This window comes from Streptomyces sp. NBC_00988 (assembly GCF_045162645.1).
Taxonomy (GTDB): domain Bacteria; phylum Actinomycetota; class Actinomycetes; order Streptomycetales; family Streptomycetaceae; genus Streptomyces.
On sequence record NZ_CP108730.1, the window covers coordinates 345,109 to 402,779 of the forward strand.

At 69.8% G+C, this 57,671-nt stretch carries 44 protein-coding genes and 5 pseudogenes (1 of these 49 running past the window's edge); 25 read left to right on the forward strand and 24 right to left on the reverse strand.

The features are described from left to right. A protein-coding gene (locus OG496_RS01590; RefSeq protein ID WP_405969208.1) for a hypothetical protein crosses the window boundary here: on the reverse strand, positions 1-371 show its 5' portion. The gene continues 46 nt to the left of window position 1, outside the view; 371 of the gene's 417 nt are visible here — the first part of the coding sequence; the start codon lies at positions 369-371; its stop codon lies off the left edge, out of view. A 95-nt stretch (positions 372-466) separates the two neighbouring features. Here OG496_RS01590 and OG496_RS01595 point away from each other — a divergent pair, with 95 nt between their 5' ends. From OG496_RS01595 to OG496_RS01605, 3 genes are all read left to right on the forward strand, one after another. Beyond that, positions 467-1,810, forward strand: coding sequence for an IS630 family transposase (locus OG496_RS01595; protein ID WP_405969209.1), 1,344 nt, complete (start codon positions 467-469; stop codon positions 1,808-1,810). 344 nt (positions 1,811-2,154) lie between these two features. After that, positions 2,155-2,340, forward strand: coding sequence for a hypothetical protein (locus tag OG496_RS01600; RefSeq protein ID WP_328686162.1), 186 nt, complete (start codon positions 2,155-2,157; stop codon positions 2,338-2,340). After that, positions 2,337-2,648, forward strand: coding sequence for a type II toxin-antitoxin system PemK/MazF family toxin (locus tag OG496_RS01605; RefSeq protein WP_405969210.1), 312 nt, complete (start codon positions 2,337-2,339; stop codon positions 2,646-2,648). Before OG496_RS01600 ends, OG496_RS01605 begins: the two co-directional genes overlap by 4 nt. Positions 2,649-2,841: 193 nt before the next feature. On the opposite strand, the pseudogene OG496_RS01610 reads toward OG496_RS01605, so the two are convergent. Further along, positions 2,842-3,105, reverse strand: a pseudogene (locus tag OG496_RS01610) (methyltransferase type 11); the annotation flags it as partial. Positions 3,106-3,192: 87 nt separating this feature from the next. Further along, positions 3,193-3,394: pseudogene (locus OG496_RS01615) on the reverse strand (IS5/IS1182 family transposase); the annotation flags it as partial. 337 nt (positions 3,395-3,731) lie between these two features. Here OG496_RS01615 and OG496_RS01620 point away from each other — a divergent pair. Genes OG496_RS01620 through OG496_RS01635 form a run of 4 tightly spaced genes read left to right on the forward strand, consistent with a single transcriptional unit; the run spans position 3,732 to position 12,738 of the window. Further along, positions 3,732-4,211 carry a hypothetical protein gene (locus tag OG496_RS01620; RefSeq protein WP_405969211.1) on the forward strand — a complete coding sequence of 160 codons (480 nt, stop codon included), beginning with the start codon at positions 3,732-3,734 and terminating at the stop codon, positions 4,209-4,211. Beyond that, positions 4,208-6,190 (forward strand): S8 family serine peptidase, encoded by a 1,983-nt coding sequence (locus tag OG496_RS01625; protein ID WP_405969212.1) that lies wholly within the window; start codon positions 4,208-4,210, stop codon positions 6,188-6,190. The genes OG496_RS01620 and OG496_RS01625 overlap by 4 nt, the downstream gene beginning before the upstream one ends. A 1-nt stretch (position 6,191) precedes the next feature. Then, positions 6,192-8,150, forward strand: a complete 1,959-nt coding sequence (locus OG496_RS01630; protein WP_405969213.1) for a S8 family serine peptidase — start codon at positions 6,192-6,194, stop codon at positions 8,148-8,150. Positions 8,151-8,196: 46 nt separating this feature from the next. Further along, positions 8,197-12,738: a DUF6603 domain-containing protein gene (locus tag OG496_RS01635; protein WP_405969214.1), complete on the forward strand. Its 4,542-nt coding sequence runs from the start codon at positions 8,197-8,199 to the stop codon at positions 12,736-12,738. Between the two features lie 60 nt (positions 12,739-12,798). Here OG496_RS01635 and OG496_RS01640 read toward each other — a convergent pair. Further along, positions 12,799-13,230: pseudogene (locus OG496_RS01640) on the reverse strand (RNA-guided endonuclease TnpB family protein); the annotation flags it as partial. Positions 13,231-13,415: 185 nt separating this feature from the next. On the opposite strand from OG496_RS01640, the gene OG496_RS01645 reads away from it, so the two are divergent. Genes OG496_RS01645 through OG496_RS01660 form a run of 4 tightly spaced genes read left to right on the forward strand, consistent with a single transcriptional unit; the run spans position 13,416 to position 24,769 of the window. Next, positions 13,416-14,591: a Kelch repeat-containing protein gene (locus OG496_RS01645; protein ID WP_405969215.1), complete on the forward strand. Its 1,176-nt coding sequence runs from the start codon at positions 13,416-13,418 to the stop codon at positions 14,589-14,591. After that, on the forward strand, positions 14,588-17,782 hold the full coding sequence (locus OG496_RS01650) for a hypothetical protein (RefSeq protein ID WP_405969216.1): 3,195 nt from the start codon (positions 14,588-14,590) through the stop codon (positions 17,780-17,782). Before OG496_RS01645 ends, OG496_RS01650 begins: the two co-directional genes overlap by 4 nt. Then, positions 17,779-22,992: a hypothetical protein gene (locus OG496_RS01655; RefSeq protein WP_405969217.1), complete on the forward strand. Its 5,214-nt coding sequence runs from the start codon at positions 17,779-17,781 to the stop codon at positions 22,990-22,992. Before OG496_RS01650 ends, OG496_RS01655 begins: the two co-directional genes overlap by 4 nt. Next, on the forward strand, positions 22,985-24,769 hold the full coding sequence (locus tag OG496_RS01660; protein ID WP_405969218.1) for a hypothetical protein: 1,785 nt from the start codon (positions 22,985-22,987) through the stop codon (positions 24,767-24,769). Before OG496_RS01655 ends, OG496_RS01660 begins: the two co-directional genes overlap by 8 nt. A gap of 352 nt (positions 24,770-25,121) precedes the next feature. Here OG496_RS01660 and OG496_RS01665 read toward each other — a convergent pair whose 3' ends face one another. Together OG496_RS01665 and OG496_RS01670 are read right to left on the reverse strand one after the other, a co-directional pair. Then, on the reverse strand, positions 25,122-25,577 hold the full coding sequence (locus OG496_RS01665) for a hypothetical protein (RefSeq protein WP_405969219.1): 456 nt from the start codon (positions 25,575-25,577) through the stop codon (positions 25,122-25,124). A 134-nt stretch (positions 25,578-25,711) separates the two neighbouring features. Continuing rightward, on the reverse strand, positions 25,712-26,248 hold the full coding sequence (locus tag OG496_RS01670) for a DinB family protein (protein WP_405969220.1): 537 nt from the start codon (positions 26,246-26,248) through the stop codon (positions 25,712-25,714). Positions 26,249-26,582: 334 nt separating this feature from the next. Here OG496_RS01670 and OG496_RS01675 point away from each other — a divergent pair, with 334 nt between their 5' ends. The 3 genes from OG496_RS01675 (at position 26,583) to OG496_RS01685 (ending at position 30,188) form a co-directional block, all read left to right on the forward strand. After that, complete coding sequence (locus OG496_RS01675; RefSeq protein ID WP_405969221.1) at positions 26,583-27,791, forward strand: serine hydrolase domain-containing protein; 1,209 nt, start codon at positions 26,583-26,585, stop codon at positions 27,789-27,791. A gap of 448 nt (positions 27,792-28,239) precedes the next feature. Beyond that, entirely contained in the window at positions 28,240-28,854 is a 615-nt protein-coding gene (locus OG496_RS01680; RefSeq protein ID WP_405969222.1) for a DUF2867 domain-containing protein, read from the forward strand. Positions 28,855-29,795: 941 nt separating this feature from the next. Beyond that, complete coding sequence (locus OG496_RS01685) at positions 29,796-30,188, forward strand: hypothetical protein (RefSeq protein ID WP_405969223.1); 393 nt, start codon at positions 29,796-29,798, stop codon at positions 30,186-30,188. 31 nt (positions 30,189-30,219) lie between these two features. Here the strand turns inward: OG496_RS01685 and OG496_RS01690 are convergent, their stop codons facing one another. Beyond that, positions 30,220-30,660, reverse strand: a complete 441-nt coding sequence (locus OG496_RS01690; protein ID WP_405969224.1) for a hypothetical protein — start codon at positions 30,658-30,660, stop codon at positions 30,220-30,222. A 934-nt stretch (positions 30,661-31,594) separates the two neighbouring features. On the opposite strand from OG496_RS01690, the gene OG496_RS01695 reads away from it, so the two are divergent. Then, on the forward strand, positions 31,595-32,611 hold the full coding sequence (locus OG496_RS01695) for a CHRD domain-containing protein (protein WP_405969225.1): 1,017 nt from the start codon (positions 31,595-31,597) through the stop codon (positions 32,609-32,611). A 429-nt stretch (positions 32,612-33,040) separates the two neighbouring features. Here the strand turns inward: OG496_RS01695 and OG496_RS01700 are convergent. Together OG496_RS01700 and OG496_RS01705 are read right to left on the reverse strand one after the other, a co-directional pair. Further along, a pseudogene (locus OG496_RS01700) lies at positions 33,041-33,606 on the reverse strand (NADPH-dependent F420 reductase); the annotation flags it as partial. A 70-nt stretch (positions 33,607-33,676) separates the two neighbouring features. Further along, the gene (locus OG496_RS01705) at positions 33,677-33,970 is read right to left on the reverse strand and encodes a hypothetical protein (protein ID WP_405969226.1); all 294 of its coding nucleotides are present in this window, start codon (positions 33,968-33,970) and stop codon (positions 33,677-33,679) included. A gap of 1,207 nt (positions 33,971-35,177) precedes the next feature. On the opposite strand from OG496_RS01705, the gene OG496_RS01710 reads away from it, so the two are divergent. Further along, positions 35,178-35,396 (forward strand): hypothetical protein, encoded by a 219-nt coding sequence (locus tag OG496_RS01710; protein ID WP_405969227.1) that lies wholly within the window; start codon positions 35,178-35,180, stop codon positions 35,394-35,396. Positions 35,397-35,577: 181 nt separating this feature from the next. Here the strand turns inward: OG496_RS01710 and OG496_RS01715 are convergent, their stop codons facing one another. Continuing rightward, the gene (locus tag OG496_RS01715) at positions 35,578-36,003 is read right to left on the reverse strand and encodes an MOSC domain-containing protein (RefSeq protein WP_405969228.1); all 426 of its coding nucleotides are present in this window, start codon (positions 36,001-36,003) and stop codon (positions 35,578-35,580) included. A 128-nt stretch (positions 36,004-36,131) separates the two neighbouring features. Here OG496_RS01715 and OG496_RS01720 point away from each other — a divergent pair, with 128 nt between their 5' ends. Then, on the forward strand, positions 36,132-37,670 hold the full coding sequence (locus tag OG496_RS01720) for an MFS transporter (protein WP_405969229.1): 1,539 nt from the start codon (positions 36,132-36,134) through the stop codon (positions 37,668-37,670). A 120-nt stretch (positions 37,671-37,790) separates the two neighbouring features. On the opposite strand, the gene OG496_RS01725 is transcribed toward OG496_RS01720, so the two are convergent. Further along, positions 37,791-38,717, reverse strand: a complete 927-nt coding sequence (locus OG496_RS01725; RefSeq protein ID WP_405969230.1) for a helix-turn-helix transcriptional regulator — start codon at positions 38,715-38,717, stop codon at positions 37,791-37,793. A gap of 135 nt (positions 38,718-38,852) precedes the next feature. Between OG496_RS01725 and OG496_RS01730 the strand changes: the two genes are divergently transcribed. Next, positions 38,853-39,548: an SDR family NAD(P)-dependent oxidoreductase gene (locus OG496_RS01730; protein WP_405969231.1), complete on the forward strand. Its 696-nt coding sequence runs from the start codon at positions 38,853-38,855 to the stop codon at positions 39,546-39,548. A 62-nt stretch (positions 39,549-39,610) separates the two neighbouring features. Here the strand turns inward: OG496_RS01730 and OG496_RS01735 are convergent, their stop codons facing one another. Further along, positions 39,611-40,078, reverse strand: coding sequence for a MarR family winged helix-turn-helix transcriptional regulator (locus OG496_RS01735; RefSeq protein WP_405969232.1), 468 nt, complete (start codon positions 40,076-40,078; stop codon positions 39,611-39,613). A 336-nt stretch (positions 40,079-40,414) separates the two neighbouring features. Between OG496_RS01735 and OG496_RS01740 the strand changes: the two genes are divergently transcribed. From OG496_RS01740 to OG496_RS01750, 3 genes are all read left to right on the forward strand, one after another. After that, positions 40,415-40,939 (forward strand): YceI family protein, encoded by a 525-nt coding sequence (locus OG496_RS01740; protein WP_405969233.1) that lies wholly within the window; start codon positions 40,415-40,417, stop codon positions 40,937-40,939. Between the two features lie 287 nt (positions 40,940-41,226). Next, positions 41,227-42,573, forward strand: a complete 1,347-nt coding sequence (locus OG496_RS01745; protein WP_405969234.1) for a glycosyltransferase — start codon at positions 41,227-41,229, stop codon at positions 42,571-42,573. 20 nt (positions 42,574-42,593) lie between these two features. After that, on the forward strand, positions 42,594-43,592 hold the full coding sequence (locus OG496_RS01750) for a methyltransferase (RefSeq protein ID WP_405969235.1): 999 nt from the start codon (positions 42,594-42,596) through the stop codon (positions 43,590-43,592). 83 nt (positions 43,593-43,675) lie between these two features. Here the strand turns inward: OG496_RS01750 and OG496_RS01755 are convergent, their stop codons facing one another. The 4 genes and pseudogenes from OG496_RS01755 to OG496_RS01770 form a co-directional block, all read right to left on the reverse strand. Further along, positions 43,676-44,575 (reverse strand): Ppx/GppA phosphatase family protein, encoded by a 900-nt coding sequence (locus tag OG496_RS01755; RefSeq protein WP_405969236.1) that lies wholly within the window; start codon positions 44,573-44,575, stop codon positions 43,676-43,678. Between the two features lie 321 nt (positions 44,576-44,896). Beyond that, positions 44,897-45,067, reverse strand: a pseudogene (locus OG496_RS01760) (DUF427 domain-containing protein); the annotation flags it as partial. 199 nt (positions 45,068-45,266) lie between these two features. Further along, complete coding sequence (locus OG496_RS01765; protein WP_405969237.1) at positions 45,267-46,061, reverse strand: SAM-dependent methyltransferase; 795 nt, start codon at positions 46,059-46,061, stop codon at positions 45,267-45,269. Continuing rightward, on the reverse strand, positions 46,058-47,644 hold the full coding sequence (locus OG496_RS01770) for a DHA2 family efflux MFS transporter permease subunit (RefSeq protein ID WP_405969238.1): 1,587 nt from the start codon (positions 47,642-47,644) through the stop codon (positions 46,058-46,060). The genes OG496_RS01765 and OG496_RS01770 overlap by 4 nt, the downstream gene beginning before the upstream one ends. Positions 47,645-47,725: 81 nt before the next feature. On the opposite strand from OG496_RS01770, the gene OG496_RS01775 reads away from it, so the two are divergent. The 3 genes from OG496_RS01775 (at position 47,726) to pyrF (ending at position 50,205) form a co-directional block, all read left to right on the forward strand. After that, a complete protein-coding gene (locus tag OG496_RS01775) occupies positions 47,726-48,394 on the forward strand; it encodes a winged helix-turn-helix transcriptional regulator (RefSeq protein ID WP_405969239.1) in 669 nt (222 codons plus the stop codon). Between the two features lie 290 nt (positions 48,395-48,684). Continuing rightward, positions 48,685-48,999: a hypothetical protein gene (locus OG496_RS01780; RefSeq protein ID WP_405969240.1), complete on the forward strand. Its 315-nt coding sequence runs from the start codon at positions 48,685-48,687 to the stop codon at positions 48,997-48,999. Between the two features lie 357 nt (positions 49,000-49,356). Next, positions 49,357-50,205: an orotidine-5'-phosphate decarboxylase gene (pyrF, locus tag OG496_RS01785; protein WP_405969241.1), complete on the forward strand. Its 849-nt coding sequence runs from the start codon at positions 49,357-49,359 to the stop codon at positions 50,203-50,205. A gap of 142 nt (positions 50,206-50,347) precedes the next feature. On the opposite strand, the gene OG496_RS01790 is transcribed toward pyrF, so the two are convergent. The 8 genes from OG496_RS01790 to OG496_RS01825 form a co-directional block, all read right to left on the reverse strand. Then, positions 50,348-50,770 carry an SDR family NAD(P)-dependent oxidoreductase gene (locus OG496_RS01790; RefSeq protein ID WP_405969242.1) on the reverse strand — a complete coding sequence of 141 codons (423 nt, stop codon included), beginning with the start codon at positions 50,768-50,770 and terminating at the stop codon, positions 50,348-50,350. After that, positions 50,767-50,958 (reverse strand): hypothetical protein, encoded by a 192-nt coding sequence (locus OG496_RS01795; protein WP_405969243.1) that lies wholly within the window; start codon positions 50,956-50,958, stop codon positions 50,767-50,769. The genes OG496_RS01790 and OG496_RS01795 overlap by 4 nt, the downstream gene beginning before the upstream one ends. 194 nt (positions 50,959-51,152) lie before the next feature. Continuing rightward, complete coding sequence (locus OG496_RS01800; RefSeq protein WP_405969244.1) at positions 51,153-51,731, reverse strand: TetR/AcrR family transcriptional regulator; 579 nt, start codon at positions 51,729-51,731, stop codon at positions 51,153-51,155. Continuing rightward, positions 51,728-52,915, reverse strand: a complete 1,188-nt coding sequence (locus OG496_RS01805) for an MFS transporter (RefSeq protein ID WP_405969245.1) — start codon at positions 52,913-52,915, stop codon at positions 51,728-51,730. Before OG496_RS01805 ends, OG496_RS01800 begins: the two co-directional genes overlap by 4 nt. A 426-nt stretch (positions 52,916-53,341) precedes the next feature. Next, positions 53,342-54,103 (reverse strand): SDR family NAD(P)-dependent oxidoreductase, encoded by a 762-nt coding sequence (locus tag OG496_RS01810; protein ID WP_405969246.1) that lies wholly within the window; start codon positions 54,101-54,103, stop codon positions 53,342-53,344. Next, entirely contained in the window at positions 54,100-54,858 is a 759-nt protein-coding gene (locus OG496_RS01815) for a VOC family protein (protein WP_405969247.1), read from the reverse strand. The genes OG496_RS01810 and OG496_RS01815 overlap by 4 nt, the downstream gene beginning before the upstream one ends. A gap of 50 nt (positions 54,859-54,908) precedes the next feature. Then, complete coding sequence (locus OG496_RS01820; protein ID WP_405969248.1) at positions 54,909-55,664, reverse strand: SDR family oxidoreductase; 756 nt, start codon at positions 55,662-55,664, stop codon at positions 54,909-54,911. A 29-nt stretch (positions 55,665-55,693) separates the two neighbouring features. Beyond that, positions 55,694-56,455, reverse strand: coding sequence for an SDR family NAD(P)-dependent oxidoreductase (locus tag OG496_RS01825; protein WP_405969249.1), 762 nt, complete (start codon positions 56,453-56,455; stop codon positions 55,694-55,696). A gap of 185 nt (positions 56,456-56,640) precedes the next feature. Between OG496_RS01825 and OG496_RS01830 the strand changes: the two genes are divergently transcribed. Then, positions 56,641-57,492 (forward strand): helix-turn-helix transcriptional regulator, encoded by an 852-nt coding sequence (locus OG496_RS01830; protein ID WP_405969250.1) that lies wholly within the window; start codon positions 56,641-56,643, stop codon positions 57,490-57,492. The last annotated feature ends 179 nt before the right edge of the window (positions 57,493-57,671 follow it).

Below are 57,671 nucleotides of genomic sequence, written 5' to 3' on the forward strand. Positions count from 1 at the left end.
CCGATGGGCAACGCAACAAGGTAGCCGACGAGGCTACCGACGCCCGGATCAGCCAGCGCAGGAAAGGCCCAGTTCACTGCTGCAGCCACGAGCAGTCTCACCGTTGCCAGCGCAAGGAGAGCGGCGACAACAGCAAGCCGACGCGGCGGGCCCGCCCCGCGATACAACTCAGCCGCAGGCCCGATCGCGATCAGGCCCGTCACGAGGACGACGAGACCGGTGTCGGGCAGCCACCCGAACGGCCACCCCACCAGAGCGACCAACCCGGAGACAGCGAGGCCGACCAGTTCCAGCGCGACGGTGGACACCACCGGGTGGTCCCACGAGGGGCGTCGGATCGAGCCGCTCCCACTGTCCTCTTCATCGGCCACGTCGTCAGAGTAGCCATCGGCAGGGCGAACGTTGCCTGATGCGGCACTAGTGTGCTGCGCCAGAAATCCTGATGGTTAGTTACTACCCTGTTGGCATGTCGCATCCCGGGCCTTCTGCTGTGGAGATCACGCTGTCCGAGGCCGAGCGTGCCGAGTTGGTGCGCCGGACGGAATTGCCGCACCGGCGCTCGGCCGAGAAGGCCCGCATCATCCTGGCGTGCGCTGACGGCATGTCAAACGCGGGGGTGGCGCGGGTCGTCGGTGTCCAGGCCAAGACGGTGGGCAAGTGGCGGCGGGCTTTCGCCGCGGAGCGGATGGCCGGGCTTGAGGACGCCGGCTGGATCGGCCGGCCGAAGGCCGACCTGGTCCTGGACGAGGCTGAGCGCAGGCAGCTGACGCAGTGGGCGCGGCAGGCGAAGACCGCCCAGTTCCTCGCGCTGCGGGCCAAGATCGTGCTGCGCTGCGCGGAGGGCGGGACGAACCAGCAGGCCGCGGCCGACCTCGGCATCGACAGGTCGACCGTGGACCGCTGGCGGGCCCGGTTCGTTGCCGAACGCCTCGACGGTCTGCACGACGAGCCCCGCTCGGGCCGGCCGCCCTCGGTCCTCCTCGACCGGGTCGAGGAAGTCATCGTGGCCACCCTGGAGTCCACTCCGGGCAGGGACACGCACTGGTCACGGGCCTCGATGGCGCAGCGCACCGGCCTGTCGAAGTCGACCATCGGCCGGATCTGGAAGCGGTTCGACCTCAAGCCCCACCTGCAGGACTCCTTCAAGCTGTCCACCGATCCGCGGTTCGTCGCCAAGGTCGTCGACGTCGTGGGCCTGTACCACCACCCGCCAGAGAAGGCGGTGGTGCTCTGTGTGGACGAGAAGTCCCAGATCCAGGCACTGGACCGCTCGCAGCCGGTCCTGCCGATGATGCCGGGCATGCCCGAACGCCGGACCCACGACTATCTGCGGCACGGCATCACCAGCCTGTTCGCCGCCTTCAACATCACTGACGGCACCGTCATATCCCAACTCCACCGAGGTCATCGTGCGATTGAGTTCAAGAAGTTCCTGGTCCGGATCGACAAGGCGGTGCCCACCGGACTCGACGTCCACATCGTCTGCGACAACTACGCCACCCACAACACTGCCGAGATCAAGACGTGGCTGAGCAGACACCCGCGCTTCCACATCCACTTCACCCCCACCGGCTCCTCCTGGATGAACCAGGTCGAGCGGTGGTTCGGCCTGCTGACCGACAAGCTCATCCGCCGCGGCGTCCACACCTCCGTGAAGGCCCTGGAGAACGACATCACCGCATGGATCGACACCTGGAACGAGAACCCACGGCCCTTCACCTGGACCAAGACCGCCGACGAGATCCTCAACTCCCTCGCCGACTACCTCACCAAGGTCGGAACCGTCAGCCAGAAAATCGAGCAGAACTAACCATCAGGATTTCTGGCGCAGCACACTAGCTCCCGGCACCGATCCCGGCGGCCGTAGAGGTGAACGGCTGCCGGGATCCGCACGGTTGACTGCTCGTCGACCGCAACTGCCCACGCCGTCGATCCGGCTCCACGCCCGTTCCTGACCCGCGGTCATGGCGGGCCAGGCGAGCGCGGTGACGGATCGGTCGTCGCCGAGCTGGGCGCGCGCGGCTCGCCGAGCTGGACAAAAGCGAACGCACCCAGGCAACCAGAGGCCCGGCTCAGCCCGATGGAGCCGTGTCGCCCACCCCGGAAGGGCTCAACGGCACACATGATGCCACCCTTGCCACTAGAATTGGTGTCATGACTGCCATCACGCTGCGCATTCCCGACGCCATGGACAAACAACTCCGCGACGCCGCCGCCGGCTCCTCGTCCCTCAACGACTACATCGTGCGAGCCGTGCGACGTCAGATGACCCTCGACGCCGCGCGCAGACTCGCCTCCGTCGCCCCCCTCGACCTGGCGGGCGAAGGCGACGCCCTGTGACCGTCCGCAAGGGCGACGTCTGGGACGTCGACACCGGCAAAGGCACCCGTACCGTTCTTGTCGTCAGCCTCGACGGACTTGCCGACGCCTACGGCGCTGTCGTCGTCCTGGTCCTGCACGCCCCGGCCCAGCACCCCGACACGGCGATGAGCGTGCACCTGACCACCCCGGTCGACGCCTCCGCCGTCGCCGTCAATCTCCTCCAGCTCTCCACGCTTCGCTTCGAAACCGGCACACCGCACGGGAACATCGGCCCCGAACAGCAGGAACTCGTCGACAACGCCCTCCGCGCGGTCCTCGACCTGTGAGCCGGTGGCGTACGGCGCGGCGAAACCCGCATCGAGCAGGAACACTGGCCGGCCCATTCGCGCCTGGTCGGTAGGGGCGCGCCAAAGGCCAAGAGCGTTGATCCTGCTGTCGTCGGTCACGACGCCGACGTCGCGACCGACGACAGCAGGACGACTTCCCTCAGGCGCCGGGTCAGCCTTCGTCGCAGGGCCGTCAGCGCCGTCGACGCGCCCGCAAGACCACGTCATCGGTGTGGTGCGCACCGGCGCCGCCGTCAGGTGCCACTCGTGGCCGCTGCTCGTCCACCTCGACCGTCCAGTCGTCGTCGAGCAGGGCGGCCACCATGGAAGGCCAGACGTAGTCGGCCGGGTCGAACCCGCCGTCGTGTTCGTGCCGGGTGTCCATCCCCACGTGGTGCACGAGCAGCAGCACGCCACCGGGCGCGACGGTCGCGAGCAGCGCTCGCTCGGCCGGAGCGGTTAGATCTTCCGCTACCGCGCCCGTGAACTCGTGTCGCCGTACCAGGGAGACCTCTTGCCCGGCGACCCGCGAGTTCACCGAGCCCGCCCAGGCGTTGGGATGACTCGATGCCCTTGCGGGCGAGGCGGTGCCGGATGCCGCGGGAGGACAGCCAACGCCGCAGGCGACGGTAGTCGTACCCCTCGTCTCCGTGCAGTTTTCCGGGCCGCCGGCGTCGGGGGCCGCGGCGTGAGCGGATGGGTGGGATGCCGCGGACCATCGGGATGAGGGCCTGGCTGTCGTGGAGGAACGACGATCCGCACCGTTCTTCGCCACGCTGGACGCGGGGTCCGGTGGAATCCCCGCCAGCGTCGGCGTCTGCCCGATCTGCCGACCGCCGGTAACCATGGTGCGTTCCCGGTTGCCTCCTGTCGCGACCGGTTCCGCTCAGCGGACCGGTCACCGTTGGTGCAGCTCACCGCACATGGCGGTCCGGCAGGAGGACGGGGACGGTCGCAGGCTGGGCCCGGTGACGCGGCCGTGACGGTGTTGTGACGGTGGGCCCTTCACAGTCGGCGGCATGCGAAAGCACGGATGCAGGCAATGACCGCCCGGATCATCGAACCCATGGGCGACGCGGCCCAGTGGGCGGCAGTGGGGCCGGACGGCTCCGCGCCGTCCACCGAGGTCGTCATCGCCGACGAGACGGCCGGGGTCGGCTACGGCCCCGACCGGCACGGCACGAAGGTCTCCGCGACGCCACCGTCGATCCGCACAGCCTGGCCACCGCGAAGCTGTTCGGCCCCGGCACACAGCAGTGGGCCGCGGACATGCCGGGCGGCCGCGCCCACCACCGGATCCTGCTGCTGCGCTCCGAGCTCCTGCTCGGTGGCACCGGGGCTCCGGAATCGACCGGCGGCTACCGGTCCGTCATCGCCCACGACCCCGCTATCGGCACCTGGACCCCAGCCGCCCGCCTGAACGTCGGCCGGTCCGGCCTCGGCGTGGTCGAGCCGACCGACGATCGAATCCTGGTCGCCGACGGCGTCGCGGCCACCGGCACGGCGGCCGGAATACCCAACGCCGCCGCGCCAGCGCCAACCGGAGAGGTGCTCATACCGTGACCCAGCCACAGGACTTCCGGCTCATGATCGGCGAAGAGCCGTTCGACCCCATCGAGGTGCCGACGGCAGCCGAAGGCCTCGCGGCGACCAGGAAGCCGACGATCGTCCAGTTCGCGGCTCCCCTCAACGGGCCCGACGGCGACCGTCTGAAGGCCGCGTACGGCGTGAAGCTCGACCGCTTCATCCCGAATCTGGCGTTTATCGAGCGGCTCGACGACGCGACCGTCGCGAGGATTCGTGCCGATTTCCTGGTGCGTTCGGTCATCGCGCTCGACCCGGCGCTGAAACTCGCGTCCTGGCTCCCCTCCACCGGCACGCCGCTCGACCTGATCGCGACCCTGTTCGCCGACGCGGACCTGACCGCCGTCGGCGCGGCATTGAGTGCGCTGGGTGCACGCGATGTCGTACTCACCGACGGCCGGACGCTCGGCAGCGAGCAGTACGCCTCGTTTGCCCTCGACCGGGCCGCTCTGCCGCAGGTCGCGGCCATCGACGAGGTGGTGTTCGTCGAGCCGGAGCCAGAGCGCGACGTGACTGACGTCCCCTCGGCCGAGGTGTTCCAGTCGGGACGGACCGGCGGCCCGGCCGACGACACGATCTGGCGACCCGGGCTGCACGGCGAGGGCCAGATCCTCGGACTCATCGACAAGGGCCATCTCGACCTGAACCACTGCTTCTTCAATGATCCCAATGAGTCCAAGGCGAATGAAGACCACCGCAAGGTCCTCGGCATGTTCGACCAGAACGACGTCGGGGCGCACGACCACTTCATGTTCGTCGCCGGCATCGCGGTCGGCGACCAACGCAAACCCAGCGCCGACGGCAAGACGAGCACGAGCACCCTTCACGCGAACCGGGGTGGCGCGTACGAGGCCAGGATCGTCTGCAACAGCATGTTCGACCTGTTCTCACCGATAAAGCGCAAATATGTGGAGCTTCTCGACAGAGGGAAGAAGGCGGGGGCGTTCATCCACAGCAACAGCTGGTCCGCTCTGGTCACGACCTACAACGCCGACGCGGTCGACGCGGACAGTTTCAGCTTCAAGAACGAAGAACACCTGATTATCGCCGCCGCGTCGAACACGAACGACCGGGGCGCGGGCAACGGCGCGCCGGGAATCGCGAAAAACGTGCTGTGTGTCGCCGCCGCTCAGGCCTTTCCCGACCACATGACCTTCGGCAGCGGAAAGAACGGGCCGACCACGGACGGCCGGCGCAAACCCGATCTCATGGCGGTGGGCAACGGCATCCAGTCCGCCCTCCTGAACCCGCGGACCCCACCCAGCGTGTACTGCGACACCGGCCTCCCGAAGAAAGACCCCACACTTGCCGCCACGAGCTGGGCGACACCGAACGCCGCCGCCGCGGCCACGCTCGTGCGTCAGTACTTCACCGAGGGGTGGTATCCCAACGGGAAGAAGGAAACAGATCACAGATTCAATCCGTCCGGCGCCCTGATCAAGGCGGTGCTGCTCAACTCGACGGTCAACATGACGGGCATCGCCGGCTATCCGTCCAACACCGAAGGCTGGGGACTGATCCAGCTCGATCGCACGCTCTTCTTCCAGAAGGATCCGCCCTCCTCCCGCCGTCTGTTCGTGGCGGATGTACGGCACAGCGTCGGGCTGTTGCCTCAGACGAGCGCCACGTTCCGCTATGTCGTCGGCACCACCAAAGACGAGCAGCTCAAGATCACGCTCGTGTGGACGGATATTCCCGCGTTCGAGGGTTCCACACAGACGTGGCGGAACGTCATCAGACTCGAAGTCGAGGATGCGCTGGGTGTCAAGTATCTGGGGAATGACATCGATCCCGCCACAGGTGTTTCCAACGAGGGCGGAACCGGGCCCCAGGACTTCGTCAACAACGTCCAGATGGTCATCGTCGACAAGCCGGCCCCAGGCCCTTGGAAGATCACGCTGCGAGGAAGCTTCGTGTTCGAAAAACAAGGCTACGCACTGGTGGTGTCGGGAGGATGACATGAACGCATCCGGTACCACGCCGCAGTCACCGGACTTCCGCCTCATGATCGGCGACGAGCCGTTCGATCCCATCGAGATACCCGTACCGGACAGAGGGCTCGCGCCGGCGAAGAAGGCCACCGTCGTCCAGTTCACCGCCTTGCTGACCGAACCCGACGTCGCTCGGGTGAAAGCCGCGTACGGTCTGGTCCTCGATCGGTTCATCCCGAACCTGGCCTTCCTCGAGCGGCTCGACGACGCGACCGTCGGCAGGCTGCGTGCCGACTTCCTCGTGCGGTCGTGCGCCGCACTCGATCCGGCGCTGAAGCTCGCGCCGTGGATTCCCGCCACCGGCACACCGCTTCAGCTGATCGCGACCATGTTCGACGACGCGGACGCCGACACCGTGCGATCGGCACTGGGCGCGGCCGGCGCCCGGGACGTCCAGCTGATCGACGACCGCCCGGCCGGCAGTCACCTCTTCGCGGAGTTCGCTCTCGACGACCGTGCGGCTCTCCCCCTGATCGCGGCCATCGACGATGTCGTCTGGGCGGAGCCCGATCCGGATGCCGTGAATTTCAGCGTGGCGGCGGCGCAGACGATCCAGTCGGGCGCGCCCGGCGTGCACGGCGGCACGATCTGGGACAAGGGCCTGCACGGCGAGGACCAGGTGATCGGCATCATCGAGCAGGACGGGACGATCGACCTGAACCACTGCTTCTTCGCCGACGAGCCGAACGTACCCGGCCCCCGCCACCGCAAGATCCTCTCGCTCACCAAGAAGAACGACACCAAGGTGAACGAGCACGCCATGTTCGTCGCGGGCATCGCGGCCGGCGACGACCGAGCGAACCCGGGCACCCACCAACACCGGGGCGGGGCGTTCGCGGCGAAGCTCGTCGTCCGCACCCGCGACAACCACCTCCTGAAGATGCTCGAGGACGCGAAGGCCGCAGGCGCCACCATCCACAACACCAGCTGGGGACTCCCCGACATCACCAGCTACGACAAAACGGCGCGGGACGCGGACGAGTTCAGCTTCCGCAACGAGGACCACGTGGTCGTCGCCGCCGGCGCCGGGTTCCACAACAAGGACAACACACCACCCGGGATCGCCAAGAACGTGCTGTGCGTCGCGTCGGCCAAGGCCTTCCCCCTCCAGATGAACGACGGCGACGGGCTTCCCGGGCCGACGAGCCCCGACAAGCGCCGCAAGCCCGAGATCATGGCCGTCGGTGCCGGCATCAGCTCGGCGCTGGTGAACCCCGCGTCGCCGTCCGCACCCTATTGCCTGACCGGCGAGCCGCAGGTGTTCGCAGCGGACTCCACGAGCTGGGCCTCACCGAACGCCGCAGCCGCGGCCGCGCTCGTGCGCCAGTACTTCACGGAGGGGTGGTACCCCACCGGCGAGAAGCGGCCGGACCGCGGCCTGCGGCCGACCGGCGCGCTGATCCGGGCGATGCTGCTCAACTCGACCGTCGACATGACCGGTCGTCCCGGGAACCCGAGTCCCTTCGAGGGCTGGGGACTCATCCAGCTCGATCGCACGCTCTTCTTCGACGGCGCTCGCCGCCGGGTGGACGTGCACGACGTGCGGCACAGCGCCGGTCTGGAGCTCAGGCAGCGGCGCACGTACGAAATCGTCGTCACCAGCATCGCCGAACAGCTCAAGATCACGCTGGTGTGGACGGACGTCCCACCCGCCGAGACCCTGCACACCCTGCCGGCGCGGAATCTCCTCAGGCTGGAGGCCGAGGACCCTGGGGGAATCGCCTACGTCGGCAATGACATCGACTTTCCCACCGGATTTTCGAAGCCGGTCGGGTCCGGCCCGCCGGACCCACCGGATCTCCGCAACAACGTCCACATGGTCATCGTCGAGCATCCGCCGGTCGGCAAATGGAAGATCACGGTCGAGGGGACCCTCGTCTTCGGTCAGCAGGGTTACGCGCTCGTCACGTCCGGGGCTTTGAAGTGAACCACTCCGCTACGGGCCACCCCGACCCTCGAACCGGGAGCGAAAAATGGCACTGACCGTCGAATCGCTGATGCTCGAGATGGGGCGGGCGTTCGCGCCACTCGAACAACGCTTACGTGGCGGCGAGATTCCGCTGCTGTTCGCCGAAATCGGGCTGCCCGCACCCGACGTGGTCCTCGGCGCGCAAGCCGTGCAGACCGCGATCGGGGACACCGCGACCGCGCTGAGCGCGCTGCCGCGCGTGGTGACGGACCTGGCCGCGGCGATCGATTCCCGTGACACAGCCAGGATCGCGACGGCTGTGGCGGCCACGGCGCAGATCATCAAGGCCGTCACGACGGCGATCGATGTCGTGTCCACGGCGGTCAGGGCGGCGGCGCGGACGGCCGGACCACGGCAGGCCGAAGTCGAGGCGTTCGCCGCGGAGGTGGGGCAGCGGCTGCTCGGCTTCGCGCTGGCGACCTACCTCGAGGACCAGAAGCCGATGGCCGGGTATTCACTGGAACTGCTCGGTGTCCTTGAGTCGACTCCCCAAGCCGCGACGCCGGCGGCGCCCGCGCACGTGCGCCGCGTCCTGCGGTTCGACCGGCTGAACGCGCTGCTCCACGACCCGGTCGACGTCCTCTCACAGCTCTATCACTGGGGCACGCCCGAGTTCGACTGGGATCTGCTGCTGCGCCGGTTGGCGATCTTCCTCGGCGCGGTCACGAACTTCGCGTTCGTGCAAACCGGGCCACCGCCGTTCCTTCGCGTCGCCGCGGTCGACATCGGCGTCACCGACGACCCGGTGCCCGGCGTCCAGGCTCTGCTGCGTCTGGCGGCCGCCGAGGGACTGGACCTGGTTCTGCCGATCAGCGACACCGTGGCGCTCACCGCGACGTCCGACGCGGCCCTGGAGGAGAAGGCCACGCTCGAACTGCTGCCGCCCGCCGATCTCCGGGTCGTCCCGCCGTCGACCGAAGTCCGCGGCAGCGTGCGGTTCGGACTCCAGGCCCCGTACGCCGCCGGGGCTCCGCCGATCCTCGTGCTGGGCACGGCCGGCGGCTCACGGATCGAGGCGCGGCTGCTGCGCGCGACGGCGGGCGCCGACCTCGAATGGAACGCCGCCGAGGGACGCGCGGACGGCGAACTCGTGGTGGAAGCGGCCGTCGAGGGCGGCAAGGTCGTCCTGAACCTGGCCGACGCGGACGGATTCCTCAGCACGATCCTGCCCGCCCGCTCGATCGAGCTGGACGTCGACCTCGCGCTGCAGTGGTCGTCCGCCACCGGGCTGCGCTTCAAGGGGGCCGCCGGGGCGGAGGTCGACATTCCGGTCGATCTCGGCGTCGGCCCGGTGACCGTCACCAGCCTGCACCTCGCACTGTCGCTGGCCGGTGGGAACGTCACGCTCGAAGCGTCGGGGTCGGTCGAGGCCCGGCTCGGCCCGGTCTTCGTGGCGGTCGAACGGACCGGTGCCGTCCTGCGCATGTCGCAACCGGACAGCGGCGGCAGTCTGGGCCTCGCCGACTTCTCTCTCGGCTTCAAGCCGCCCTCCGGGGCGGGCCTGTCGATCGACGCGGGCGGGATCTCCGGGGGCGGGTTCCTGTCGTTCGACCCGCTCCGCGGGGAGTACGCGGGTGCGCTGGAGCTGGAGTTCGCGGATTTCCTGGCGCTGAAAGCGATCGGGCTGATCACGACGCGCCAGCCGGACGGGTCGGCCGGGTTCTCCCTACTGCTTCTCCTGACGGCGGAGTTCGGCAGTGGAATCCAGCTGGGGTACGGGTTCACGCTGTTGGCGGTCGGTGGTCTGCTCGGGCTGAACCGCGGCATGAACCTGGCCGCGCTCGTCGAGGGCGTGCGCACCGGAGCGATCGAGTCCGTGGCCTTCCCGAAGGACGTCATCGCCAACGCACCCCGGATCCTGTCCGACCTGGCCCGGTTCTTCCCACCCGAACAAGGCACGTTCCTCATCGGACCGATGGCCAAGATCGGCTGGGGCACCCCGACTCTGATCAGCATCTCCCTCGGCGTCATCATCGAGATCCCCGGCGACATCGCCGTCCTCGGCGTGCTGAAGGCCGCGCTGCCCACAGCGGACGATCCGCTCCTGGTCGTCCAGGCCCAGTTCGTCGGCGCCCTCGAACTCGACAAATCACGCCTGTGGTTCTTCGCGAAACTCTTCGACTCGCGGATCCTCAACATGACCATCGACGGCGGCATGGGCGTCCTCGTCACCTGGGGCGACAACCCCGACCTCGTCCTCACCGTCGGCGGATTCCACCCCGCCTACCGGCCACCACCCCTGCCCTTCCCCATCCCCGACCGGCTCTCGGTCGACCTGCTCAACCGCCGCAACCAGCTGATCCGGGTGTCCGGCTACTTCGCCGTCACCAGCAATACCGTTCAGTTCGGCGCAAAGGCCGAGGTCCGGCTCGGATTCAGCGGCTTCGGCGTCGAGGGCCACCTCGGCTTCGACGGACTGTTCCAGTTCTCCCCGTTCCGGTTCGCCGTCCACATCTCCGCCCATGTAACCCTCAAGGCCTTCGGCGTCGGCGCCTTCGGCATCGACCTCGACTTCCAGCTCGAAGGCCCCGCGCCCTGGCGCGCACACGGACGCGGCTCGATCGGCTTCCTGTTCTTCTCCATCTCCGCCAACTTCGACATCACCTGGGGCCAAGACCGCGACACCACACTCCCACCGGTCGCCGTGCTCCCCCTGCTGGCCGCCGAAATCGGCAAAACCGAAGGCTGGGAAACCCGACTGCCCTCCGGCGGCAACCGGGCACTGGTCAACCTGCGGGACCTGCCGGACACCGGCGAACTGGTCCTGCACCCGCTGGGCAGGCTGTTCGTCCGGCAGCGGGCCCTGCCGCTCAACGTGCGGGTGGACCGGATCGGCGGTCAACGCGCCGCGGACGGCAAGCGCTTCCGCGTCGCCCCGGTACCGAACAGCGGACTCACCAGTGCCGGCGACACCGCCGACCGGTTCGCGATGGGACAGTTCCAGAACCTCTCCGACGCCGCCAAGCTGTCCCGGCCCTCCTACGAGACACAGGACGCAGGGCTCGAACTCGTCGCCGACAAGGCCCTGGCCACCGCCAGGGTTGTCCGCCGCAGCGCACGCTACGAACTCCACATCATCGACAGCAGCACCACCCCGGCAGCGGAATTCGCCGCGACCGCGACACCGGTGAAGCGCTTCCACACCATCATCGGGCCGGTCTTCGACCAACTGCTCAACGGCAGCAGCACCAGCCGCGCCCCCCTCTCCGCCCGCCAAGCACAGCAAAAACAGCCGTTCGCCGCCGTCGACACCGTCCGTGTCACCGAGCAGCGGTTCGTCGTCGCCTACCTCAAGAGCAACCGGCAGGCGTTCCCGCCGAGCGTGCCGGGGCGCCCCTCCCACGGTGCGCCGACGACGTTCCGCAGCCGGACCACCGCCGAGGAGGCGCTCGCCGGCTTCGTCACCGACGACCAGAGCCTGGCCGGGCAGTTGCACGTCATTCCGGCGTCCGAAGCGGCCATCACCCCGGGCGTCCCCGGTACCTGGTCCGCCGCCGGTGTCCTGCCGGCGCCGGTGTCCGAAGTGGACCTGGTGCCGCTGGCCACCGGCCGGACCCTGCTGGCCGGCGGCACCGACGCGGCCGGCGCACCGGCCGCCGCGACCGCCCTGTTCGACCCCACCTCGGACTCGTGGGCAGCCGGTCCGCCGCTGCACACCGCCCGGGAGCGGCACACGACCACCGGCCTCACCGACGGCCGGGTGCTGGTCACCGGCGGCCGGGGCGCACTCGCCTCGGCGGAGGTCTTCGACCCGGCCGAGGGCGCCTGGACACGGGTGCCGGCCATGGGCACAGCCCGGCACGGACACACCGCGACCCGGCTGCGCGACGGCCGGGTGCTCGTCGCCGGCGGCTCGGGCGTCCGGCCCGGGCACGAGGACGGCGCGCTCGCGTCCGCCGAGCTGTACGACCCGCTCACGCGAACCTGGACCGCTGCGCCACCGATGACCGACGCCCGCACCGGGCACCAGGCCGTGCCGCTGCCCGACGGCCGGGTGCTGGTTGTCGGCGGCGCCCTGCCGACCGGTAACGGCCGGGCGAGCGCACTGGCGTACTGCGAGCTGTACCACCCGCTCACCGGCTGGTCCCCCACCGGCAGCCTCGCCGAGGCCCGCACAGGCCACCAGGCGACGCTGCTGCCGGACGGCAAGGTGCTGGTCACCGGCGGCGACCCGGTCGTCGCATCCGACGGGACCCTCGACCCGCACAGCCTCGCCTCCGCCGAGCTGTACAACCCGGTGACCGGGTTGTGGACGGCGGTGGCGGCCATGCCGGGCGGGGGCCGCAGCGGGCACCGGTGCTTGCTGCTGCGCTCCGGAGTCGTCCTCCTCACCGGCGGTTCAGGGGCCCCGGAGCTCACCACCGGCTACCGCTCCGCCCTCGTCTACCAGCCCGGCGACGACGTCTGGACCACCGTCGCCGGCCTCACCCTCGGCCGCTTCGGCCACGCCATGACCGAGCTGGCCGACGACCGCGTGCTCGTCGCCGCGGGTGCCGCCGGTCCGACCACCGATCCCGCCGGCACCGGCGAGGTGCTGATCCCGTGACCCGGTTCCTGGAGGAACGACACACCTTGACTTCCTCCCCCGCCTGAAGGAAGGGGATTCCTACGGCTCGCGCCGTAGGGGTTCCTGCTTCAACGCCGACTGCCCGCCAGGAGAACTCCCTTGAGGTCTTACACCAGCTCCACAGGCCGAGACGGCCAGCCCGGCCGCCTTGATGTTGCAGGCCGCGTTGATGTCGCGGTCATGCACAACGCCGCAGTCGCACGTCCACTCCTGGACGTTCAGCGGCATCCTCACCGCGACCATCCCGCAGGCCCCGCACAGCTTCGAGCTGGGGAACCAGCGGTCGATCACGACGAGTTCGCGCCCGTACCAGGCGCACTCGTACTCCAGCATCGACCGGAGTTCCGCCCACGACGCGTCCGAGATGGCGCGCGCCAACGTGTGATTCTTCAGCAGGCTGCGGACGGTGAGGTCCTCGATCACGACCGTTTGGTTCTCACGGACGAGACGAGTCGACAAGCGGTACTTGAACGCCCGCTTGACCTGCTCCGTCATGCCTCACGTTCTATCAGCTCCCGTGTGAATGGCGGGTGTCGGCCGGTAGACGGTGGACGCCGGTCCGCCCTGACAGCGAACCGGCATTCCCTGCCCTGCTTCGCAGGAGCTTCGTTTCCTCCCCCGGCCGAAGCCGAGGGTATCCACGAAGGAGAGCCCCGATGACCACATTCACCACGGCCACCGTCGGGACGTGGACGACCGACGCTCACGACCTGATCACCCCCGCCGCCTGGTACGGCCAGCACGACGGCCCCGTGCTGCTCCAGGGCGGCACCGTCCTCGTCGCCGGCGGCGCCGACGCCACGGCCTCCGCGATCCCCGACACGGCGGTCTTCACCCCCGCGACCGGGGCCGGCGAGTGGCGGGCCAAGGACCCCCTGCACACGCCCCGGCAGCTGCACACCCTCACCCTCCTCACCGACGGGAAGGTCCTCGCCGCCGGTGGGCTCAACGGCACTACCGGCCTGCGGACCGCCGAGGTCTACGACCCCGGCACGGGCAAGTGGACCGCGACCGGTCCGCTGGAAACGGCTCGCTGGGGCCACAGCGCCACGCTGCTGGCAGACGGGTCTGTCCTCGTGACCGGCGGCCGCGCGGCCCGCGCCGGCGGCGGTACCACCGCGTTGCGGTCGGCGGAGCGGTACGCCCCCGGCCACGGCGGTGAGTGGCACACCGTCGCCGCCATGACCGACGCGCGGACGGGGCACACCGCCGTCCTGCTGGCCGGCGGGGTCGTCCTGGTCGCCGGCGGGGTCGCCCCGACCGGGGCAGCCGATGACGCGGCCCTCGCGTTCTGCGAGCTGTACACCCCGGGCGAAGGCGACGCGCCGGGACAGTGGACGCCGACCGGGAACCTGCTGCACGCCCGCCACCACCACCGGGCCACCCCGCTCTCCGACAAGGCCGTGCTCGTCACCGGCGGCACCGCCCCCGGTTCGCCCGGCGCCGCGCCGTTCGACCCGTTCAGCCAGCGGACCGTCGAGCGGTACGACCTGGACACCGGCACGTGGACCGAGCGGGCCGAGATGCCCTCGGGCCGGGCGTTCCACCGCGCCGTCGCGTTCGGGCCGGGCCAGGTCCTGGTGGCCGGCGGGTCCGCGAGCGACCGGGACGAGGCCGGGTACCGCAGCGCGTTCGTCTACGACGTCGCAGGCAACGAGTGGTCGCCGGCGGCCGGGCTCACGACTGGGCGGTGGTCGTTCGCCGCCATCGCGCTGTCCGACGACCGGGTGCTCGTCGCCGGCGGTGTGGTCCGCTCCGGCCTGGCGGCCGCCGACCCGGCCGGCATCGAGCTCACCCCGACCACCGAACTGTTCGACGGGAGCACCCCGTGACCAACGCGTACTCCTTCCTGCCGTGGCTGCGCACCGGCATCAGCACCCGGATCACCGAGAACCCGGGGACCGCCGAACGGGCCGGCGTCGCGGTGCGGCTCCAGGTCCTCGGCGACGCGCTCGACGGCGGCACGATCACCCTTCCGCCCGTGACGAAGAACGTCCAGCTCTACGGACCCGGCGACGTCGTCGGGGTGGATCCGAGGGCGATCTCGCGAACCGAACCGCGCCCGGGCGTGACCACCGTCGAGCCGAACTTCCTGGCCCACATCGAGTTCTCGGAGGAGGACTTCGTCTGGCGGTACAGCCCGGCCGCCCCGGACGGGACCACCCAGCGGCTCGCGCCCTGGCTGGCGCTCGTCGTGCTGGCCACCGGCACGGAGTTCACGGAGGCGCCGGGATCTGGGCACCCACTGCCCGCCATCACCGTGGCCGACCCGGCCGGCACGCTGCCGCCGCCCGACCAGCTCGGCGCCTGGGCACACGTCCACGTCAACGGCTCCCTGGCCGATCCGGTCGCCACCGACGACACGGTCGCGGCGCTGGCCGCGCTCGCGGAAGTCTTGCGCACGAACGCGGACAGCGCCTGTTCGCGGCTGATCTGCCCGCGCCGCCTGCGGCCCGACACCGCGTACGAGGCGTTCTTGGTACCGGCGTTCGAAACCGGGCGCCTCGCAGGCCTCGGGCTCGACCCCGCGTCGTCGCCGGGCGCGCTGTACTCGAGCTGGGGCCCGTCCTACCCGAACCGGCCTGCCGAGGGTCGGCTGCCCTACTACCACCGGTGGGGTTTCAGCACCGGCACTGCGGGCGACTTCGAGTTCCTGGTCCGGCTGCTGCGGCCGCAGGCCCCCAACCCGCGGGTCGGCCGCCGGGGCATGGACGTGCACCGGTCACCGGGCCTTGGGCTGCGCGGGATCGAGACGCCGGTCGAGCTCGGCGGGGTGCTGCCCCTCGGCGGCGCCCTCAAGGTGCCCGTACGGCAGGACGCGCCGGTCGACCCGGCCGAGAACTGGGACAACTTCCTGGACACGCCACCCTCGGCGCCGCCCTATCCGCACCCGTTCGAGCGGGCGCTGGCCGATGTGCTCAACCTGGCCGACGACTACCAGCGGCACGCACCCGCGGCGGCGCACGCGGCCACTCCCCTGGCCGGGCCGGCCGCGGCCCTCGCCGCCGGACCGGACGGCGCGGGCCCCGACCCGATCATCACGCCCCCGCTGTACGGCCGCTGGCACGCGCTGACCACCCGGTTACTGAATGACGGGAACGGCACGGACGTGACGTCCGAGATCAGCCACAACTGGGTGCACCGGCTGAACCTGGATCCGCGGTTCCGGGTCGCGGCGAACCTCGGTACCCGTGTCGTCCAGCAGCGCCAGGAAGATCTGATGGCGGCCGCGTGGGCGCAGGTCGGCGATGTGCTGGTCGCCAACGGCCGGATCCGGGCCGCCCAGCTGGCCCGCGAGGTGGGGCACGTGCTGCAGGCCAAGCACGTCGACCCGCCGACCGGCGGCAGCGCGGCGGCACTCGCGGCGGCTCCTGCGCTGTCGGGCCGCTCCCTGACCCTCACCGCGCCGGCCCACTCCCGGGTCACGACCACCGCGAGTACCGGGACCGGCCTCGTCGCCGACACTGCGGACAAGGTCGCGGTCGGGTTCCGGGTGGCGACCAGCCAGGTCGCGGCGGCGCCGGTGTCGCCGGCGATGCGCCGCATCGTCCGGCCGGGCTCCCGGCTGATGCGGACCCTGCCGTTCGACGGCGCGCGAGCGGACGGCCTGCTGTCCCGGATGGACGCGCCCGTCGACCCCGTTACCGCGGCGCCGGTCAAGATCACGCCCGGGGCGCTGGTCACCCCGGCTGACCTGGCCGCCACGCTGCACCCGGACCGGCCACCGGCCGCGGACCCGGTCGACGTCCTGGCGCACAGCCCGGACTTCGTGCTCCGCGCCGTCGACGACCTGGTCCGGCCGCACCCCGGCACCACCGACAGCGAGGAGGCCCTCCGGTTCAAGGCCGCGCTGCGCGAGCTGCACCAGGGGTTCGACACGAGCGTCGCGGTGGGCAATACCCGCCGGCCACCCCAGCTGGACCTGCTCGGCACGACGACTTCGGTGCTCGCCGGCCTGCGTGCCGACGAGACCGTGCCCCGCGCGCTGCTCGAGGGGTCGGTCAGCCTGCCCGAGCGGCTGCGGCCGTTCGCGGCTGCATTCACCGAGGCGATGGCATACCCGGTCTTCGATCTGCCGGTGTACCAGACGCTGCTGGCGCTTTCGGTCGACTCGTTCGTCCCGAACCTGAACCTGGTGCCGCCGAACTCGATCACCCTGCTGGCGAACAACCGGGAGTTCATCGAGTCCTACCTCGTGGGACTCAACCACGAGATGGCCCGCGAGCTGCTCTGGCGGGAGTACCCGACCGACCAGCGCGGCACGCCGTTCCGGCAGTTCTGGGACCCGGTCGCCACGTTGCCCCGGCCGCGGGAGACCGCGGCCGAACGCCGCGAGCGGGGCTACGACATCCCGCCGATCCACGAATGGCCCCTGGCTACCCGCCTCGGCGACAACGAGAACCGCAAGACCGGCCGGCCCCAGGGCGACGACCTCGTCCTGGTCGTCCGCGGCGAGCTGCTGAAGAAGTACCCGACGGCGGCGATCTACGCGCAGAAGGCGGAATGGCCACCGGGTCACGACGGGCTGCCCGACCCGACCCTGCCCCGGCGGCTCGTCGACCTCCCGCCGACGGGACTGCCGTCGCCGGAATTGCTCCTGCTGCCGACGTATGAGGCGAAGGTCGATCCGGACATCTACCTGCTCGGCTTCGACCTGGACGCCGACCAGGCGCTGGGCCGCCCCGGCGTGGACGCCGGCTGGTTCTTCGTGATCAAGGAGCGTCCCGGCGACCCGCGCTTCGGCGTCGACGACGGGCCGCCCATCCACCTCGAGGTATGGAACGACCTCACCTGGGACGACGTCGATCCCGGCCGGCGCGGGTTCCTCGACCTGGACCCGGCTGTCACGGTGCCGCTGGCAGGCTTCGACGGGACGGACGACACGGAGAAGCAGGACCAGCGCGCCGAAGACGTCAACCTGCCGCTGTGGTCCGCGGGGCTCAGCTCCGCCGACCTGGCCTACATCCTCTTCCAAGTGCCGGTCCTGGTGGCCGTGCACGCACAGGAAATGTTGCCGCGATGACCGCACTGAGTGACGACTTCCCGGTGCTGCTGGCCCCGGTCCGGGTCGAGGCCCGCTTCACCCCCGCCGAGCTCCTGGTCCGGGTGTTCCCCGACGAATGGGCCGTGGACAAGTTCGAACCGAAGCCGACCGACGCCGAGATCGGCGCGCTCGACGCGTACTGGACCGCCCGGTGGGCCGCGGGCGGTCGGGCCGTCGAGCTCCAGACCGCCTGGCGGGAACTGGCCGGGCGGGTCTCCCCCGGACGGGCGTCCTGGCTCCTGCGGACCAGGACGCCCGCCAACCCCGCGGACGAACCGGCGGGGGTGCCCGACGGTGCCGTGGTCCTGGTCATCCGCAGCACGACCGCTCCCGCCCCGGCCGACCGCCAGCCGTCGATCACCTACTGGAGCGCGATCTGGCGGGCCCACGGTGACCCCGAAGCCGTGCGGCGGGCGGACGCCGCCCTGAACGCCGCCGTGCGAACCGATCGCGCCGACGCGATCCGCGCCCGCCGCCCGTTCGGAGTGGACGGTGCCGCGGTGAGCGCGATCGACGACGTCGTCGTCGCGTTCCTCGTGCTGCCGGCACCCGCGGCGGGCAGTGTGGCCACGGATTCCTGGACGGGCGCCGCGCAGGCCCGGTTGCTGCCGGACCGCTTCCGGGTGCTCGGGTTCGTCGACGGCGCCCAGGTGGTGTCGGTGACCGGCGCCCCGGTGCCGGCAACGCTGCCGGTGAGCCCGAACCCCACCGCCGCGGACCAGATCAGCGTGAACGAACAGACCGGGGTCCTGCACGTCCCGGACGAGCTCCGCTGGCTCACCGACTTCGACCGGGCGGTCGCGGTCGGCATGGGCGTGCGCATTCCCCTCACCGACCAGTTCCGCGGCGGGCTCGACCGGCTGGTCGTGCTCGGGCTCCGTGAGCAGTCCACACCGGCGAAGACCGCCCTCGACCTCGCCGACCTCGTCGCCCGGCAGCTGCGGGGTCCGGACGGGTTCAGCCTGCTGCCCCAAGGGACACCGACCAACAACTCCGAAGCGGCGTCCGCGGGCGTCGACGCGGACCAGGAGGCGGACGCCGCCCTGCGGGCCGGCACGACGGCGTTCGCGGCGGCACCTGCGGACTGGACCACCCGAACGGACGGACAGCAGCTCGTCGAGCTGCTGGGCCTCGACCCGGCCGTGCTGACCGGGATGCCGAACGCGGACGGCACCGACCACCGCGACGCCCGCGCCGCGAACACCGCGCTGTGGCCGGCGACCTGGGGCTACTTCCTCCAGACCGCCATGAACCCGCTCCTGGGCCCGGCCGCCGTCGCGGCGACCCGCGACTTCTTCCTGAAGTACGTCTCCGGCCGCGGTCCCCTGCCGACCGTGAAGATCGGGCGGCAGCCGTACGGGATCCTGCCGACGACCGCGTTCTCCCGGCTCGCCTACCCGCAGTCGGCGACGCACCGCATCGCGTTGCAGAAGGTGCTGAAAGCGGCTGCCGAGGACTGGGCGGCGGCGGCCACCCACGTGCCGCACCTGGGCCAGGACACCGACGACCCGCACCAGCTGCTGCTGGACCTCCTGGCCCTGCACCCGACCTCGGCCGAATACCACCAGCGGTACGCCCAAAGCGTCGACGACCTGTTCAACCGGGAGAACCTGGCCGGGCTGGGCGGAACCGTGCTGCCGGCCCTGGACGCGCTGCGCCAGCCGCAACCGGTGCGCGCGCTGCTGGAGCGGTTCGGTGCCGCGCCCGGCCCGGGCCCGGACCTGCTCCGCCGGCTGTTCACCGACTTCCAGCAGCCCTTCCTGGCCCCGCTGGTCGACGACCGCCCGCTGTCGGAAACCGAACCAATCCGGGCGTACACCACGGACCAGAAGAACTACGTGCGCTGGCTGGCCGACCTGGCCGGCGCCAAACCGACGCAGACCCACCTGGACACCATCCGGCTGGAGCTCGGCTTCACCAACGACGTCCGCCCGCCCACGCTGCTCTACCTGTTGCTGCGCCACGCCGTGCTGCTCGGCTGGGACGACACGGCGCGCGCCCTCGCGACCGCCGCGGGAATGCCCGTGCCGTCGCCGTCGGACGCAGCGTTCGTCCACATCCGGACCGGCGCCACGGAAAGCGAGAGCAGGTTCCGCCTGCTGTACTCCCCGGCTCCCGCCGTCACCGGGGACCCGGCCCGGCTGCTCGTCGACTTCATCCCGGACACGCTGTCCCAGCCGGGCCCCGCGGCCCCGCTCGCCGAGCAGGCCAAGGCCCTGGACGTACTGGCCGACCTGCCGACCGCCCGGCTGGAACGGGTACTCGCCGAGCACCTCGACCTGGCCACCCACCGGCTCGACGCCTGGCGCCTCGGCCTGGCCACCGAACGGCTGTCCGAGCTCCGGTTCGGTCCGGACGGCACCGCACCCGCCCGCACCGGACTGCACCTCGGTGCGTACGGCTGGCTGGAGGACCTCCGCCCGGACACCACCACCCTCGAACCGGTCACCCTGACCGGTCCGCTCGCGACGGTGTTCGCCGGCGGCAAGCCACTGCTGCACGACCCGCGCAACGAGGGGTTCGTGCACACGCCGTCACCCGGCCACGCCCGGACGGCGGCCGTACTGCGGGCCGGGTACGTGGCCAACCGCACGCCTGGCAACCCCAGCGCGTTCGCGGTGGACCTCAGCGCGGAACGCGTCCGCACCGCCCTGTCCATCCTGGCCGGCCTGCGGCAGGGGCAGTCGCTGGGCGCGCTGCTCGGCTACCGGTTCGAGCGCGGCCTGCACGACCGGCACGGCGACGCCGAGGTGGACGAGTTCATCGCGGCACTGCGGCTGCAGTTCCCCCTGCGGGCGGGGAAGATCGAACAGACGGTGGCCGGCACGGATCCCGGGCAGGTCGAGATCGGACAGGTCGAGGCCAGGAACGTCGTCGACGGTCTCGCCCTGGTCCGGCACCTGACCCGCAACGATGTGCCGCAGACATACAAGTTCGGCATCGACACGCTGCCGGACGCGAGCCCGGCCCAGGCCGCGGCCATCACCGCCGAGGCGGCCCGGCTGCTCGACATCAACGACGCGGTCGCCGACCTCGCCGTCGCCGAGTCCGCCCACCAGGCACTGGCCGGCAACGTCGAGCGCGCCGCCGCGACCCTCGACTCCTACGCCAAGGACGGACTGCCGCCCGAGCCCTTGGTGATCGAGACACCGCGCAGCGGGACCACGCTCACCCACCGGTTCGGTCTCCGGCTGAAGACCGGCCTGAATCCGGCCGGCCGGGACACGCCGAGGGCCCAGGCCGAGCCGGCGGTCAACGACTGGCTGCCGTCGCTGTTGCCGTCGCCAGGGACTGTCGCCGCGCTGGTCACGTGGACCGACGAGAAGGGCCACGCCCAGGACCACGAGGTCACCCAGGACGACATCGGACTGGCGCCGATCGACCTGCTGTGGGCCGTGCGGCCGGTCGGGGACGCCGCGATGACCGACCTCGACGACCGGATCATCGGCGCCGTGGTCGACGACGCGCACCCGCGGCCCGACCGCGAGCTGACCATCCGGTACACGCAGCGGATCCCCGGCAAGATCACCTTCTTCGAGCTCTCGCCGCTGATCATCGCCCTGCGGACGCTGCTGACCACCGGCCGCCCCCTGCGGCCGAGCGACCTGGTGCCGGCCGCCGGCCCCACCACCCCGGACCGGTCCCTCGACGACGGCGTCTCGGTGTCGCGGCGCCGGCCGGAAGAGGTCCGCGAGTCGCTCACCGATCTCGCCGGCGACGTGGCCGACTACATCGGCGACCTGGCGCGGCTCTACCCGACGGCGCCCGCCCCGCCACGGCGTGACGACGTACTGGACCGGATCGACGTGTTCCTCACCCGGTACGCCGCCCTGGCCGGGGCCTCGGCCGGCTTCGGCGTACTCCGCAGCGGTTGGGGCGAGTTGACCACGTGGCGGCGAGGTGCCTATGCGGAGGTGCTGGCCGCGGTGGCCACGATCGCCGACCGCCTGGCCCGCGCGCTGGCCGACGCCGACGCGCAGCTCGCCGCGTACGACAAGCTGCCGAAGTCCACCCCGGACCCCGAACGGCTGCGCCTGCTGCGCGCGATCGAGCGGCTGCTCACCACCACCCCGGCCGTGACCCCGGGCACGCCCCGCGACTTCCTCTCGGCGATCCGCCGTGCACGCAACATCTTCGCCGGCCGGGTGAACGACCTGAAGGCCCTCACCGGAACGGACGAGACGACGCTCGGCGGCCTGCTGGAGCGGGTCGACCGCCTGCAGCCGCTGACCGACATCGACCCCACCGGCCTCGACCTGACCGGCCTGAAGGACCGGGTGGTCGCGTTCGGCGCCGAACTGCTGGCGCGGGCTCGCGCCCTCGTCGTCGAGCTCCAGGACCGGGTGGCCGCGGGCGACCGGGCACTGGCCGTCGCGGACGAGCCCGGCGCGACAGCCGCGGACCACGCGTCGGCCTCGACCGAGGCACTGCGGGCGATGCTCGGCCCGGACGTCCTCGTCGTGCCCGAGTACGACATCTCGGGCGACTTCGCGGACGAGCAGCACGACGCATTCGGAGACAGCGGAAAGCTCGTCCGGCACCTGACCCAGGCGCCGTTCCGCCGCGACTTCCCCGTCGACGACTGGCTGCACGGCGTCGCCAGGGTGCGCGACGTACCCCGACTCTGGGAACGGGTCGTGCTGCTCAGCGACGCGCTGCGCGGGGACGACGGCCTGCTGTCCGGTCAACCGGACGACGAACCGGGACTGGTGCCGATCCAGCTGCCCTTCCGGGCGAACGACCACTGGCTCGGGATGGAATTCGCCGTGGGCGCCGACCTCGCCGAGGACCGTGTGCTGTTCACCGCGCACTACGCGGACGAACCGTCGCGCGGCGACGACACCGAGTGCGGGCTGTTGTTCGACGAGTGGACCGAGGTGCTCCCCGCCGACAAGGAGACGACCGGCATCGCGGTGCACGCCGACAGCCCGGATTCCGAGCCGCCGCAGAGCATGCTGCTCGTCGCCCCGCCGGTACGGACCGGTTCGTGGGACGTCGCCGACCTCGTCGCCGCGGTCACCGAGACCTTCGACCTGGCACGGACGCGGCTGGTCGAACCGGCGCAGCTGGACGGCACCGGGTACGCCCAACTGCTGCCGGCGACCGTACTGTCGGCGACCCAGCAGCCGATCACCATCAGCACCGACCTCGCGATCGCCAACGTGCGCTGGAAGGCAGACCATGACTGAGCCCCGCATCGCGGACCTCGCCGGCGCACTCCTCCGCCGCGAAAACCCGACAGTCGGCGTGTGGAACCGGCTGGAGGGCCGGCCCCGCACCACCGACTTCGCCCGGGCGCTGCGCGCCGAGATCCGCGACCCGCTGTGGCTGCTGGCCCGGCAGTGGCAGCTCGGCGAGTTCCACGGCACCGACGGTGGTTCGCCGGTGACCGCGACCTACTCCGTCGTCGCGAGCCCACCGACCCGGTTCCGGCCAGGCAGCGGCCAGGCCGAGCCGCTGCCCACCGACCGTCCGCTGGAGACGGTAGCGGAACGTCGGCCCCTGCCGTTCGCCTTCGGTGCCGAACCGATCTCGTTCGACCTGCGGCTCTCGCTCGGCCGCCGCTGGCTGAAGCTGGTCGCCGCGTCGTCGGTGCGAAACCGGCGCGACGTCGCCGAGGAGTACGTCCACGACTACCCGATCGCCCTGCCGGGGCCCGACGACACGCCGGCCGCGCATCCGGAGGTGTGGGCGACCCTGCAGACGGTGGCCGGCCGGCGCATGGACGGATACCCGCTCTACCAGCACGTCAAGGGCGGCGGCCACGCCTCCGACGGCATCTCCGGCCTGCGCCGTCAGGACCGCGACGCGCTGGACGCGCTCGGCCTCCGGCTGGTCGCCTGGTTCGACGAACTCATCGACCAGCCGGGCGCTGACGACGCGTGGGATCCGCGACGGCTGGAACACCGGTTCTCCGTCTCCGCCGCCGGTCCCGACGGGGAACAGGTACTGACGGCGCCCGAGTATCCCGGCGGTGAACTCGACTGGCACGCGTTCTCGGTCGAGGACGGCGGCTCGCTCGGCGACGCCGGCACGGCACCGCCCGCCCTGAACCGCACGGTCTTCCCCTCGCCCGTGCGGTTTTCGGGGATGCCGCTGCCACGCTGGTGGGCGGTCGAGGACGGGCGGACGAACTTCGCCGCCGTCACCCCGGACAGCACCGACCTGGCGCGCCTGATCTTCCTCGAGTTCGCGCTCGTGTTCAGCAACGACTGGTACCAACTGCCGTGCGACCTGCCGGCAGGCACGCTCGCCAAGATCCAGGGCCTGGCGGTGACCGACGTCTTCGGTGAGCGCCGCTGGATCACACCGGCCAACGAGGGCACGGACCGGCGCCGCTGGTCGATGTACTCCCTCGACGGCGACGCCGGGCTGCTCCTCCCACCCGGTACCCCGAAGGTCGCGACCGGCCCGGCGCTCGAAGAGGTCTCGCTGGTCCGCGACGAGAGCGCGAACTTGGTCTGGGGCATCGAGCAGACCGTGCGGATGGCGAGCGGCGAGGGCCGGGCCGGCAACGAGGTCGCGGCGGAGTCGCTCGCCTTCCGCCGCCGCCTGCACCAGCCCGGCTCTCCGGACACACCGCACGCGCCGATCTCCTACGAGATCATGGGTTCGGTACCGGAGAACTGGATCCCCTTCATCCCGGTGCACATCCCCGGCGACAACCGGAACGTGCAGCTGCAGCGAGCGTCGATGCCGAGCGAGGTCGACGCCACCACCCCGGTCCGGCCGAGGACGGCCCTGCTGCGGGAGGGCCTGGACGCCGGCCGGTCGTACTACATCAACGAGGAGGAGGTGCCGCGCTCCGGCACCCGCCTGACGGCGGCGTACAACCGGACCCGGACCCGAACCGGCCGAGTGGTCGTATGGCTGAGCATCCACCGCGACTCCGGCCGCGGCGAGCGTTCCAGCGGTCTGGGCTTCGACGAACTGATCCCTTCCCCAGGCGACGAGCAGACGGGCTGACATCGTGGTCCCTCAGCCGGCCGGGCTGCGGGCGGGCAACACCGCCGGCGGTCACCGTGTCGGCGACTGCGCTGACAGTCCAATTGGTGGAGGTCCGGTTCCCGGAGCCGGCCAAGGAAATACCCGGGGCGACGGTGGAGTACGTGACCCACCAGATGCCCTTGCCTGCCGAGGCATGAGCGGACTACGACCGGATCAAGCGTCATCGCAAGAAGAGTCGGGCGGCGTGCGGGTTCCGGGCGAACACCGAGGAGGACAAGGACCGGCTGGCCGCATGGCCGGCCACCGAGCTGTGCACGGTGGAACTGTCGCGTGACCGGCGCTCGGCTGCCACCGTGTCCCGGTGCCGCCATCAGGTGGCGATGGCCTGGAGCCTCGCGTCGCGAGCGTCGATCGCTTCCAGTGTGGAGGGCACGATGGGTTGGGCTGCCCGCCGGGCGCCGACCCGACCGGCCAGCGCGAGCCCCACTCGCTCCAGGGCATGGTCGAGCCGAGTGGTGAACTGTGCGTACGCGGCAGCCAGCCACGAGAACCGCTCAGCAAACGTCCGACGCGGACAGTCCGCCGCCCCACAGATGAAACGCCGGACCACGAAGCCCTGCTCAGCGAGTGGAAGATCCTTCAACCTGCGGCGATAGCGGTCATGCACTCGGTCCGAGAAGAGGCCGCAGTCCGGACACACCTCGCCGGCCACCCGACCGCGCGCCACCACCTCGACCGTACCGAACAAGGCGGTCACCGCCTCGACGTCCACGTCGTCGATCCCGTCGAACACGAGTGAGTCCCAGAACGATGCGTTGGTCTGCATGACCGGCACGATCACCGCCTACGGCAGAGACCATCAGGGAGTTGATGGAGCGTCACTTTCGCCTGTTGGGCAGCGGTCAGGGCAGGCGGCGGTGAGCGGAGAACAAGGTCAGGGTTCGTGGAGCGAGCGGTCCGCTACTCGCCGGTGGCGCCGTCGATGGCCTCGCGGAGGAGGTCCGCGTGGCCGACGTGGCGGGCGTACTCCTCGATCACATGCTCAAGGACGAACCGCACGTCGGTGTCGCCGAATTCCGGGTTCGGCATGATGCGCGCGAGGTCGGCGGTCACCTCCGCGAACACCTGCCGCGACTCCTCGCACGCCTTCAGGTAGTCCGCGTAGACGTCCCTGGCCGGCGTGGCGTCCGACTCGTCGTACCACTCGCCGCCGTCAGCGGTGACGTAGGTCCGATACGGGAAGAAGCAAGGCGTCGTGCCTGCCAACGTCCGCTGGAACCAAGCGCGTTCTACCCCCTGCAGATGGCGCATGAGGCCCAGCATGGTCAACGCCGAGGACTCCAGGGGGCGTTGCCGCAGCTGTGCCTCCGAGAGGCCCTCGCACTTCCACAGGAAGGTCGCCCGGTGGTAGTCGAGATTCGAGGCGATCACCTCCAACCACGGGCCCGATACGGCGCGTTCAGGCCTGACGATCTTCTGGACGACGAAGTCACTCACGCTGGGGTCTCCCTGCTGGGCATCGGGCTTGGCCGAGTTCTCATACCCGGCCAGCAGCGTCTGCCCCTCCCCGGTCTCGTAGTTGGGGGCGGTACCGACCCCGCCTTGGGTTATTCTCCGAAGGTTTCTCCAGGGCTGTGCAGGGCCCGCCATAGCTGGCTTCGCCCCAGGGCCAGGCAGCAACTCGCCGGGCGTACTCCCGTGTTCCCCTCCCCGTCCTCCGATCGTGCCCGACGGCCGTCCCGGATTCTCGAAGGAGCATAAATTGCGTGTGAATGTGCGTGTTCGACGGCGCCCGCACCTGACGGGGTTTCGCGCAGTAGCAACAGTTGCGGTGTCCGCGGCCCTCGTCGTGCCCCTCGCTGCGACCCCGTCGAGTGCGAACACGGTCCGCGAGAGTGCGGCCGTCGGCCCTCGGACGCTCGCGGCGGTCCGACAGGACGCCGCTGCGCAGACACGCGCTCACCTGCGGGAGTTGGCGCAGAAGTTGGTGGAAGAAGGAGTGCCTGGGGTGATCGTGCGGGTGGACGACGGTCACGGCAGGCCCATCGAGATCTCCGAGCAGGCCGCCTGGACGAAGAAGGACCATCAGCTCACGGCGGACGACGAGGTGCGAGAAGCGTCCAACACCAAGACGGTGATGGCCACCCTCGTCCTGCAACTGGTCGCTGAACACAGACTCGCCCTCACCGACCCGGTCGACAAGTGGCTGCCCGGCCAGGTGCGCAACGGCAGAGCGATCACCCTGCGCATGCTGCTCAACCACACCAGTGGGTTGTTCGACTACACCGACGACCCCGCCCTCGCACCGGCCCTCACCGGCCGGGACTCCCACGTATGGACGTCGACGGAAATCCTGAGCCTGGTGAGCAGACACCCGGCGCTGTTCGAGCCCGGCACCGAGTGGTCGTACAGCAACACCAACTACATCGCGATCGGCGCCGTCCTGGAGAAGGCCACCGGTAAGAACCTCGCGACGCTGGTGCGCGACCGGATCGCCCGGCCCCTGGGGCTCCGGCACACCTTCTACGCCACCGGCTCCGCCTGGCACGACCGGCACGCGCACGGCTACGAACCCGACGCCGCCCACATGCCACCGAACGTCCCCGACGACTTCAGGAACTACGCCGGACCGCAGCACGACGACCACGTGGACGTCACCGGCGACTACGTCACGGCCGACGGAGCGGATGCCGCGATCGTGTCCACCGCCGGTGACTGGTCCCGCTTCTACGGCGCGCTGATGTCGGGCCGCCTGCTGCCCGCCGCCCAACTGACCGAGATGCGCACCACCGTGCCCGAGGACGGGCCGGGAGACCCGGACGAACTCGGCTACGGGTTGGGCATCGAGACGGCGAAGACCGACTGCGGCACGGTCTGGGACCACGTCGGCATCGTCCCGGGCTACGCGACCTACAACGTCACCGACTCCACCGGCCATCGCACGGCCGCCTTCTTCTTTGCCACGTCCACTCTCACCCAACAGGCGCACCAGACCGGCGCGGCCCTGATGGACGCGGTCAACTGCGCCATCTTCGACTGACCAGCACGTTTCCGCGGGAGCCACCTCCGGATCACGATGTGCAACGCTTGACTGAGCGGATTTGACTTGGGTGATCGGGCGGCGAGTTGGCGTGCGGGTGGTGTCCGTGAACTGGTGAAGCTCCTGGGAGACGGGTTGTCGACCAAGGTCAACCTGTCCGTCTGGATGTGGTCACCAGCGGCGGACAGATCGTGCTGTCGTCTGCGGACCGGCGCGGTCTGGGGGTGTAGGGGGCCGATCTACTTCAGCAATCGAGCCCGTATCTCAGCAGTAGATGAGCAGTTGGCTGCGTAGTTCTCGCCGAAGAGCAAGGCTAAGCCGTGCGGCAGCCTGATCTGAGCGACCTATACGACGGGCAGATCCAGCAGTGGGCTAGCTTCGTCGTATACGCACGCGTGTAAGCGGGAGTGGCGGACGACGTCCGGCCCAGGAGAGGTTGGCAGCGGCCATGAAAATTCCCCGCACGGCCCATTCCGACCAGCCGTGGCGGATCCACGAGTTCACCGGCGACTTTCGGACCGAGGACGTGTGGTCCGTCCGCACCCCCGGGGCCGGACCGGACGACTTTCCCGTCATACGCGCCGCGATGCAGACAGCCGGCGGATTCGCCCAGCCGCCCCGTGCAGTCCGGTTCCTGTTCGTGGTGCGCTCGAAGCTAGGTGCCCTCCTCGGTTGGGACAAACCCAAGACGAGCCTCGGGACGCGGGTTCAACCACTGTATGACCGCCTGCCAGGCGATCTCCGTGAGACCGTCGACGTCTCCGACACCAGCGACGCCCCGTTCACCCCCGTGTACCTGCTCCACAACGAGTCCGTCCGCGAACTGGCGAACAAGACCTGCCACGCCGTCATGCACCTGGGGTGGGTGCCGACCGGAGGCGGCGAATACGAACTGCGGATGGCAATCCTGGTCAAGCCCAACGGCCCGTTCGGACGGGTGTACATGGCTCTCATCGCACCGTTCCGCTACCTGATCGTCTACCCCGCGATCACCCGGCAGTGGGAGCGAGCCTGGCGGAACCGCGAGCTTCCGCCCACCGCGAACGTCGGTCCTCGACCGTAGTCGCTGCGAGCGTCGACACCATTCGTGGCCTCGCAACGGAGAGTCCTGACCGCCAGCACCCCCGTCATGCGCGTGCTGCGCGAACACGACGAGCAGACAGCCACAGCCCCTCGGGAGCACGGCCTGACCTGGGGCTCAGTCCTTAGTGTTGCTCTTTCGGCGAGAACTACTGAGACCCCAACCCGGGAACCGTCAGCCTGAGCCGCTGCTCAAGTGCCGGTGCCGCAGAGCTGTCGGGGTGTGCTCAACTGCCGCAATGTCCCAGGTCGGAGTGCTCAAGTACCTCGGATTCCTACAGGGGCCCAGGTGTTTGAGGCTCTTTGCGTGATTGACCGTGAGCAAGGCGGCGCCGATGTCCTCGCGGCCGAGGGCATCGGGCTGTTGCCGCTGCTGACGGCCGGAAATGTGCGGGCTGCTGCAACCTGACCGGCGGGTGGTCAGTCCGGAGCGTGGGTTTCGGTGATGGCGAGGCGGGCTGCTGCTCGATCCGAGACAGGGTCGCTGCGGCATCGTTGGAGTCGGGCGCCGCCTTCCAGGATCCGACAGCGGCAACAGCAGCGACGATCGCTACGGCCAGAGCCAAGGCCGCGATCGTGTCGGTGGTGGTCGTGAAGCAGGACGGTCATCCGTACCCCGACCATGCAGCTGGCTGCTCGCGGCGCCAGCCGCCCGTCGGGCCCTGTTGTCGGCGTACACCCCTATCTCTGCCAGGGCCACTTCGACGTTTACGCCGACACCTGTGGCCGTTGCCGTCGCCTGCAGCGAAGAAGTGCCGTCGTGCACCCCGCAGAAGGCAGGCGCACTCTGTGGACGTGAGCGGAAACAGACCCGCAGGTCCGCCTCCGGGACCGACGTCGGATCACACGCCGTCCCCTGCCGTCCGTGCCTCATCCCTCCGCGGATGGATCACTCACACCGCGGTCGCTCTCGGTGGACTGCTGATGGGAGTCCTGATCGGCATCGTCGGGTCTGGAGGGGGCAAGGACTCTCCTTCCGCCACGGTGACCGTGACCGCCACCGCGACGGGCGCAGACGTACAGGCCGGTGCTGCTTCCCCCAGCGCCACTGCCGGGCCGCAGCAGGAGGCCGCGCCCAAGGGAGGGATTCCCGGCGACGGAACCTTCCTGGTGGGCAAAGACATCCAGGCCGGCACCTACCGCAGCGAGGGCAAGAACACGTACGGCTACTACTGGGCACGCTTGAGCGACACGACCGGCAAGGGCAGCGCCATCATCGCCAACGGCAACGCCCAGGGCCCGGCCATCGTCAAGATCGCCGCAGCTGACAAGGCGTTCCAGACCACCGACTGCAAGCCCTGGAAGAAGATCGGCTAACCACCAGCCAGCGAAGCTCCGACCGCCGCGGTCAGCGGCGGCCGGTGGCCAAGATGACGAGGAACTGGCCGCCGCCCGCCTCGATGTCGGCGGTCACCGACAGCCCCGGTACGAGTCGGGAGAACCGGTCGACGAGCCAATCCGCCGCCTCTTGGGCGTCCCGCCTGGTCGGACAACGGCCCACCATCTCGCGGCCCCCCTTACGCTCCAGCCTCCCCGCTACGGTGATCAGCGGCGCGGGTTCGACCACGTACAGGCGCTCCGGCCAGGCAATGACCACCTTGACCGCGCCCTTGCGGGTGTTGCACCCACGGTGCGCGAGCCGCTCGGCGACCTTGGCCTTCCGGTCGGCGGTCCGGCTGTCGACGCTGGGCCCGCGCGGGTCGTTCACCGACTCGTCGGGGTCGACCGCTTCGTCACACACCCAGCAGCGCCAGCCGTCACGCTCGGCCACATCATCAAGGAGACTCACCCGAGCAAACTAGCCTGCCCGGCCACCACCCGGCACACCAGGTGCTCAAGGAACGGGGCAACTGCCAGCACCCGGCACCGGCACCACCCCCCAGATCTCTCGGCAGCCCACTCCACGACGGTGGCACCCGGGCCAGGACACCACCGGACCGACGGCCCGGCCGCACGGGCCCGGCGAGCGCCGCCCGGCGGGCCTTCACGCCGTGAACGTGGCGGCACAGCAGGGCGGGCGGCAGCACCCGGGTCCAGGGGCGAAGTCGGCTTCACCGCTCAGATGCACCGGTCTGGACACGACTGCAGCCGACAGACCCCAAGGGCGTGATCCGATCACTGCGACCCAGCCCAGTACTTTCCTGGAGCCCATCCGACCCACGCCGTTCGCCTGCGACGCAGGCTTGCTGCGCCGCGCCGGACCGGCGTACCAGTTCCGTCATCGCGAAATCCAGCCTCGGTTCGCTGCCCGATCACCGCAACGGGGCGGGCTCGCCATCAACGCCAGCCACCTGCCTCAATTGGTGACCAGGTCAGGCGTCGCCCGCGCGCGGGCCTGACGGCCCTCACTGACGGGGCGGTCGATGTCCGACGGAGGCGGCGCCGACGGACCGGGCCGGTGAGCCAGCGGGTGTGTGTCGTACGCGGGACGGGCGGGGGGCCGCACCCGGCGGTCTCCGGGCCCACCGCCCGCGCGGCCAGGCCGAGTTGACGCACGGTCGACCCCGGAGGCCTTCGCAGTCGTCGCCGGCATCCGGCCGGCGCCTCTCGGCGGGCGGTCGGTGTGCGCCGTAATGTCAAGATCGTGTCCTCAGTGATGCCATCCCTTCTCAGGCGTGTCTCAGGAGTGTCATCGAGTGAGGGATCGTCCCAAGGGCCCCGTGATGGAGGGAGAACGGCCGCGGGGCAACCGCGGATCGGCAATCACGGGGAGAACGAGACACATGATGTTCAAGCGATTCGGGACCATCACCGCGACCGCGATCACCGGCACCCTGCTCCTGACCGCCTGCAACGGAGCGGACGGTGCGGCCGACGCCAACGTGTCGCATCCCGCGGCTGGTGCGACGCAGCACGGAGGCGCCACGCAGGCAGCGGGTGCCATCGGCCGCTACACCGAGAACGCGCCGGGGGCGACGTACTTCACCTCGATCCTCACCGGTGACAACGAGGTGCCCGTCAAGGGCAAGCCTGCGGTGGGTGACAAGAACGGCAGCGCGGTGGCCCTCATGCGCGTCCAGGGCGACGAGGTGTCCTTCGCGTTCGCGTGGACGGGTATCGGTACCCCGACCATGGCTCACCTCCACCAGGGTGCGCGGGGCACCAACGGTGACGTGAAAATCCCGTTCTTCATGGAGAAGCTCAAGAGCGGCACGCAATTCGTTTTCGGCACCGTGAAGGTCAAGGACACCGACCTACTGCGGAACATCAAGGCCCACCCCGACCAGTTCTACTTCAACCTGCACACCGCCGAGTTCCCCGGCGGCGCGGTCCGCGGACAGGCCGTCGCACTGCCGGGCGCGGTCTCGCTGCCCGCCGCCATCCGGCACTCGGCGCTTGCCGGCGTCGTCAAGGGGGCCCAGATCTACGCCTGCACCAAGCAGGACGACGGCTCCTACGCCTTCACGCAGGACAACGTCGACGCCACTCTTCAGGGCGGTATCCAGCACAGCTTCGCCAAGCACGGCCCCGCTGGCCCGCCGCAGTGGATCGCTCCCGACGGCTCCTCGGTGACCGGCACCGTCCTCAACAAGTTCGACAACGGCACGGGCAACATCCCCCAACTCCTGCTCCGCGCCAAGCAGACCGGCAAGAGTGAAGGACTCCTGTCCAAGACCACGTCGGTCCTGCGACTCAACACCGCCGGCGGCGTCGCCCCGGCCGGCACCTGCAACCCAGCCGCACAGCCCACCGTCCGCGTCCCCTACACCGCGGACTACCTCTTCCTCGCCACCAAGTGACACCTACCTAGCCGTCCGGCCCGAACCCCACCAGGCGATGCGAGTACCCCCGCGGACTCGCATCGCCGCGTGTCTCCGACAACCGACGCCGCACGCCCCGGTACGACACTTCCGTACCAGAACATCCACTCATGCCCCACGTCATACAACGTCCTCGATCTCGGGCTCGACACCCTCTTCCGAACTGACCAACGAGACGATCGCCGCGAAAAGGGCGACGATCCCTGGCAGGTTCACCCCTTTGTCCCGTGAAGCAGCGAAGTCCTCCGGGCTCCGCCAGGTCACGATGTCCAGCCACTCGTCCTCCGGGAGGCGGACCAGGCGGGCCTCAAGGAAACCAGCAGGATCGGACCGGAAGTCGGCGAGCATCGCAGACCTGCTGTCCGGCAGCTGGACAACTCGCGCTAGTTCGACACGGAATCGGGCGGTAAGTTCCGTGACACCGAGGGCGAATTCCCAGCCCCCCGCCCCGTGGCGTGCGAGGCCCATCGTGAGCAGACCGGCTCCTTCCAGCCAGTGCGCCATTTGCAGGCCACCGGCATCCATCGGGCGCACTCCGAGGCTCTTGACGAACGCCTCCACGCCCGCCCTGGCCTGCGCATTGTCGCTGGCGATGAAGATGTCGGGCCGACCGTTCTCCAGGACATGACGGAAGACGGTGTTGAATCCCTTCACCACGCCGGCAGCGGCCGGGCCAGCTTGGCGACTTCCTGCCCGATCGCGGTGACCTCGCGGTGGGCCAGACCGTCGAACGTGGAACTGAAGGGGTTGCTGACGTCGACGATGACCTTGCCCGCGAGGGCGTCACCGTACTCGGTGACGACCGGGACGACCGGTACGACACCGTCGTACAACAGGACCACGATGACGATGTCCCCGGCCGGGACGGTGCCCCACTCTCCCGTCGCACCGCCGCCGCCGAGAGCCTTGGCCAGGTCAGCGGACTTGGAGCGGTCGCGGCCCATGCCCTCGACGGTGTTGCCGCCAGACTTCGCACTCCTTCACGGGACGCCCACGCCCCGGAGGCCACGTTTCAGCAGGTCAGCGAATTCCGTCTGTTGGCCACTACGCGGGACAGTCCTCAGCCGTCTTGACCACACCGACGCGGACCGTGGCGGTCATGGCCTCACCCGGTGCCGGAGACTGGGTACATACCTTCCACTGAGCCGGCCACTGAACAGGACGCTGGGAGCCGCTCAGGTCCGTCATCTCAACGTTCGTCCCGGCATCGACGGACTGCAGAACCATCGCGGCGGACTGGCCCCGAAAATCGGGCGCAGGCGCCGAAGCAGCCTGCGCTTGCCCGGCCGTACCGAGAACGGACGCCACCAGCACAGCAACAGTCACGATCTTCTTCATAGCCGGTGAACGATCTTCCCCAAGCAATGGCCACCACCCACGCCAATAGATCACCCACCAGGGCGAACGGCGTCGGACTATCCAAAGGACGCACGCTTCCGGGAGGTCACCGACGGAAGGTCATGCCGCCGCTCACGCTACTGACGCTCCTCCCGACAGGATCTCCTTGACGCGCCTGGCCTTGAGGCACACGCCGCACCGCTGGTGCCTGCACTCGCCCGGTGGGCCGACTCACCGGGCCGACAGCAGCTACCAGCGGTGTGGCTGGTCATCCTTCCTGGGCTGCCGACTCTTGGTCGCGGTCGAGGAGCTGGGCGAGTCGCCGGCACACGAGCCTCCGGTACGGGAGATGCAGTCCGAGGATCAGTGTCGGCGGCAACGCCCCACGAGTCCCAAGGGCCGCCTGATCTCACATACGTCCCACAAAACGACTGACGCTACGTCAGGAAACCCGAAAACCACAGGTCAGACCAAGGGGGCCATGGATGCAGCAGGCCTTCTAAGCGCTTGGCCGCAGGTTCGAGTCCTGCCGGGGGCACTCCGGAAAAGACTCCTGACCTGCAGAAATACAGGTCAGGAGTTCTTGCGTTCACGTCAAAACGCACACGGTCTTTTGACCGTTTCTCTTTTCGAGTGACGCAACCGAGTCCACGTGCTACTTCTGGAGCGTTTCCGCAGTTCAAAGGCCATTCGTTGGTGGCTCGTTGGCCATACGTGCCGCCAAGTACCCATCGTGCGGCGCATCTCGGCCCCCACCGTCACGTTCGCTCGAAAACCCCATGCGACCTGCCTGAATGTGCCGAAGGCCACACAGAAGCGCACACGGTCTGGTGGGTCGTTGCCGCTTTCGCCTGAACGCCGGCTTCTCCGTTCCCGCTCCGGTCGTCATCACTGTGTGCATATAGCTGGTCTTCGAAGGGTGGAGAGCCGGTGTTGGGTCTGTCCGGCCTGGCGGCGGAGCCGGACGCCTCCCCTCCGCCCAAGGTAATGAACGACCGCCCGTTGCAGCGGAGTTGACGGACCGCCAGAATCGCTCTGCCAACTGCTCACAGGAGGCTCCTTGACTTCACCGCTTCATACGTGGACACAGCCGGACGGCTGTTCCGGGGCGATCTAAGCCCCGCCGCGTACCGCTGGAGACCACTTGACCCAGGTCAAGTGCGTCCGGATCCAGCGGAGATAGCGAACAAGTCAATGGAGGTACCGAGTGCCGGCCAACTCGACGCAGCAGCTCGCCTGTACGCATCCCGGGCGTGATGTCGCGATCGTCAGTCTGTGTGCTGTTGTGGTTTCTCTCGTCGCGGTCATCGTGGTGATGGCCTTCCACGGCAATCCCCTCGCGACTTTCGGTGCGAGTGGCAGCGCCTTCGCTGCGGCCTTCAGCGGAGGCATGGGCGTATTGTCCCACCTCAAGCGCACCGTGTAGTGACCCGGGAGGGGCGACCTGGACCGGCTGCCCCTCAGAGGTCGTCCCCGGTCGCCATTCCTCACGGCGGGTGCGAGAGTTCCGGTGCCTCCCGGAGGCCGGCCGAATGAGGGCCTGTCGCCATGCCTGCCGGGGGCATCGCTTGCTTTGGCAGGTGGTCAGGCGGCCTCCTGCAGCGTGATCACATAGCCCGCGCGGACTGTCCCTGCTTCCAGAACGGGTCGCGGGCGACCGCGCGCATGATGCCGGGATCCGGCGGCAGTTCGTCATGGCCGAGGGTGGGTATCACGCAGCGCGGCGTGGGCACCACGACGCGGAACAGGGCCTCCCCCACGCGCAGGCGTGAGCCCAGCCAGGCGTCCTCCGGGAATCCCGGCCCTGAGTCGGTGTCCACGACCAGGTTCGGGCGGAAGCGGCGCGCGTCGAAGTCTCCGGCGGGATACATGGTCCGCATGCGGGCCAAGGAGGCCGTGGTGACGAGGTGGACCTGGCCGAAGTCGAAGAAGGTTCCCGGGGCCACGCTGCCCGACGTGACGCTCGCCCCGGTGGCGTCGACGACCGCCGACTCCCGCACTGCCTCCGGGACACCGCCCTCGTACTCGGGCACGGCACGTTCGAGACGCGCCGCATGGTCCCGGCCTGTCGATCCGATGCTTCAGCTTCGAGCCGGTCACTGCGACTCCTAGGATGAAGCGTTGCTGGCTGCCCGCGCGGAGGATGCCGACCATGGGGGCCATGACCTCGCCCTCCCGTCCTGCAACCGCCGCCCGAACCGCCGGCGATTCCACCCGGCCGCCCGCCGGCCTGCCCAGGGCCGGCCTCGCCGTGCTGATCACCGCGGTCTTCCTGCCCCAGGTCGACTTCTTCATCGTCAATGTCGCGCTTCCCACGATCCAGTCGTCGCTGGGGGCGAGTGCCGGCGCGCTCGAACTCGTCGTCGCCGGCTACGGGACGGCCTATGCCGCAACACTGGTTCTCGGCGGGCGGCTGGGCGACATGATCGGCCGCCGGCGGATGCTGCTGACAGGGATGTCCGGCTTCGTGCTCACCTCGTTGGTCTGCGGGGCGGCTCCCGGGATCGTCGTCCTGCTCGCGGCGCGGATCCTGCAGGGGGCCGCGGCGGGTCTGGTCGTCCCCCAGGTGATCGGGACGCTCCACGCGACGCTGAGCGGGGAACGGCGGCACCGGGCCCTGGGGCTGTACAGCTCGGCCGCGGGCGCGGCGATCGTGGTCGGCCAGGTCGTCGGTGGCCTGCTGGTGACCGCCAACGTCGCGGGCACCGGATGGCGGCCGATCTTCCTGGTCAACGTGCCGATCGGTGCGGTGGCCCTGATCGCGGCCGGGCGCCTCGTCCCGGAGTCCCGCTCACCGCATCCGCTCGGGCTCGACCTGGTGGGGACGCTCCTGTTCGCCGGGACCCTGGTGGCCCTGCTGGTGCCGCTCGCGGAGGGACCGACGATCGGTTGGCCCCTGTGGAGCTGGGTCGCGCTGGCGCTGGTGCCGGTGCTCGCGGCGGCGACGGTGGTCGTCGAACGCCGAGCCGAGGCGGCCGGGCGGGTGCCGCTGCTGCCCCCCTCGCTGCTGCAGCTGCGGTCGATGAGGCGCGGCTTCGCGCTGCACCTCCCCTTCATGCTCAGCTACGGCGCCTTCATGTTCGTGTTCGCCCTCACCGTGCAGACGGGCCTGCACAGCGGGGTGCTCGGCGGGGGTCTGGCGGTCCTCCCGCTGGCGGTCGCCTACTTCGTCGCGTCCCTCGCCGCGCCGCGTGCCATCGCCCGGTTCGACGCCCGCCGTGTCGTCGCCGTGAGCGCGGTGGCCGTCGCCCTCGGCCTCCTGGTGCTCGTCCTGGTCACCGTGACGACGTGGCCGCGGACCGACTACTGGGCGTTCGCACCGGGACTCGTGCTGGCGGGGGCCGGCCAGGCGCTCGTCTTCGCCTGCCTCTTCCGGCTGATCCTGCTCGATGTCCCCGAGCACCTGGTGGGGGTGGGGGGCGGTGTGGTGACCACGGTGCAACAGTCCGGCCTGGCGCTCGGGGTGGCGACGCTAGGCACGTTGTTCGTCGGACTACTTGAGAAGACCGGCGTCGGTACCGCCTTCGTGGTGTCGCTCGCGGTCCAGGCGGCGATCATGCTCGCGATCGCTGCCGGCTCGCTCACCCTGCCCCACCTCCGCGCACGACCGGGGGAGACCGGGGTCGCGGTCGACGCGTGGCCGCCCGCGGACCGCAGGAGCGGCGTGCTCCACAACGGGTTGATCCGCCGCCGCGGCTGATCGTCGGACACCCGCCGCTGACCAGGAGCGAACGGCCGGACGGTGGCCCATGCCCCACTGGTCGGTCTGCCGCGCCGCGGGGCTGACCCGACGGCCGGGCCGACTGAGCGCGGGTCGGGCTCAGCCGGTGTCGGCGACCAGCCTGGTCAGCCGCTCGACGGTGTCGGGGTCCGCGGGGAGCAGCACCTGCAGCCGAGTCGTCGAGCCGGGCGCGACCCAGGTGTTGGAGACGGTGAAGGTCATCCGGCCGACCGCCGGGTTGTCGATCTGTCGCGGCACCCCGGCGTCGACACCGCGGACGGAGTGCCGGTCCCACAGTTCTGCGAACTCCGACGACTCCGCGCGAAGCCGCGAAACCAGCGCCTTCCATCGGCTGTCGTCGACATGCTCGGCCATGGCGACGCGCAGGTTCGCGACCTGGCGAGCCGCGGCCTGTTCCCAGTCGGCGACGCGTTCGCGCCAGCGAGGCTCGGTGAAGGTGAGCCAGACGCAGTTGCGCTGGGCGATCGGCACCTTGTCGAGGTCGGTGATCAGCAGGCGCATCGCGCTGTTGTAGGCGAGCAGGTCGAACTTGCCGTTCTGTACGCAGGCGGGGTACGGGTCGAGCTTGTCCAGCACGGCGTGCAACTCGGCGCTCACGGCGTTGCACTCCACGACCACCGCGTCGTCCGCGGCACCGGCGAGCCGGTAGAGGTGGTGGCGCTCGTCGTGGTCCAGGCGCAGCGTGCGGGCGAGCGCGTTGAGCACCTGCGGCGAGGGGCGTACATCGCGGGCCTGCTCCAGGGCCGTGTACCAGGTGACGCTCATCCCGGCGTGCTGAGCGACTTCCTCCCTGCGCAGACCGGGAGTGCGCCGCCGAGTGACCGCCACGACACCGAGCTCGCTCGGCGACATGCGCTCGCGCCGGCTGCGCAGGAAGACGGCGAGTTCTCGGCGCCGGACGGCCGCGGCGTCGGAGTCGCCGCGACTCCCGAGACCGATGGCATCACCGGAACCGGGCGACGGATCGACCGGCTCCTCGGGCCGCGGCACGGTGTACACAACCATCAGGATCCTCCGGGGGCCGGCCACCCTCCAGTCAGTCCGGAAGCTAGCATCAGCAGTGACTTGATACCACTTTTGGAACGGGAAACGATAGGGCCATCGGCCTTGTGCACCCTGCTCTGAAGGAGCCCTCCTACTGTGTCCGCCGTTACGCCCCCCTCGCCGCATCCCGCTGACGCACGCCACCTGCTCGTGATCGGTGCCGGCCCCGGCATCGGCGCCGCCACCGCCCGTCGCTTCGCCCGCGATGGCTACCGGGTGACCCTGGCCGCCCGGCACCGGGACAAGCTTGAGGAGCTCGCCGCCGACCTGGGCTCGACCGGGGCCGAGGTGGCCGTCGTGCGGGTCGACGCGGCCGACCCCGGGCAGCTGCGCGAGGCGTTGAGCTCGCTCTACGCCGCCCCGAACCCGCCCGGCGTCGTGCTGTACAACGTTGCCCGGCTGACGCCTGACGACCTTCTGTCGGTCGCGCCCGCGGACCTGCTGGGCGCCTACGCCGTCAACGTCGTCGGCGGGGTGGTGGCCGCCCAGGTCGCAATGCCGGCCATGCGGGCCGCCGGCGGCGGCACGTTGCTGTTCACCGGTGGCGGCCTGGCCGACCAGCCGCACCCGAGCCTCGCCACGTTGTCCCTGGGCAAGCTGGGGCTGCGCGGGGTCGCGAACCTGCTGGGCACCCAGCTCGCCGACGACGGCATTCGGGTCCTCACCCTCACCGTCAACGGGGCGGTCGAGCCGGGCACCCCGTTCGACCCCGACCACATCGCCGAGCGGTACCGGCGGGCGATCGACGACGCCAAGCCGGGTTTCGCCGACGAGCACTTCAACGGGGCCTGAGCCGACTCCATCCGGACCAGAGCGGCAGCAGGCGTTGGACAGCCTGCTGCCCACTTCCCCCGCTAGCTGAGCGCCTTGGCGATGGCGTGCATCGCTTCCGCGAAATCGGGCAAGGTGGAGCGCGGGACATGATCGAGAACGCGCTCCCGCACGCTCCGCAGGTGCACAGGGTAGGCCCGCTGCAATCGCTCCAACCCCTTCGCCGTGAGGATGACTTCGACACCCCGCGCGTCATCTGCGGAACGTCTCTTGACCACCAGGCCATCGGCAGCGAGGGCGTCGACCAGACGCGTCGTCCTGCTGCCTGACAGGTAGACACGGTTGGCGAGTTCAGCGACCCGCAGTACCTGATCGGGCGCTTCGGACAGGTGCGTCAGCGCACTGTAGGTACTGAGCGAGAGGTTCGCGCCGCGTTGCAAGTCGTCGTCGAGGTACCGCGGCGCCAGCACGAAGAAGCGGGCGAGATCTCGCCATGCCGGCTCCTCCATGGCGTCCAGTGGTTGAAGGTTCGTGGGTGGGCCATCCGTCATGGCTTCAGCATACTTGCAGCTGCAGGCAGCTATTGAGTTGCCGACGCCTCCACCTGCCCCAAGCTGCCACCACCCCGCTTCAGGTCGCACCAGTCGCGAGCGCTGCCGACGCCCCCTCACAGACACCACCTGACCGCGCCGTCCAGCCGGTTCGCGGGCATGACCATTCAGCTGACACTCCCCCACTCGTCACCACACATAACCCTTCCATCACGTACTGTTACTTGCCTGCGCAGGCAGCGATTGATAGATTGGCCATCGCCACAGACGGAACCGAGTGCCGTCCCATTGCTCGCGGCTGCCCTGACACGCCACTCAACGAAGGACCTCGATGCCATGTCTACTTCCGCAACCGCCCTCCCGGCGCCGCCGACCGGGCGCTACATCATCGACGGCTCGACATCGACCGTCACATTCATCACCAAGCACATGTTCGGCCTGGGCAAGGTTCGCGGCAGCTTCGCCGTGACGCGCGGCGTGATCATCGTTCCCGACCAGGTCGACGACTCCACCGTGGACGCCGAGATCTCCGCTTCGAGTTTCTCGACCCGGAACTTCATCAGGGACCCCCAGGTGAGGTCGTCCCTGTTCCTCCATGCGCGCCGCCACCCCACCATCTCCTTCCGGACCAACGGCATTCAGCGCCGGCCGGACAGTTGCACGGTGTCGGGAACCCTCACAGTGAAGGGGAAGTCGGCGCTCGTCGATCTCACTGTGACGGACATCGACATCACTGGCGCATCGGCTGTCTTCACCGCCCACGGGACGATCGACCGCTACGCGCTCGGAATCACCAAGATGCGCGGCATGGCGGCCCGCCACCTGTCCGTCGAAATCAGCGCCCGCGCCTACAAGGCATGAACAGCCCGGACCGAGCGGTCACCGTTCCGCGATCCCGGCCTTGAACTCCGGCGTGGACGAGCGGCGAGCCCGCGGCTTCTTCTTCCCCGCGCTCTCCAAGGTGGACATCCTTCCGGGACTCGACCTCTGATCTCGGATGTCCGCCGAAGCGGATCAAGCCGTGTCCTGCTGCGCTTGATCCCCGATCCCCGATCCCCAGAGGCACTTCGGCCCCGGCCGCACATATACCCACCGGTTGCCCACCGATCTGTCCGAGACCACGTTCCCGCCCATCCGGAAAAGAGACCATGACAAAGATCATTGTCACAGCGGGCCCTGTGCCGGGCCATGTCGTACCCCTCGCGGCGATAGCGGCCGACCTGACGAAGCGCGGACACGAGGTTGTCTTCTACACGGGCGCCCAGTTCGAAGCGCAGATCAGCACGACCGGGGCGCGGTTCGTCCCGCACCCCGCGGAGGTCGACGTTACTCTCGGCGCCCTGGACACCGCGCTCGCCGAACGCGAGAAACTCGCCCCGCTCGAACGTATCGTTTTCGACATCAAGCACCTCGCGGCCGACCAGGCGCCGATCCACGACAAGCGCCTTCAGGAGCTGCTCGCCGAGTTCCCCGCGACCGTGGTGATCAGCGAGCCGATGTCCTTCTGGACGCTGCCGACGGCCCTGCGCGCTCCCCGTGGCCGGCGCCCCCTCCTGGTGAACATCGGCATCGCGCCGCCCGCCTTCAGCAGCGCGGACACCGCGCCCTTCGGACCGGGACTGCTCCCGCCCACCACCGACGAGGAACGTGCCCGCTACGACGACATGCGCGTCCAGATGGGGGCGTTCTTCGCTGATCCGCAGCAGTACGTGGAAGGCGTCTTCACCGCGATGGGTGTCACACTGCCCGCACCCCTCTTCGATGCCATGGCCACGGTCCCCGACCACCTGCTTCAGCTGACCGTTCCCGCCTTCGAGTACCCGCGCAGCGACGCCCCGGAGGGCTTCCGCTTCATCGGTCCTCTCCCGGCCGCCACCGACAGCGCATTCGAACTCCCCGACTGGTGGGCGGAGTTGTCCACCGGCAGGCCGGTTGTCGTCGTCACGCAGGGCACCGTGGAGAACGGCGACTTCTCCCAGCTCCTCGTGCCCACGCTCCGTGCGCTGGCGGACGCGGACGTGACCGTCGTGGCCGCGACGGCACGCCCCGACGGCCCCGACATGGTGCGGGCAGCGCTAGGCGGTCAGGTTCCCGCCAACGCCCACCTCGCCGGGTTCGTGCCCTTCGAGCAGTTGCTGCCGCTCGCCGACGTCCTGGTCACCAACGCCGGATACGGCGGTGTCCAGACCGCGCTGCGGCACGGCGTCCCGCTCGTCGTCGGCGGCGAGACCGAGGACAAGCCCGAGGTCGCCGCCCGCGTCGAGTGGTCCGGCACCGGCGTCAATCTGCACACCGCCCGCCCCGGGACCACCGCCGTCCGTGCCGCCGTGGACGACGTACTGAACGACCCGCGATACCGCAAGCGCGCGAGCGAGATCCAGACCCAGTGCGCCGGGTACCGGCCCTTCGACGCCGTGGCCGAAATAGTCGAGCAGGCCACAGCAATGGTCGAGCAACCACGGCTCGGCCCGCGGCGGGAAGGGGACGAGCTGTGACGGTCACACCCTTCACTCTGATGCAACTCAGTTCCGGGCTGTTCGCGAGCAAGACACTCGCCGTCGCCGTTCAGTTGGACGTGTTCAGCATGGCCACGGGCGACGGGATCACCGTCGAGGAGTTCGCCGCCGCACGAGAGTTGCGGACACGTCCGGCGGGGATGCTGCTGACCGGATGCGCAGGTCTGGGGCTGCTGGAGAAGGTCGGTGACCGGTTTCTGGCGTCGCCGCTGGCGCGCGAGTACCTGGTACCCGGAACCCGTTACTACTTCGGCGACTTCGTCACCATGCTGGACGAACGGGTCTACGCGGGCTGGATGCGTCTCGCCGAGGCGGTGCACACCGACGCGCCGACCGTATGGGACTCGGCGCAGCGGGATTCGCTGTTCGACGATGCCGATCCCGTGACGGTGCGGACGTTCTGGCGGGGCATGCACTCGTTGTCGACGTACACGGCCCGGGCCGTCGCCGAGGCGTACGACTTCGGTTCGGTGCGGCGGTTGCTGGATGTCGGTGGTGGCGGTGCCGCGTTCACGATCGAGCTGTGCCGGGCCTACCCGACCCTGGAAGCGACGGTCTATGACCTGCCGTTCGTGTGCGAGCAGACCGCGGAGCGGATCGCCGAGGCTGGCCTCAGTGACCGGATCACCTGCGTGGCCGGCGACTTCTTCGCCGAAGAGAAGCTGCCCGGCGGGCACGACGCAGCTCTCCTGTCGTCGGTGTTGCACGACTGGAGTGCCGAGGAGAACCAGGTCATCCTCGACAAGGTCGCGGCGGCGCTCGCGGACGGCGGCCGGATCCTGGTCGCTGAACTGCTGATGGACGACGACGAGTCCGGACCCGCGCCCGCCGCGTTGTTCAACCTACTCATGCTCGTGGAGACTCGACGCGGCAGGAACTACACCGGCGCCGCGTACGAGCGGTGGCTGCGGAGGGCCGGATGCGCTGCGGTGGAACGCGTTCCGGTCGCCGGGGTGAGTGCGAACGCCCTCGTCGTGGGGACAGTCGCCCAGCCGTGACCGCCCTGCAACGGCCCGCCTCGGCGAACAGCTCCCAACGGGTCATACCGACCGGCGACGCTCGCGGAACAGAACGTTGAGGTTCAGCCGACGAGGCGGGAGCGGTCCGCCGTGGTGCGGGGCACGCCGAGATGTTCCAGCAGGAGTCCTTCCCGGGTGGACCAGGGGCAGATCTCGACGCTCTTGGCCCCGCAGGCTTCCAGCAGAGCCTGGGCGATCAGGGCTCCGGCCAGGGACTGTTCGGCGCGGTGCCGGGAGATGCCCGGCAGCTTGCCACGGCGGGACGGCTTCGCCCCGGCCAACAGGGCGACCGTGGCACGCAGTTGGGGCAGGGCCAATTGCCGTGCGGCTCGCGGCGCCTTGCCCCGGGCCGCGGCGAGCCGGGCGAGCTGCTCGAAGGTTTTGGAGCAGGCCAGCACCCGCCCGCCCGGTTCGGCCTGCGGCAGGTCGGGAACGGCTTCCAGGGACTGGCGCAGGTACTTCCGGATCTCGGTCAGGCGGCGTGGGGACGGTGCCGTGTTGCCGGGCAGCCAGTCCCGGGTGATCCTGCGCGCGCCCAGCGGCAGCGAGTGGACTGTGTGGGGCTGGTCTTCGGTGCCGGAGGCGATCTCCACGGTGCCGCCGCCGATGTCCAGCACGAGCAGGGAGCCGGCCGCGGGGCCGGCCCACTGGCGGGCGGCCACGTAGGCCAGCCGCGCCTCCTCCTCGCCGGTCAGGACACGCAGGTGGGTGCCCGTGGTGCGTGCCACGTGCGCGATGATCGCGTCCCGGTTGGGCGCGTCCCGGATGACGGAGGTGGCGAACGCGAACACCTCCGGGCCGCGCGGACGCGGGTTCGCGGCGACCGCCTCGGCCACTGCTCGCTCAACGCTCCGCACGCCGGCCCGGTCCAGCCGTCCCTTGTGGTCGAGGGTCTCGTGCAGTCTCAGCCGCACCTTGCGGGAGAACACCGGCTCCAGCACCACACCTGGGCGACGCCGCACAACCGTCAGCAGAGCACTGTGGCACCCGACATCGAGCACACCTGCCTGCCGCACCCCATTGCCTCCTCTGGCCCTGTGCTCGACGGGACCGGCTTCATCTCCCATCCTCCGACAGCCCGGACGACGGCGTGACGGGAGTTCCGGTCCACCGCGTGAGCCTATCGTCACCAGCCGTGCACCCTCCGACCCGTTCCCGAACAGCAGCCCTGGTCGCGGGCGGAGGGGGCAGCATGGCGGGGTGGTTGGGCGCCGGGCCGCCCGGTCCCGCCGTGCCCCTGCTTGGAGGGGCGGGAGCAGGCACGCGACCTCCTCCCTCGACTGTCAGGCGCCGGCCTGGAGATCCACTTGGTCGGTGTAGAAGGCAACGTGGCCGGCGATGTCCGCGACGGCGTCGTACGGCTCGGGGTAGAACCACACGGCGTCGGCCCGCACGCCGTCGGCGAGGGCAAGGCTGTAGTACGACGCGCCGCCCTTGCAGGGGCAGTACGTGTTGGTGGCGAGCTCGACCGCGGTCTGCTTGGCCTGCTTGCCGGCGCGGACCAGCGCGATGGCACGTGCCCGGAACTCCGGAGGATAAGGGCGAGGCATGACTGCCAGCCTCCCGTGAAGGACTGTCAGTTAGCCACCAGAACTGGAACCCAGGACCTGGGGCAGGTCACAGGGATCAGCACCTGACGACAACCCGAAGAGATCAGTAGTCGGCGTCGTTGGTGAAACAGCCGCGCCAGACTTCGAGGGAGCCGCCTGCGAGCGCGGTGGCGTAGTTGATGACGCGGGTATAGCCGTCGTCGAGGAGCATCGGTAGTGCGGGTCCGGCGGGCAGGCCGTTCGTGAGGGTTTTGTCGACCCAGTCCTGGACCCATGTCGACTCGTTCGTCCATTCGACCGTGGCGAACCCCGCGTCCTTGACGCGGGCGAGCAGTGTGTCGGCGGGGACGACGAAGCTGTCGGTGCTGTCGAGTGACCAGGGCATGGGCCAGGGCAGGTCGGCCTGGTGTGGTTGGCAGACTTCCCAGACGGCCAGGCGTGCGCCGGGGGCGAGGCGTTCGGCGATGTGACGGAACCAGGTGGTCTTGTCCCGCACGTTCATCTGGACGTGCATGGTCAGCGCGGCATCGAAGACCGGATCCGGCCGGAAGTCGGCGATGTCCTCCGCGTGGAACTGGACGAGGTCGCTGAGTCCGGCCCTGGCGGTGAGGTCGCGTGCGGCGTCGACGTAGGCCGGGGTGATGTCGATGCCGACGACGTGGTTGCCGGTGCGGCGGGCGATCTGGCGTGCGGGTCCGCCGAATCCGGAGCCGACGTCCAGGACGACGTCACCGTGTACAAGGGCGAGGGTGGGGATGAGCAGGTCGACGGCGGCGGCGCCGCCGATGTGGAACTGGTCGAGGTTGTCCAGGGCGCCGTCGGCCGAGGCGTCGAGATCGTGATGGTCGCTCAGGAGTCGGTCGATGGTCTGGTGGACGGCGGTTTCTCCGTAGGTCATGACACCGGGTCCTTTCGGTCGCTGGTGGCGTCGGCCAACTCGGCCGGCTGGTGTTCCGGTCCGGGCTGTTGCGCGGGTTGAGCGGGCAGGTAGACGCCGGCGAGCACCGCACCGGCGAGCGCGACGACTCCGGCCACGACGCACCCGACACTGAGACCGTGGTCGAAGGCGCCGGTCGCGGCCTGACGTACGACGTCGGCCGCGGCGGCCTGGCCGTGGGCGGCGAGCCGGTCGGAGACGCCGAACGCCGCCCCGACGGACTGATGGACGAGGTCCCTCAGCGCGGGCGGCAGTCCCGCCGGGAGCGCGGTGTTGAGCCGCGCGTCGTACAGCGAGGCGTACACGCTGCCGATGACCGCGACACCGAGGGTTCCGCCGAGCAGGCGGGTGGAGTCGTTGACAGCAGAGCCCACGCCGGCCTGGTCGGCGGGGACCGCGCCCATGATGGACTCGGTCGCGGGCGCGGAGGTCAGGCCCATGCCCAGGCCGTAGACGACCATCTGGACGGCGATGATCCCGTAGCTGAGTGTTGGGGAGATGTCGCTGGCGACCCAGAAGTAGAAGACCGCCTGGAGGGCCAGCCCGGCGGTGACGATCGCCTTGGTGCCGGCCCGGACCGCCAGCCGCGTCCCGAGGGTCGATCCGACGGCGACGGAGACCGCGACCGGCAGCAGGTGGACTCCGGTGGACAGGGGGCTGTACGTCCGGACGAACTGGAAGAACTGCGTCATCAGGAAGATGAATCCGAACAGCGTGAAGAACGCGATCGTGACCGAGGCGCTGGCGGCGCTGAAGCGCATGTCGCTGAAGAGCCGCACGTCGAGCATCGGCTCGTCGGCGCGGCGCTCGCCGACGATGAACGCGATCAGCAGAAGCACGGAACCCGCGAAGCCGGCGAGTGACGCCGCTGATGCCCAGCCGCGGCCTGGGGCCTCGATGATGGTGTAGACGAGCAGCCCCATGAATCCCCCGGACAGGACCAGGCCCAGGAAGTCCAGGCGGTGCGGGGCAGGGTTCCGCGACCTGGGGACGAACCATGCGACCAGGGCGATGACGGCCAGTGACACCGGGCCCAGGGTGTAGAAGATGCTCGACCAGCTGTAGTGCCCGAGCAGGAAGCCGCCCGCGATCGGCCCCAGCGCGATGGCCATACCGGCCGTCGCGCCCCACAGGCCGATGGACAGCGCCCGCTCCTTGCGGCTGGTGAAGACGCCGGTGAGCAGTGAGAGTGTGGCCGGGAACGTCATCGCGGCTCCCAGACCCATCACGGCCCGGGCCGCGATCAGCTCCGCCGGGGTGCCGGCGTACCCCCCGACGAAGCTGGCCACGCCGAACACCAGCAGACCGGCCATGAGCATGCCTTTGCGGCCGAAGCGGTCGGACAGGCTCCCCGAGGTCATCAGCAGGGCGGCGAACACGAGGTTGTAGGCATCCACCACCCATTGCAGCTGCGCGGTGGAGGTTCCCAGCTCACGCGTCAGCGTCGGCAGCGCCACGTTGACCACAGTGGTGTCGAGGTTGATCACGAACGAGGCCATCAGCAGGGCGACGAGCACAAGCGGTTTCGACGGTGTACGAGTCATGGTGGAAGATTAAGCACATGTGGTTTAGTTTTTCTACTGCATGATCTGGAAAATAAACCACCGGAGGGCTAGGCTCACGGCATGCGGAGCTATGGTCAGTACTGTTCGATCGCCCGGGCCCTCGATGTCGTGGGGGACCGCTGGGCACTGCTGGTGGTCCGGGAGCTTCTGCTGAAGGGCCCGTGCCGTTTCACGGACCTGAAGAACGGGCTGCCGGGCGTCGCGGCGAACCTGCTGTCGGGCCGCCTCAAGGAACTTGAGGTCGCCGGGCTGGTCACTCGCGAGGACGCGCCGCCGCCGGTCGCCACCGGCCTCTACTCCCTGAGCGAGACCGGTCTCGCGCTGGAGCCGGTACTGAAGGCGCTCGGGTTGTGGGGTCTGCGGTTCATGACCGTCGAACGGCCGGACGACGCATTCCAGGCACAGTGGCTGGCCTACGCCCCGGCGTGGTTCACCACCGACGCCGATCCCGACGGCCCACCCGCGGTCATCCAACTCGTCGCGTCCGACGAGTTGGCCGTCATCGAGCTGCGAGACGGCCAGATCCACACCCGGCTCGGCCGCGCGACCGACCCGGACCTCGTCCTGGACGGACCGCCCCGTGCCGTCCTCGGACTGCTCAGCGGCATGATCGATCTCGAACGCGCCGGCCAGATCGGCCTGTCCGTCCGCGGCAGACGCGACCTGCTCGCCCGTTTCCGCCCGGTCCCGCGGGACCCGGTCCGCTGCGAGGACGAGGTCCGCCCATGAGCAGCGACGCCGACCTGTCGGCCATGACCGCGCACGTCGATGTCCGGATCCGGCGCCACGTCCTACGGCATCGGCGTTTTACGGCTGCCTGAGTCATACGCCACGGCCGAGGGCACCCTGGGGTGCTTCCAGCAGATCCACCGCGTACGCCGACTCCTCGCTCGCCGGCGGATGACCGCCGGCCCAGTGACATGGCGTATGCAGCGGCAGCGGACCTGAAGGGACAAGATCGCGAGACGGAAGTGCCGTGTCCCTCACCTGAGACAGTCGGGAAAGCCCAGGCCGTCACGGTGGAACAGGACATTCCGAATACTGGCCTACAGAACGACCGCGACCTGACGCCGCCGGGACGCCGGAACCTGCCGGCGGAACGCCGCGCCGTCCGACTGGCCGCCCGCCGCCTGACCGACAAAGCCCCCGCGCTGGTCGCGGGCTCGGCGGGAGCACTTCGAGCCGGGCTGGCCGCCCGCGCGGCGAGCCTGCGCCGGGCCACGCTCACCGCCTGGCACGCCGGGATTCCGCCTCAAGTCATAGCCGCGGACGCCCGGCTGTCGCCGGGCACGGTACGACGGTGGATCGCAGCGGAGAGCCATGGCCACTCCTGAGTCAACTCCGGTGGCTTCGTAGGTGACGGTGGACTCCCCTTGTAGGTCAGTTCTGACTCCACCCGGTGCCTGGGGGCCCTGATTTTGTAGGTGCGAAATAACTCCACCTGGCGGCCCCGCTGTGGCGGGCTGAGCCCGTGCCGGGTCGGGGTGATGAGAACTCCTGGAAACGACCAGGGCTACTCCTCGCCTCACTTGAGCCGGTTCTCAATGGAGTGGGTGGGGAAGAGCGGCGAGCAGCACGTTGAGGATGTCCCAGGGCCGCGTGGCCGCGTGGCAGTTGCTCCAGATCACTGTGTGGCACCATCGTGGGGTGCCGCAGGCGGCGTGGTGGCGCGGAGAGAAGGTGCCTTGCCGGTGCGAGACGTTGCGTTCACCCAGTTGCTGCGGGAGCAGTGGGACGGCGGGCGGCTTGTCTGCGTCGGCTTGGATCCTGAGATGGCGATGGTGCGTCAGGCCGTTGCTGAGGACGACGTCGAGCGGGCGCTGTTCAAGTTCAACGCCGCAGTTGTCGATGCCACCGCGGATCTCGTGTGCGCGTACAAGCCCAACATCGCTTTCTACGAGCGGTGGGGCGCGCCCGGCCTCAGCGCCCTGCGGCAGACCGTCGCCCACATCAACGCGGTGGCGCCCGATGTCGCGGTGATCGTGGACGCGAAGCGCGGTGACATCGCTTCCACCAACGTGGCCTACCGGGACGCGGTGTTCGGATACCTCGGCGCCGATGCGGTGACCGTGCAGCCCTACCTCGGGGTGGACGCGCTGCGGCCGTTCTTGGAAACGCGCACCAAGTGCGTCATCGTGTTGTGCCGCACCTCCAACCCGGGCTCCGGCGAGCTGCAGGACCTGCAGAGCGGACCGGAGGCCCTGTACCAGCGGGTGGCCCGGCTGGCCGCGTACGACTGGAACGAGTTCGGCAACTGCGGCGTGCTGGTCGGCGGCACCTACCCCGAGCAGATCGCAGACGTGCGGCAGATCGCCCCGCAGGTGCCCATCCTCGTCGCCGGCGTCGGACGCCAGGGCGGCCGAGTCCGGGATGTGATCCAAGCCGGCCTGCACGAGGCCGGTGGACTGATCATCAGTTCGTCCCGGGCCATCACCGAGGCGGAACCAGGCCCCCACTTCGCACGGGCGGCTCGCGCCGCGACGTGCGCACTGGCTGACGAGATCCGCGAGGCCGTAACCATGCTGGGCTCGAAACCCTAGTCACAGCTCCTCTGCTGTGGTGCCCCGATGCTGGCCGATAGCGATATGACCGGGGAATCAAGCAGAGCAACTCTGAATCGGAGCCACCCAGGGCTAGCTGATGCACTCAGTGGGTGTTTGACGTCGATTCACATCGACCTTTTCAGTATAATTTGCCGTATTCATCACCAGTGTGCAGGTTGAGATCGACGATGCGGTCGAACTCGGCGTCGGAGTAGTCGACCAGCCGCCTGCGGACGTTCGTCGCCGGGGTGAAGACGAGCACGTCGATCTCACCCAGCGCGTCGGGAGCCGCCCGCACGGCCTCGCGGTCGAGGAGATCCAATCGATAGGGCTCGCCGCCGATCGCGGTGGCGGTGCTGGTGGCTGCGGCGAGGTCGGCGCAGACCACCGCGGCGCCATGTGCGGCAAGGGCCCGGGCGCCGGCGGCACCGATGCCACTGCCCGCGCCGATCACCACAGCCCGCCGGCCGTCGAGGCGGAAGAGGCGCGCAGGCCCCTGCGACGACTGCGCGTGTCCGCTCACTGTGCGCGCGGCGGGCCGGTCCGTGTACTCCGTCGTCATGGCTCTTTCCTCCCTGACATGTCGAGCATCGTCCCCTCGATCATGCGCAGGTCCGGAAGGCCGAGGAAGGCCGTGCCCTCCTCGGTACGCCACACCTGGGAACAGGTGTCCAGGAACCTCTCAGGGCGGGCCCAGCCGCCGCAGCCGATCAGGACACCGCCCACGCCATCGCCACGTTCGTCGCCCACGCCGGTGACGGCACAGCCGTCACGGCGCTCACCTGGGCCGGACCGCACCTGCTGATCGCCGCGTACCGGAACGGCCGCGTCCGAGCCTGCGGCGTCCCCTCCAAAGCCGCCCTGTGAACCCTCGTACGGTGGCGATCGGCGCCGCCCGGCAGTTGGCAGGTACCCACGATCGCGGCGATCTCCCGGGCTTGAGGCTAGGCGGCGGCGATCAGCGTTTCGGCGGCGGCCCGTGTGGCGGCGATCAGCCTGCTGCGCCGGCTGCTGCTGACAACGACACCGGCGCCGTGGAACAGCGTGTGCAGCTGGACGGCGAGCATCTCGGGATCCCGCACGTCTGCCCGGGTAGCCAGTTCTGCGAACAGCTCATGGACCGCGGCACGGTAGGCGTCGGTGGCCCGCTGGACCTGCACGCCCGCGGCGGGCTCGGCGCTGGCCCGTGCGAACGCGCAGCCACGATACGCACGGCGCCGCAGCCAGCGCGCCTGTGTGTCGAACACCGCGAGGATGCCATCACGAGGATCCGAGAGCCGCCCGGCGGCGGTGCGCAGTTCGGCCAGATTCCGCTCGTGCCGGGCGCCCAGGTACGCGGCGACCAGCTCTTCCTTGCTGCCGAACAGGCGGTACAGCGATGCCTTGGCCACCCCGGCGTGCTCGATCACGCGGTCGATGCCGACGGTGTGCACACCCTCGCTGTAGAAGAGCTCGTCGGCGGAGGCAAGCAGGCGTTCGCGGGGCGAGCGCGCCGCCGCTTCGCCGGTGCTGTGAGTGGTCACGAGTTCGTCCCTTCGTTGTCGCCGGTCAGGCGGAGGACACCGGCCGCCGTCGCGGCGAGCAGCGCGAGGACGGCGGTGTAGCCGAGCGTCGTCGCGGTCAGGTTTCCGGTGCTCTGCAGCACGATGCCCGCCACGATGGCCGGTCCGCCGAACCCGAGGTAGGAGGCGATGTAGAGCAGCGACAACGTGCCCGCGCGCTCGGACTCGTCGACGGCGGGCAGCACCAGGTCCATAGCGCCGCGGAAGCCGAAGCCGAATCCGGCGCCCGCCACCACCGCACTCGCGAGCAGGAGCCACATCTGGCCCAACAGCAGCGAAAACGCGGTGATCATGACCGCCATCAGCAGGCCCGCGATGCCGTACGCCAGCGATCTGCGACCGGCCAGCCCGGCGGTGGAGAACGCGACCACCGGGGCCACCGCCCCGACGATCGCGATGGGCAGGGCGCCGAGTATGGGGGATGACGACCCGGTGAGCAGGGCGGCGAGGTGCGGGCCGAACGCCCCGAACAGGCCTGATACGGCCCATACGGAGAACAGCACGGGCACGGCGGCGCCCAGTAGTGCCAGTACTCGCCGCGGTACGTGCAGCCTGGGCCGTAGGGAACGCACCGCTCCCGGGGTGCGCGGTGCGGTCTCCGGCAATCGGGACACCGCGAAGATCTGCAGCACCAGCACGAGAGCGAACACCAGGTACACCAGGCGGGTCGGCAGAGGCGCGAAGGTGACCAGCACGGCCGAGCCCAGAGCCCCGACCGCCGACCCGATCGGAGGCGCTGCGGAGTTCGCGATCCGGCCGCGCTCGGCGTCGGTGTCGAGCAGCGCCGCCCCCACCGCCGCGAGACCCGCGCCCGTGGACAGCCCCTGAAGCACGCGCCCCACGAGCAGCTCGCCGACGCCCCCAGCGGTGGCGAACACGAGCATCGCCACCAGCTGCACGAGGAGTGCGGGCCAGATGACCGTCCGACGTCCGATGTGGTCGGAGACCCGGCCGAGCACCAGCAGGGCCAGCAGCAACGCGAGGGCGTACGCGCCGAACACCACCGATGTCGCCGCCGCCGACAGACCCCACAGCTGGGCATACACGCCGTAGAGCGGAGTCGGGGCGCTTGAGGTGGCGAGGAACATCGCGCTGATCGAGGTCAGCAGCGCGATGTGCACCGTCACGCCGGGACGTGTTGACACTGCCCAACCTGGTCGAGCGTCCGTTGTTGCCATGTCCGCACCCTATCAAAAAGAGACAGACCTGTCTCTTCGAAAGAGACAGGTCTGTCTCAAGGTCGGTTCGCCTGCGTAGAAGCGCGCTCGCCGCACCCCCTCCAGGTGTGCGGACACATCCGTACGAGGTCGTCACACTCGCCGACACCGCCGCTACCCGTGATGGAGCGTCACCGGCGCACCGTGGCGCACCCCGCTTCACGAAGCTCTTGCCCGGGCCCCCTCTCTCCCGGTCGTGAACGCCTCAAGGCCCCCAGCCATCAAGCCACCTCGGTCTCACTCGACGTTGGCCTCGGCCCGTTCCCGGGGCTGGTAGCGGGCTGCGTCCACGACGAGGACGCAGGGCCGCACGTAGGTACCGAGCTTATTGAGAAGTCCTCTCTTGCGCGGCGTTCAGAGTTGGGTCTGGCCGCCGTTGACCTCGTAGACGGAGCCGGTGACGAAGGCGGCTTCGTCCGAGAGCAGGAAGCTCACCACTCCGGCAACCTCGTGGACCTGGCCCACCCGGCCCATCGCCGTTTTCGAGGCGATGGAGGCGCGGACCTCCGCCGGGAGCGCTCGTGCCGATGGCACGTCGATCGGGCCGGGTGCGACGGCGTTGATACGGATGCCGTGCTTGGCGTATTCGACGGCTGCCGAGCGGGTGAGTCCGACGATGCCGTGTTTGGAGGCCGCGTACGCTGCCCGCCCGGCGTGGGCCATGACCCCTGCGGTGGAGGCCATGTTGAGGATGGCCCCACCGCCGGCTTCGAGCATGTGGGAGATCTCGGCCTTCATGCTGTGGAAGACGCCGGTGAGGTTGATGCCGATGACGTCGTTCCAGTCGTCGAGGGCGATGTCATGGACCTGGGCCAGGCCGGGCGTGATGCCGGCGTTGTTGAAGGCGAGGTCGAGGGCGCCGTAGGTCGTGACGGCGAAGGCGACGAGCCGCTCGGTGTCGTCGTAGGAGCGGACGTCCGCGGCGAACGGGGAGACGAGGTGTCCGGCGGTGCGGAGTTCCGCGGCGACGCGTTCGGCGGCCCCTGCGTCGCGGTCGGCGACGACGATGCGCGCTCCGTCCTCGGCGAGCCGTCTGGCGGCTGCTTCGCCGAGGCCGGATCCGGCGCCGGTGACGAGCCCGACCTTGCCGCTCTTGTCGAGAGTGCTGGTGGTCATGCGAGGACTTCCTCGACGGTGAGCTGGACGAGTGTGAAGATGGCGCCTGCGGGGTCGAGGAAGACCGTGATCGTGCCGATCTCGACCGGTGTAGGCGGCATGAGTTGGGTGCCGCCGTGTTCGGTGGCGGTCTTCGCGGCGGCGTCGATGTCGTCGACGGCGAAGTAGACGTCCCAGTAGGCGGGGGTCCCGGCAGGCATGGCCGGCGGCCGTGGCAGGAGCCCGGCGAAGGATCTGCCGTGCGACCGCCACTCGCGGCGGCCCAGGGAGCCACGGGCCTCGGTGAGTTCCCACCCGAAGGCGTCGAGGTAGAACGCCGCGGATGTGCCGACGTCGTCGGTGATCAGTTCGCCCCACGCGAGGGTTCCGTGCGCGGGCCGCTCGCGGCGCCGCGTGGCGGGCGCACGGAGCGCGGACCGTGTTCCGTTGCGGTCGGTCACGATCGTGGTCTCGGCGGAGTCGCCGACGGCAGAGGGCACTACCGTGCCGCCGGCTCCGGATACGGCGGCGAGTGCGGCGTCGAGGTTGTCGACGTCGAAGTGGGCGAGCCATCCAGGGACCCCGTCAGCGGCGGTGATCTCGGCAACCGGTGTGCCTCCGGTGGATGCGGTCAGCCGGCCGTCGGTCTCCGTGATGGACCAGCCCAGCACGGTCCGGTAGAAGGAAGCAACGGTGTGCGGGTCGGCCGAGGCGAGGCTTGCCCAACTGGGCCCGACGGCGGTCTGGGACGCCTCGTCGGTCGTGGTCGTCGTCATGGTCGTGCTCCGTTCGGTGTACTGCGGACCACGCGAGGCTTTCGGCGTGGTCACTGGAGTGCGCCCCCGCTGATCAGGAGGCTCTGCCCGCTGACCCAGGCCGCGAGGCCACAGGCGAGGTACTCGGCGGCGTCCGCGACGTCGTCGACGGTTCCCATCCGGCGGCCGATGCGTCCGGGCTGGGCGACGAACTGCCGGACGGGGTGGTCGGGGTCCGGCCCGGTGAACACGCCCGCGCCGTCGGTCGCCGTAGGGAGGATCGTGTTGACGGTGATCCGGCGGTCGGCGAGCTCCTGCGCCAGGACTTGTACGGCGTAGCGCGGTGCCGTCTTGCTCGACCCGTACAACCCTTCGCCGCGAACCGGCACGGCCGTCGTGCTCGAACCGACGTAGATGATCCGGCCGCCGTCCACGACGTGTCGCGCTGCCGTCTGGAGGGTGAAGAAGGTGCCCTTGGTGTTGAGGGCGAAGAGACGGTCGAACTGCTCCTCGGTGATGTCGAGGAAACCGATGCCGATCAGCTCGACACCCGCGTTGGCGACGGCGATGTCGATCTGTCCGAAGCGTTCGGTGGCTGCGGTGAAGAGTCGCTGGATGTCGGGTACGACAGACATGTCGGCGCGTACGGCGATCGCCTGCGCGCCGAGACGTTCGATCTCCGCGACCGTGGCGTCGGCTTCGTTCGCGCTGGAGGCGTAGTTGACGACGATGTTCGCGCCGAGGCGGGCGTAGCGCAGGGCGATCGCCTTGCCGATGCCTCGGGCGGAGCCCGTGATCACGGCCGTCTTCCCGGTCAGGTCGCGCATCGGAGTCGTTGCCTCTGCTGTTGCGCCGTTCACAGGCTCTGTCCGCCGGAGATCTCGATGCGCTGCGCCGTGATCCACCGGTTCGCGTCCGAGAGAAGTGCCGTGACCGCGCCGGCGATGTCGTCGGGTTCGCCCACGCGTCCGAGCGCCACCTGCGAAGTGAGGTAGTTCCGAACCTGCTCGTTGTGCATCATGCCGCCGCCGAAGTCGGTCGCGGTCGCCCCGGGGGCGACGGTGTTCACGCGGATACCGCGGCTGCCGAGTTCCTTGGCCTGGTAGCGGGTGAGGACCTCGACCGCGCCCTTCACCGCGCCGTAGGCGGAGTGCCCAGGGACAGCGAAGCGGGTCAGACCGCTGGATACGTTCACGATGGCGCCGCCGTCGGCAAGCACCGGCAGCAGGGTCTGTGTCAGGAAGAAGACACCCTTGAGGTGCACGTTGACCAGGTCGTCGAAGTCCTTCTCGGTCGTCTCGGCGAACGGGGCGGTCAGGTCGGTGCCGGCGTTGTTGACGAGGAAGTCGAACGTCGTCCTGTCCCAGCGGGCCTGGAGCTCGGCGCCGAGCTGTTCGGCGAACTCCGTGAAGGTGTTCACGACGCTGGTGTCGAGCCGCAGCGCGACGGAGGAACGTCCCAGGTCGGTGATGGCGGACACGACTTCCTCTGCCTCGGCCCGGTTGCTTCGGTAGGTGGCGACGACGTCGACGCCTGCCCTGGCGAGGTGCAGCGCATAGGCGCGTCCGAGACCTCGGTTGGCTCCGGTGATGACGGCGATCTTCTGGGGGACGCTCACGATGACTCCTTGGTCGCTCAGCAAAGGGTTCGCGGTGATGTGTCGAACCCCGATGACCAGTTGACGCGCGATCCGAGAAGCCATCCAGTGCCCGCTTGTCCACTGTCCGGCGATCCCAGGCTGGAGGCTCAGCCTGGGACTGGCAGACAGTGGATAGCCGTATGCGGGTGAGGCACAGTGTCGGTATGGATCAGAGCGGCCTGGCGACCTTTCTCCGTCGGCGTCGAGAGGCGCTGCAACCCGACGACGTCGGCTTTCCTCCGGGACAGCGCCGACGGACTCCCGGGCTGCGACGCGAAGAAGTGGCCGCGCTGTGCGGCATGTCGACCGACTACTACAGCCGTCTCGAACGCGGCCGCGGACCACAGCCCTCGGAGCAGATGATCACCGCTATCGCTCGCGGATTCCGGCTCACTCTCGACGAACGCGACCACCTCTTCGTCCTCGCCGGGCACAACGCACCGGCCCGCGCCACACGCGACGATCACGTCAACGTCGGGATGATGCGCATCATCGACCGCCTCGGTGACACCCCCGCCCAGGTCGTCACCGGCACCGGCGAGACCATCGTCCAGACCCCGATGGCAGTGACCCTGCTCGGCGACGAGACCCGTTTCACCGGGCTCGCGCGAAGTCTCATCTACCGCTGGTTCACCGACCCGAACGAACGTACGATCTATGTGCCGGACGATCATCCGACGCACAGCCGCGTCTACGTCGCCCATCTCCGCGCGGTCGCCTCCCGCGAGGGCCGCGGCTCACACGCCGCCGCGCTCGCCGACCGTCTGTGCGCGGAGAGCTCCGAGTTCGCGGAACTGTGGACCCAGCACGAAGTCGGTGTCTCCCACACCGCCCGCAAGAGGATCCTGCACCCGCAGGTCGGAATGATCTCCCTGCACTGCCAGACGCTCGTCGACCCCGACCAGGGGCAATTGCTGCTGGTGTTCACGGCGATCCCGGGTACGGAAGACCACGACAAGCTACGGTTGCTCTCCGTCATCGGAAGCCAGCGGATCGACGTGCCTACCAGCGGATGAGCGACACTTCGAGCGTTCCGGACGAGGCGCGCCGATACATGGGACTCGGCCTGCTGGCCAGGTCCCGCCTTCACCCGACGAGGTCGCCCAGTGGCCGTCAAAACACCACTCCCAGGGACGTGACCTGTCGACCCGTCACTGTCCTGCGTCGTTCCGGTGATTCCTGGCGGGATCACCAG

Coding starts and splice junctions, on each gene's coding strand:
- OG496_RS01645 (WP_405969215.1), top strand. CDS start 13,416: ATGACCACATTCACCACGGCCACCGTCGGGACGTGGACGACCGACGCT.
- OG496_RS01600 (WP_328686162.1), top strand. CDS start 2,155: ATGACTGCCATCACGCTGCGCATTCCCGACGCCATGGACAAACAACTC.
- OG496_RS01720 (WP_405969229.1), top strand. CDS start 36,132: ATGACCTCGCCCTCCCGTCCTGCAACCGCCGCCCGAACCGCCGGCGAT.
- OG496_RS01765 (WP_405969237.1), bottom strand. CDS start 46,061: ATGACCTACGGAGAAACCGCCGTCCACCAGACCATCGACCGACTCCTG.
- OG496_RS01695 (WP_405969225.1), top strand. CDS start 31,595: ATGATGTTCAAGCGATTCGGGACCATCACCGCGACCGCGATCACCGGC.
- OG496_RS01725 (WP_405969230.1), bottom strand. CDS start 38,717: ATGGTTGTGTACACCGTGCCGCGGCCCGAGGAGCCGGTCGATCCGTCG.
- OG496_RS01705 (WP_405969226.1), bottom strand. CDS start 33,970: ATGAAGAAGATCGTGACTGTTGCTGTGCTGGTGGCGTCCGTTCTCGGT.
- OG496_RS01770 (WP_405969238.1), bottom strand. CDS start 47,644: ATGACTCGTACACCGTCGAAACCGCTTGTGCTCGTCGCCCTGCTGATG.
- OG496_RS01655 (WP_405969217.1), top strand. CDS start 17,779: ATGACCGCACTGAGTGACGACTTCCCGGTGCTGCTGGCCCCGGTCCGG.
- OG496_RS01685 (WP_405969223.1), top strand. CDS start 29,796: ATGGGAGTCCTGATCGGCATCGTCGGGTCTGGAGGGGGCAAGGACTCT.
- OG496_RS01740 (WP_405969233.1), top strand. CDS start 40,415: ATGTCTACTTCCGCAACCGCCCTCCCGGCGCCGCCGACCGGGCGCTAC.
- OG496_RS01745 (WP_405969234.1), top strand. CDS start 41,227: ATGACAAAGATCATTGTCACAGCGGGCCCTGTGCCGGGCCATGTCGTA.
- OG496_RS01595 (WP_405969209.1), top strand. CDS start 467: ATGTCGCATCCCGGGCCTTCTGCTGTGGAGATCACGCTGTCCGAGGCC.
- OG496_RS01630 (WP_405969213.1), top strand. CDS start 6,192: ATGAACGCATCCGGTACCACGCCGCAGTCACCGGACTTCCGCCTCATG.
- OG496_RS01775 (WP_405969239.1), top strand. CDS start 47,726: ATGCGGAGCTATGGTCAGTACTGTTCGATCGCCCGGGCCCTCGATGTC.
- OG496_RS01635 (WP_405969214.1), top strand. CDS start 8,197: ATGGCACTGACCGTCGAATCGCTGATGCTCGAGATGGGGCGGGCGTTC.
- OG496_RS01790 (WP_405969242.1), bottom strand. CDS start 50,770: ATGACGACGGAGTACACGGACCGGCCCGCCGCGCGCACAGTGAGCGGA.
- OG496_RS01680 (WP_405969222.1), top strand. CDS start 28,240: ATGAAAATTCCCCGCACGGCCCATTCCGACCAGCCGTGGCGGATCCAC.
- OG496_RS01820 (WP_405969248.1), bottom strand. CDS start 55,664: ATGCGCGACCTGACCGGGAAGACGGCCGTGATCACGGGCTCCGCCCGA.
- OG496_RS01660 (WP_405969218.1), top strand. CDS start 22,985: ATGACTGAGCCCCGCATCGCGGACCTCGCCGGCGCACTCCTCCGCCGC.
- OG496_RS01665 (WP_405969219.1), bottom strand. CDS start 25,577: ATGCAGACCAACGCATCGTTCTGGGACTCACTCGTGTTCGACGGGATC.
- OG496_RS01815 (WP_405969247.1), bottom strand. CDS start 54,858: ATGACGACGACCACGACCGACGAGGCGTCCCAGACCGCCGTCGGGCCC.
- OG496_RS01830 (WP_405969250.1), top strand. CDS start 56,641: ATGGATCAGAGCGGCCTGGCGACCTTTCTCCGTCGGCGTCGAGAGGCG.
- OG496_RS01810 (WP_405969246.1), bottom strand. CDS start 54,103: ATGACCACCAGCACTCTCGACAAGAGCGGCAAGGTCGGGCTCGTCACC.
- OG496_RS01750 (WP_405969235.1), top strand. CDS start 42,594: ATGCAACTCAGTTCCGGGCTGTTCGCGAGCAAGACACTCGCCGTCGCC.
- OG496_RS01735 (WP_405969232.1), bottom strand. CDS start 40,078: ATGACGGATGGCCCACCCACGAACCTTCAACCACTGGACGCCATGGAG.